Source organism: Maricaulis sp. CAU 1757 (genome assembly GCF_054482675.1).
In genome coordinates, this window is record NZ_JBTLRI010000003.1 from 313,105 (window position 1) to 369,153 (window position 56,049).

The 56,049-nt window shown below is 64.4% G+C and carries 54 protein-coding genes and 1 pseudogene (1 of these 55 only partly in view); 31 read left to right on the forward strand and 24 right to left on the reverse strand.

The window, feature by feature from the left end; all coding sequences use genetic code 11:
* Positions 1-93: 93 nt before the first annotated feature.
* Together ACXYMR_RS10530 and ACXYMR_RS10535 are read left to right on the forward strand one after the other, a co-directional pair.
* Positions 94-606: a DUF1993 domain-containing protein gene (locus ACXYMR_RS10530; RefSeq protein WP_458942821.1), complete on the forward strand. Its 513-nt coding sequence runs from the start codon at positions 94-96 to the stop codon at positions 604-606.
* Between the two features lie 54 nt (positions 607-660).
* Positions 661-1,314, forward strand: a complete 654-nt coding sequence (locus tag ACXYMR_RS10535; RefSeq protein ID WP_458942822.1) for an LON peptidase substrate-binding domain-containing protein — start codon at positions 661-663, stop codon at positions 1,312-1,314.
* Here ACXYMR_RS10535 and ACXYMR_RS10540 read toward each other — a convergent pair.
* Positions 1,311-1,691, reverse strand: coding sequence for a hypothetical protein (locus ACXYMR_RS10540; RefSeq protein ID WP_458942823.1), 381 nt, complete (start codon positions 1,689-1,691; stop codon positions 1,311-1,313). The genes ACXYMR_RS10535 and ACXYMR_RS10540 overlap by 4 nt on opposite strands.
* Before the next feature lie 230 nt (positions 1,692-1,921).
* Between ACXYMR_RS10540 and ACXYMR_RS10545 the strand changes: the two genes are divergently transcribed.
* The gene (locus ACXYMR_RS10545) at positions 1,922-2,080 is read left to right on the forward strand and encodes a YqaE/Pmp3 family membrane protein (protein ID WP_458942824.1); all 159 of its coding nucleotides are present in this window, start codon (positions 1,922-1,924) and stop codon (positions 2,078-2,080) included.
* Between the two features lie 3 nt (positions 2,081-2,083).
* Positions 2,084-2,446, forward strand: coding sequence for a DUF4112 domain-containing protein (locus ACXYMR_RS10550; RefSeq protein ID WP_458942825.1), 363 nt, complete (start codon positions 2,084-2,086; stop codon positions 2,444-2,446).
* On the opposite strand, the gene ACXYMR_RS10555 is transcribed toward ACXYMR_RS10550, so the two are convergent.
* Positions 2,443-2,910 carry a hypothetical protein gene (locus ACXYMR_RS10555; protein ID WP_458942826.1) on the reverse strand — a complete coding sequence of 156 codons (468 nt, stop codon included), beginning with the start codon at positions 2,908-2,910 and terminating at the stop codon, positions 2,443-2,445. The genes ACXYMR_RS10550 and ACXYMR_RS10555 overlap by 4 nt on opposite strands.
* Positions 2,911-3,266: 356 nt before the next feature.
* Positions 3,267-3,890 (reverse strand): annotated as a pseudogene (locus ACXYMR_RS10560) (AAA family ATPase); the annotation flags it as partial.
* A 243-nt stretch (positions 3,891-4,133) separates the two neighbouring features.
* Here ACXYMR_RS10560 and ACXYMR_RS10565 point away from each other — a divergent pair.
* The 5 genes from ACXYMR_RS10565 (at position 4,134) to clpB (ending at position 11,127) form a co-directional block, all read left to right on the forward strand.
* Complete coding sequence (locus tag ACXYMR_RS10565) at positions 4,134-4,550, forward strand: MAPEG family protein (protein ID WP_458942827.1); 417 nt, start codon at positions 4,134-4,136, stop codon at positions 4,548-4,550.
* A 59-nt stretch (positions 4,551-4,609) separates the two neighbouring features.
* Entirely contained in the window at positions 4,610-5,680 is a 1,071-nt protein-coding gene (gene prfA, locus ACXYMR_RS10570; protein ID WP_458942828.1) for a peptide chain release factor 1, read from the forward strand.
* The gene (gene prmC, locus ACXYMR_RS10575; protein ID WP_458942829.1) at positions 5,677-6,621 is read left to right on the forward strand and encodes a peptide chain release factor N(5)-glutamine methyltransferase; all 945 of its coding nucleotides are present in this window, start codon (positions 5,677-5,679) and stop codon (positions 6,619-6,621) included. Before prfA ends, prmC begins: the two co-directional genes overlap by 4 nt.
* A 213-nt stretch (positions 6,622-6,834) precedes the next feature.
* Positions 6,835-7,518 (forward strand): DUF4167 domain-containing protein, encoded by a 684-nt coding sequence (locus ACXYMR_RS10580; protein WP_458942830.1) that lies wholly within the window; start codon positions 6,835-6,837, stop codon positions 7,516-7,518.
* Between the two features lie 993 nt (positions 7,519-8,511).
* The gene (gene clpB, locus ACXYMR_RS10585) at positions 8,512-11,127 is read left to right on the forward strand and encodes an ATP-dependent chaperone ClpB (protein WP_458942831.1); all 2,616 of its coding nucleotides are present in this window, start codon (positions 8,512-8,514) and stop codon (positions 11,125-11,127) included.
* A 39-nt stretch (positions 11,128-11,166) separates the two neighbouring features.
* Here the strand turns inward: clpB and arsB are convergent, their stop codons facing one another.
* The 4 genes from arsB to ACXYMR_RS10605 form a co-directional block, all read right to left on the reverse strand.
* Positions 11,167-12,237, reverse strand: coding sequence for an ACR3 family arsenite efflux transporter (gene arsB, locus ACXYMR_RS10590; RefSeq protein WP_458942832.1), 1,071 nt, complete (start codon positions 12,235-12,237; stop codon positions 11,167-11,169).
* Complete coding sequence (locus ACXYMR_RS10595; RefSeq protein WP_458942833.1) at positions 12,234-12,707, reverse strand: arsenate reductase ArsC; 474 nt, start codon at positions 12,705-12,707, stop codon at positions 12,234-12,236. Before ACXYMR_RS10595 ends, arsB begins: the two co-directional genes overlap by 4 nt.
* A 201-nt stretch (positions 12,708-12,908) precedes the next feature.
* On the reverse strand, positions 12,909-13,355 hold the full coding sequence (locus tag ACXYMR_RS10600) for a glyoxalase superfamily protein (RefSeq protein WP_458942834.1): 447 nt from the start codon (positions 13,353-13,355) through the stop codon (positions 12,909-12,911).
* Between the two features lie 241 nt (positions 13,356-13,596).
* Positions 13,597-15,075, reverse strand: coding sequence for a peptidoglycan DD-metalloendopeptidase family protein (locus tag ACXYMR_RS10605; protein ID WP_458942835.1), 1,479 nt, complete (start codon positions 15,073-15,075; stop codon positions 13,597-13,599).
* A gap of 227 nt (positions 15,076-15,302) precedes the next feature.
* Between ACXYMR_RS10605 and chpT the strand changes: the two genes are divergently transcribed.
* From chpT to ACXYMR_RS10635, 6 genes are all read left to right on the forward strand, one after another.
* On the forward strand, positions 15,303-15,974 hold the full coding sequence (gene chpT / locus ACXYMR_RS10610; RefSeq protein ID WP_458942836.1) for a histidine phosphotransferase ChpT: 672 nt from the start codon (positions 15,303-15,305) through the stop codon (positions 15,972-15,974).
* A 117-nt stretch (positions 15,975-16,091) separates the two neighbouring features.
* A complete protein-coding gene (locus ACXYMR_RS10615; RefSeq protein ID WP_458942837.1) occupies positions 16,092-18,857 on the forward strand; it encodes a hybrid sensor histidine kinase/response regulator in 2,766 nt (921 codons plus the stop codon).
* The gene (locus tag ACXYMR_RS10620; RefSeq protein ID WP_458942838.1) at positions 18,854-19,339 is read left to right on the forward strand and encodes a chemotaxis protein CheW; all 486 of its coding nucleotides are present in this window, start codon (positions 18,854-18,856) and stop codon (positions 19,337-19,339) included. Before ACXYMR_RS10615 ends, ACXYMR_RS10620 begins: the two co-directional genes overlap by 4 nt.
* 14 nt (positions 19,340-19,353) lie before the next feature.
* The gene (locus ACXYMR_RS10625) at positions 19,354-19,728 is read left to right on the forward strand and encodes a response regulator (protein WP_458942839.1); all 375 of its coding nucleotides are present in this window, start codon (positions 19,354-19,356) and stop codon (positions 19,726-19,728) included.
* A gap of 11 nt (positions 19,729-19,739) precedes the next feature.
* Positions 19,740-20,918 (forward strand): protein-glutamate methylesterase/protein-glutamine glutaminase, encoded by a 1,179-nt coding sequence (locus ACXYMR_RS10630; RefSeq protein ID WP_458942840.1) that lies wholly within the window; start codon positions 19,740-19,742, stop codon positions 20,916-20,918.
* A gap of 4 nt (positions 20,919-20,922) precedes the next feature.
* On the forward strand, positions 20,923-21,759 hold the full coding sequence (locus ACXYMR_RS10635) for a CheR family methyltransferase (protein WP_458942841.1): 837 nt from the start codon (positions 20,923-20,925) through the stop codon (positions 21,757-21,759).
* 143 nt (positions 21,760-21,902) lie between these two features.
* Here the strand turns inward: ACXYMR_RS10635 and ctrA are convergent, their stop codons facing one another.
* Positions 21,903-22,598 (reverse strand): response regulator transcription factor CtrA, encoded by a 696-nt coding sequence (gene ctrA, locus ACXYMR_RS10640; protein ID WP_458942842.1) that lies wholly within the window; start codon positions 22,596-22,598, stop codon positions 21,903-21,905.
* Positions 22,599-23,102: 504 nt separating this feature from the next.
* On the opposite strand from ctrA, the gene fliI reads away from it, so the two are divergent.
* Entirely contained in the window at positions 23,103-24,443 is a 1,341-nt protein-coding gene (fliI, locus tag ACXYMR_RS10645) for a flagellar protein export ATPase FliI (RefSeq protein ID WP_458942911.1), read from the forward strand.
* Complete coding sequence (locus tag ACXYMR_RS10650; RefSeq protein WP_458942843.1) at positions 24,440-24,856, forward strand: flagellar FliJ family protein; 417 nt, start codon at positions 24,440-24,442, stop codon at positions 24,854-24,856. The genes fliI and ACXYMR_RS10650 overlap by 4 nt, the downstream gene beginning before the upstream one ends.
* A gap of 72 nt (positions 24,857-24,928) precedes the next feature.
* Here ACXYMR_RS10650 and ACXYMR_RS10655 read toward each other — a convergent pair whose 3' ends face one another.
* From ACXYMR_RS10655 to ACXYMR_RS10715, 13 genes are all read right to left on the reverse strand, one after another.
* Positions 24,929-25,252 carry a hypothetical protein gene (locus tag ACXYMR_RS10655; protein WP_458942844.1) on the reverse strand — a complete coding sequence of 108 codons (324 nt, stop codon included), beginning with the start codon at positions 25,250-25,252 and terminating at the stop codon, positions 24,929-24,931.
* A 42-nt stretch (positions 25,253-25,294) separates the two neighbouring features.
* The gene (locus tag ACXYMR_RS10660; protein WP_458942845.1) at positions 25,295-26,095 is read right to left on the reverse strand and encodes a nucleotide-binding protein; all 801 of its coding nucleotides are present in this window, start codon (positions 26,093-26,095) and stop codon (positions 25,295-25,297) included.
* Entirely contained in the window at positions 26,092-27,087 is a 996-nt protein-coding gene (locus tag ACXYMR_RS10665; protein ID WP_458942846.1) for a flagellar biosynthesis protein FlhF, read from the reverse strand. Before ACXYMR_RS10665 ends, ACXYMR_RS10660 begins: the two co-directional genes overlap by 4 nt.
* 31 nt (positions 27,088-27,118) lie before the next feature.
* Complete coding sequence (flhA, locus tag ACXYMR_RS10670; protein WP_458942912.1) at positions 27,119-29,155, reverse strand: flagellar biosynthesis protein FlhA; 2,037 nt, start codon at positions 29,153-29,155, stop codon at positions 27,119-27,121.
* A gap of 107 nt (positions 29,156-29,262) precedes the next feature.
* The gene (gene flbD, locus ACXYMR_RS10675) at positions 29,263-30,639 is read right to left on the reverse strand and encodes a sigma-54-dependent transcriptional regulator FlbD (protein ID WP_458942847.1); all 1,377 of its coding nucleotides are present in this window, start codon (positions 30,637-30,639) and stop codon (positions 29,263-29,265) included.
* Between the two features lie 30 nt (positions 30,640-30,669).
* Positions 30,670-30,942, reverse strand: coding sequence for a flagellar motor switch protein FliN (gene fliN, locus ACXYMR_RS10680; RefSeq protein ID WP_458942913.1), 273 nt, complete (start codon positions 30,940-30,942; stop codon positions 30,670-30,672).
* Between the two features lie 101 nt (positions 30,943-31,043).
* On the reverse strand, positions 31,044-31,691 hold the full coding sequence (locus ACXYMR_RS10685) for a FliH/SctL family protein (protein ID WP_458942848.1): 648 nt from the start codon (positions 31,689-31,691) through the stop codon (positions 31,044-31,046).
* 14 nt (positions 31,692-31,705) lie between these two features.
* A complete protein-coding gene (gene fliG, locus ACXYMR_RS10690; protein WP_458942849.1) occupies positions 31,706-32,728 on the reverse strand; it encodes a flagellar motor switch protein FliG in 1,023 nt (340 codons plus the stop codon).
* 8 nt (positions 32,729-32,736) lie between these two features.
* Positions 32,737-34,380, reverse strand: coding sequence for a flagellar basal-body MS-ring/collar protein FliF (gene fliF / locus ACXYMR_RS10695; protein ID WP_458942850.1), 1,644 nt, complete (start codon positions 34,378-34,380; stop codon positions 32,737-32,739).
* Positions 34,381-34,586: 206 nt separating this feature from the next.
* Entirely contained in the window at positions 34,587-34,856 is a 270-nt protein-coding gene (sciP, locus tag ACXYMR_RS10700; protein ID WP_458942851.1) for a CtrA inhibitor SciP, read from the reverse strand.
* A gap of 208 nt (positions 34,857-35,064) precedes the next feature.
* Entirely contained in the window at positions 35,065-36,450 is a 1,386-nt protein-coding gene (locus tag ACXYMR_RS10705) for a flagellar hook-basal body complex protein (protein WP_458942852.1), read from the reverse strand.
* A gap of 99 nt (positions 36,451-36,549) precedes the next feature.
* Positions 36,550-37,218 carry a flagellar hook assembly protein FlgD gene (locus ACXYMR_RS10710; RefSeq protein WP_458942853.1) on the reverse strand — a complete coding sequence of 223 codons (669 nt, stop codon included), beginning with the start codon at positions 37,216-37,218 and terminating at the stop codon, positions 36,550-36,552.
* Between the two features lie 13 nt (positions 37,219-37,231).
* Positions 37,232-37,921, reverse strand: a complete 690-nt coding sequence (locus ACXYMR_RS10715) for a flagellar hook-length control protein FliK (protein WP_458942854.1) — start codon at positions 37,919-37,921, stop codon at positions 37,232-37,234.
* Positions 37,922-39,809: 1,888 nt separating this feature from the next.
* Between ACXYMR_RS10715 and flgK the strand changes: the two genes are divergently transcribed.
* The 6 genes from flgK to ACXYMR_RS10745 all read left to right on the forward strand — a co-directional run bounded on the left by flgK (position 39,810) and on the right by ACXYMR_RS10745 (position 46,811).
* A complete protein-coding gene (flgK, locus tag ACXYMR_RS10720) occupies positions 39,810-41,951 on the forward strand; it encodes a flagellar hook-associated protein FlgK (RefSeq protein ID WP_458942855.1) in 2,142 nt (713 codons plus the stop codon).
* An 11-nt stretch (positions 41,952-41,962) separates the two neighbouring features.
* A complete protein-coding gene (locus ACXYMR_RS10725; RefSeq protein ID WP_458942856.1) occupies positions 41,963-42,877 on the forward strand; it encodes a flagellin in 915 nt (304 codons plus the stop codon).
* 56 nt (positions 42,878-42,933) lie between these two features.
* Positions 42,934-44,151: a tRNA 2-thiouridine(34) synthase MnmA gene (gene mnmA / locus ACXYMR_RS10730; protein ID WP_458942857.1), complete on the forward strand. Its 1,218-nt coding sequence runs from the start codon at positions 42,934-42,936 to the stop codon at positions 44,149-44,151.
* A gap of 76 nt (positions 44,152-44,227) precedes the next feature.
* The gene (locus ACXYMR_RS10735; protein WP_458942858.1) at positions 44,228-44,764 is read left to right on the forward strand and encodes a Panacea domain-containing protein; all 537 of its coding nucleotides are present in this window, start codon (positions 44,228-44,230) and stop codon (positions 44,762-44,764) included.
* Entirely contained in the window at positions 44,754-45,458 is a 705-nt protein-coding gene (locus ACXYMR_RS10740) for a hypothetical protein (RefSeq protein WP_458942859.1), read from the forward strand. Before ACXYMR_RS10735 ends, ACXYMR_RS10740 begins: the two co-directional genes overlap by 11 nt.
* A 162-nt stretch (positions 45,459-45,620) precedes the next feature.
* Positions 45,621-46,811: a thiolase family protein gene (locus ACXYMR_RS10745; protein ID WP_458942860.1), complete on the forward strand. Its 1,191-nt coding sequence runs from the start codon at positions 45,621-45,623 to the stop codon at positions 46,809-46,811.
* Positions 46,812-46,881: 70 nt separating this feature from the next.
* Here the strand turns inward: ACXYMR_RS10745 and ACXYMR_RS10750 are convergent, their stop codons facing one another.
* Positions 46,882-47,385, reverse strand: coding sequence for a lactoylglutathione lyase family protein (locus ACXYMR_RS10750; protein WP_458942861.1), 504 nt, complete (start codon positions 47,383-47,385; stop codon positions 46,882-46,884).
* Between the two features lie 102 nt (positions 47,386-47,487).
* Between ACXYMR_RS10750 and ACXYMR_RS10755 the strand changes: the two genes are divergently transcribed.
* The gene (locus tag ACXYMR_RS10755) at positions 47,488-48,384 is read left to right on the forward strand and encodes a LysR family transcriptional regulator (RefSeq protein ID WP_458942914.1); all 897 of its coding nucleotides are present in this window, start codon (positions 47,488-47,490) and stop codon (positions 48,382-48,384) included.
* A gap of 24 nt (positions 48,385-48,408) precedes the next feature.
* Here ACXYMR_RS10755 and ACXYMR_RS10760 read toward each other — a convergent pair whose 3' ends face one another.
* On the reverse strand, positions 48,409-48,888 hold the full coding sequence (locus ACXYMR_RS10760) for an Lrp/AsnC family transcriptional regulator (RefSeq protein WP_458942862.1): 480 nt from the start codon (positions 48,886-48,888) through the stop codon (positions 48,409-48,411).
* A gap of 182 nt (positions 48,889-49,070) precedes the next feature.
* Between ACXYMR_RS10760 and ACXYMR_RS10765 the strand changes: the two genes are divergently transcribed.
* The 3 genes from ACXYMR_RS10765 to ACXYMR_RS10775 are packed head-to-tail and all read left to right on the forward strand — an operon-like array spanning position 49,071 to position 52,611.
* Positions 49,071-50,300: a thiamine pyrophosphate-dependent enzyme gene (locus ACXYMR_RS10765; protein WP_458942863.1), complete on the forward strand. Its 1,230-nt coding sequence runs from the start codon at positions 49,071-49,073 to the stop codon at positions 50,298-50,300.
* 2 nt (positions 50,301-50,302) lie between these two features.
* Positions 50,303-51,316, forward strand: coding sequence for an alpha-ketoacid dehydrogenase subunit beta (locus ACXYMR_RS10770; protein WP_458942864.1), 1,014 nt, complete (start codon positions 50,303-50,305; stop codon positions 51,314-51,316).
* Between the two features lie 2 nt (positions 51,317-51,318).
* Complete coding sequence (locus ACXYMR_RS10775; RefSeq protein ID WP_458942865.1) at positions 51,319-52,611, forward strand: dihydrolipoamide acetyltransferase family protein; 1,293 nt, start codon at positions 51,319-51,321, stop codon at positions 52,609-52,611.
* A gap of 35 nt (positions 52,612-52,646) precedes the next feature.
* Here the strand turns inward: ACXYMR_RS10775 and ypfJ are convergent, their stop codons facing one another.
* Positions 52,647-53,537 carry a KPN_02809 family neutral zinc metallopeptidase gene (gene ypfJ / locus ACXYMR_RS10780; protein ID WP_458942915.1) on the reverse strand — a complete coding sequence of 297 codons (891 nt, stop codon included), beginning with the start codon at positions 53,535-53,537 and terminating at the stop codon, positions 52,647-52,649.
* Between the two features lie 139 nt (positions 53,538-53,676).
* Here ypfJ and ACXYMR_RS10785 point away from each other — a divergent pair, with 139 nt between their 5' ends.
* The 4 genes from ACXYMR_RS10785 to rpoH all read left to right on the forward strand — a co-directional run.
* Positions 53,677-54,231, forward strand: coding sequence for an RcnB family protein (locus ACXYMR_RS10785; RefSeq protein ID WP_458942866.1), 555 nt, complete (start codon positions 53,677-53,679; stop codon positions 54,229-54,231).
* Positions 54,232-54,382: 151 nt separating this feature from the next.
* Complete coding sequence (locus ACXYMR_RS10790) at positions 54,383-54,751, forward strand: hypothetical protein (RefSeq protein ID WP_458942867.1); 369 nt, start codon at positions 54,383-54,385, stop codon at positions 54,749-54,751.
* An 82-nt stretch (positions 54,752-54,833) separates the two neighbouring features.
* Positions 54,834-55,226 carry a hypothetical protein gene (locus ACXYMR_RS10795; protein WP_458942868.1) on the forward strand — a complete coding sequence of 131 codons (393 nt, stop codon included), beginning with the start codon at positions 54,834-54,836 and terminating at the stop codon, positions 55,224-55,226.
* Between the two features lie 273 nt (positions 55,227-55,499).
* A protein-coding gene (rpoH, locus tag ACXYMR_RS10800; RefSeq protein ID WP_458942869.1) for an RNA polymerase sigma factor RpoH crosses the window boundary here: on the forward strand, positions 55,500-56,049 show its 5' portion. It continues 338 nt past the right edge of the window; only the first 550 of its 888 coding nucleotides appear in the window; it begins with the start codon at positions 55,500-55,502; the stop codon falls past the right edge of the window.

The window sequence follows — 56,049 nt, forward strand, 5'->3', positions numbered from 1 at the left end:
CCCCCCCCCCCCCCCTGGCCCGTATTCGTGGCCAGCTCTTGTGCACCCATCCGGCCTCTCCCATATCGGACTGAAACCGATCCGGGGGACCCCATGACGATTACGCTTTCAAGCATTGCCCGCACCCAGCTCGACCAGGCTTTCAAGGCCATGGACGGTATTCTCGCCAAGGCCGCCGATCATGCCCGCGAGCATGGCGTGGAGGAGAGCGTGTACCTCAACTGGCGCTTGGCTCCCGACATGTTTCCGCTGGTCCGCCAGGTGCAGCTGATATCCGATTTCTCGATGCGCGGACTGTCGCGGCTTGCCGGTGTCGATCCGGTTTCGATGGCGGATGACGAAACCGATTTCGCCAGTCTGCGCGAGCGCCTGGACCGTGCCCGCTCGGTGATCGAGAGCCTCGATACTGCCGCCATCGATGCGTCCCCGGACAGCGACATCACTTTTCCGGCCGGCCGGGACCGTGAAATGACCCTGCCGCGTCAGGCCTACCTGCAGAATTTCATCATCACCAACGTGCTCTTCCACGCGTCAGCCAGCTATGCCATCCTGCGGCATATCGGTGTCCCGATCGGCAAGGCGGACATGATGGGCATCAGCCGCTAGCGCCGCGCTGGGTCTGCCCCTTGGTTGGCTGGACCGACGCCCTACTTCTTGGCCATGACCTATTTGACCAAATTGCCGACGCACCTGCCGCTCTTCCCGCTCCGCGGTGCCATTCTGTTGCCCGGGTTGCGCCTGCCGCTCAATGTTTTCGAGCCGCGCTACCTCAACATGGTGGACGATGTGCGAGCGGATGGCGGCATGATCGGCATCATCCAGACCCGCAACAGTGGCAACGCCTCGCAGCCGGCTCTCGCCGACATTGGTGGCGCCGGCAAGCTGGTCGCCTTTCGTGAAACCTCGGACGGTCGCTATCTCATCGAATTGGAGGGCGTGAGCCGGTTCCGGCTGGTTGGGGAAAGCGACGCGCCGACGCCCTATCGCATCGGCAAGCCTGACTTTGCGGCATTCGCCGGCGATCTCGATCCGGACGCATCGCACGCGCCTGTCGAAGCCGAGCGCGGGCGCCTCGTGCAGCTCCTGACCGCCTGGCTCGGTGCCGAAGGCGTCCGGGTCGAGCCCGGCTTGCTGCAGCGGACTGAGCTGACGCTCCTGGTCGACGAGCTGGCCATGCAGGCGCCGTTCGCGGCTGCCGACCGCCAGCGTCTGCTGGAGGCCGCCAATGCCCCGGCGCGCGTCGCCGTGATGCAGGACATCGTCGCGGGTTACCTTGTGCGCATCGGGCATCCCGGTCCGACCGGCCCCAACTAGCGTGTGCCGTTGAGCCAGGGCAGGGCTTGTGTGCGGGAGCTGAAGCACTGGCTCTTGCCGCCATGGTCCTTGTGGGCCTCGATGACTTCCTTCATCTGCCCCGTTTGATCCGACCGGCACACCACTGCCAGGTCGCAGTCCCGGAACAGGCGGGCCATGGTGCGCGCGGTTTGGCTCCAGTTCGCGGAGTTCATTTCATACTCGGCGCCGCGCACGTCCATCAGGGCGGAGCTCACGGCGTGGCATTTCAGGTGAATTTCAAGCGCTCTCTGCGAATCTTCCAGCAGGGCGGGCGTCCGCGGTCCGTCGCTGCGCAGCTCAAGCCGGCCGTTGTCGAAGCGGATTTCACATCCGGGAATGGAAAAGGCTTGCGCCATGATCACGGGTCCGGCAGCGGCTTGGGGCGCCCTATTTGGGTTTAATCTTGCTCACATTGCGGCAAGGACAAGGCCTTGCGATGGCTTTTGCCGGTCACGGCAATTGGTGTGGAACTCGCTGACCTCGATGAAATCGTCTTGAGGGCCATGGAACTTGCTGATCAAAGACGCGTTTCATCAGCAGACCATGACGACCGGCATTTTCAGCCAATAAACCAGAGGGATCACAAATGGACATTATTCGCATCATCCTTGCTATTCTTCTGCCGCCTCTTGGCGTCTTCCTGCAGGTCGGTCTGGGCCTGCACTTCTGGCTCAACATTCTCCTGACCCTGCTGGGTTACATTCCCGGCATCATCCATGCCGTGTGGATCATTGCCCGGCGCTGATCCATGAATGCGGCCGACGAAATTCGCCGGCTGGAAAGTCTCGCCGACTGGCTGGACTCGCGTTTCAAGATCCCCGGAACCTCGATCCGATTCGGACTGGACAGTCTGCTCGGACTGGTTCCGGGGATTGGCGACGTCGTCAGCTTCCTGCCCGCCGCCTGGCTGATCCTGCGCGCCCACCGCCTCGGCGTGCCGTGGCACCTGAAGCTCGTGATGCTGGGTAATGCCCTGATCGACGGGTTGATCGGGGCCATTCCGCTGCTCGGCGACCTGTTTGATATCGGCTTCAAGGCCAATCGACGCAATGTCGGAATCATCCGGCGCCATCTGCAGCGCCGCGGCGATCTGGCCGAGCCGGTGACCTAGTCCTCCGTATCTGGGCGCCGCTGCATGCAAGCGCAGTTTCCCAATTCATCCCCTGCCAGCTTGTCGAGCCAGTCATCGAGGGCATCGGCCATGATGCGTTGCTGAGACCAGCCCAGCTGCAGGGCGGCGGTCTGCAGCCGGCGTTTCTGCTCGCTGTCGAGGCGCATCTGGGCCCGGCAGGTGAGGGGGCCGTGCGACGTGGGCAGGCGTGACGCCAGTTCGGCGAGACGCTGGCCGCCGCAGCACGGATGGCTGTCCGGCTGTGCCAGCGGGTCCGCGTCAACCGGGCGGGGTGGGCGCCGCGTGGCGACAGGGCGCTGCGGGCCGGGCACCGAAGCGGGCCGCACGGGGGGCGGACCGTGATCGACATAGTCAACCTGGCCCAGCGCTGAGGGCTGGGCCGGCTGGGCGTGGCCTTTGCGGGCCAGCAGGCCGGCATGCAGGCTGGCAAACTTTCCGCTCATCTGGGGTCTCCTGACGTCCAGGCCTGGGTTGCGTGGCGCCGCCCGAAGGGCTGGTGGGCCCGGCGCCGGTCCGGCTTGCCCGCCGGTGGTCCGACATCCGCCTGGCGGCGGTCACGGCCGTCCCATGGTGTGTCCGCGGTCTTCGCCGTTGGGTGAACCGATGTCCCGAATGGGGCCGGGCCCGGCACAACGGCGGGGGTAGCCGTCGTGCCGGGGTCGGCGGGGCCAGCTTGGCGCCGCTCCGTCCGGGGTCTGGACGGGGGCGGCGTGGGGGTGCTGGCCGGGGTGAGCAGGTGATCCTCGAAGGTTTCGCGAGGCGTATCGATGGTGTCCAGGCCCGGACCGCCGAGCCGCAGGATGCGGTCGGCGAGATAGCGCCAGAGCTGGCTGACTTCCTGGGCCGAGCGGCTTTCGGCATTGACCTCGCCGACGGTCCGGCCATCGATCATCGAGGCGGCAAAGTCGACGCGATGGTGCAGATTGACCGGGGCCACCGTGCCGTGCTGCGACAGCACCACCGCCGTCTCCGCCGTGATCCGGGCGCGTGCGGTGGCGGAATTGACGACGAAGACGAGCGGCTTGCCCTGTCCCTGGACAATGTCGACGGTCGGGCCGACCGCGCGCAGGTCGTGCGGGCTGGGCCGGGTCGGCAGCACAACCAGGTCTGCATGGGTGATGACCTCGGCGATGGTCGATGTGACGGCGGGGGGTGTGTCGATGACGATCAGGCGATAGCCGGCCGCGTCCAGCTCGGCAATGTCCTCGCCGAGGCGCTGGACTGATGCATGGGCGAAGGCGGGGGTGTCGCCAGCCCGGGCATTCCACCACTTGGCCATGGAGCCCTGCGGGTCGGTGTCTATCAGGGCAACCGGGCCGGCGCCGCAGCGCTCCGCTTCGACCGCCATGTGGGCCGACACCGTGGTCTTGCCCGACCCACCCTTCTGGGACGCGAAAACGATGACCCTGGCCTGGTGCGACATGACTGATCCTCCTGATCGCCTCCATGACAACAGGCAGGTCTTGCACGCAGGCTAAGCGCGGCCCGCGAGTTTGAGCCGAACTTGAAGAGAATTTGCCGCAAATCCCGGGAATGCTTGCTGGATTGGGCTCCTGCTTCAGGGCGGGGTGGCAGAATTCTGGCGAATGGCCGCCATTCAGGCCTGACCCTCGCCAGTTTGCCCCGGGGCCGCTAAACCGGAATTGCATTTGAGGGAGGGACACCAATGCAAACCATGCTTTCGCCGGTCCTGGCGCTGATCCTGTGGTCGCTGGTCATGTGGGCGTGGATGTACGCCACGCGCATTCCGGCCATGTACAAGGCGGGCCTCAAGGCCGGCCGCCTCAAGGAAAAGAGCGAGCTCGACGTGCTGCCGCTGGAAGTGCGCCGCGTCGCCGACAATTACAATCACCTGCACGAACAGCCGGTGATCTTCTACGCCCTGTGCTTCTACAGCCATCTCGTCGGTGTGGCGGACGAGCTCAACATCGCGCTGGCCTTCATCTATGTCGCCCTGCGCATCACCCATTCCCTGATCCAGGCGCTGTGGAACTACATTCCCGTACGCTTCTTCGTCTTCGTGGCCAGCTCGCTGGTCCTCGTCATCATCGCCCTGCGCAACCTGTTCGCGGCGCTGGTCTGATCCGGCCCGAGCGGCGGCGAAGGATTTTCTTCGCCGCCGCTTGGTGCTAACGGGAGCGCATGCACGCACCCGAAGCCCGACTCTCCCAGGTCATCGACCGGTTCGAACAGGTGGAAGCCCGCCTGGGCGCCGCCGGCAATCCCGATGAAATCGTCAAGCTCTCCAAGGAGCATGCCGAGCTGAAGCCGGTGGCCGACATGGCCAACCAGCTCAGGGCCGCGCGCGCCGAGCTGGAGGACCTGGCCGAGATGATGGATGGCGGCGACGCCGAAATGGCCGAGATGGCGCGCGAGGAATACTACGCGCTCAAGGAGCGCCTGCCCGAGCTCGAGCACGAGATGAGCCTCTTGCTCCTGCCCAAGGACAAGGATGACAGCGCCAACGCCTTGATCGAGATCCGCGCCGGCACCGGCGGCGACGAGGCGGCCCTGTTCGCCGGCGATCTCTACGGCATGTACCAGCGCTACGCCCAGCTGCGCGGCTGGACCTGGGAACTGGTCTCGGCCTCCGAGGGCGAGCATGGCGGCTACAAGGAAGTCATCGCCTCGGTGTCCGGCGCCGGCGTGTTCGGGCGTCTGAAGTTCGAGAGCGGCGTGCACCGCGTGCAGCGCGTGCCGGCCACCGAGAGCCAGGGCCGCATCCACACGTCCGCCGCCACCGTCGCCATCATGCCGCAGCCCGAAGACATCGATATCGAGCTCAACATGGGCGATGTCCGCGTCGACACCATGCGCGCGTCCGGGGCCGGCGGCCAGCACGTCAACAAGACCGACAGCGCCGTGCGCATGACGCACGTGCCGACCGGCCTCGTCGTGGTGTGCCAGGAAAAATCCCAGCACCAGAACCGGGCCCGCGCCCAGGAACTCCTCAAGGCCAAGCTCTACGACATGCAGCGCGAGGCCGCGGCGGCCGAACGCGCCGCCGAGCGCAAGGGCCAGATCGGCTCCGGCGACCGCTCCGAGCGCATCCGCACCTACAACTACCCCCAGGGCCGGGTCTCCGACCACCGCATCAACCTGACCCTCTACAAGCTCGACCAGATCGTCGCCGGCGATGAGCTCGACGAGGTCATCTCCGCCCTTATCGCCGAAGACCAGGCGGCCCGCCTGGCGGCGCTCGAGGACGCGTGACCCGATCCTTCGACGATCTCGTGGGAGAGTCGCTGGAGGCCTTCCAGGCGGCGGAAAGCAAGCCGCTGCGCCAGGCCTGGCTCGGGCTCGACCTCGCCGCTATCCAGAAGGATCTCGTGGGGCGCCTGTCGCTGGCCGGTATTGACGAGGCCCCGGCCGAGGCACGTTTCCTGATCCAGCACGCCCTTGGCGACACCACGCTGGCGGCGGCCCTTGCGGATCCGGCGCTGGTGTCCTGGCAGACCATAGCCGAATTGTCCGATCTCGCCTGGATGCGCCTGCAGCGTCGCCCGCTGGCCCAGGTGCTGGGCAGCCAGCCTTTCTGGACTCTCGACCTGGAAGTGACCCCGGACGTGCTGACACCGCGTGCCGACACCGAGGCCCTGGTCGAGGCCGTGCTGCAACGTGCGGGCAACACGCCGCACGACCTCGTCGACCTTGGCACCGGGAGCGGCGCCATCCTGCTGGCCCTGCTCAGCGAGCGGCCCGCCTGGACCGGTCTCGGCATTGACCACTCGCCCGCCGCGCTCGATGTCGCGCGCCGCAATGCGACGGCCAACGGGCTGGCCGACCGGGCGCGTTTCATGGTCGCCGACTGGACCAGCACGCTGGACGCGGGCGCTGCCGACATCGTGGTCTCCAACCCGCCCTATATCGCGACCCGGGTGCTCGCCGGTCTCGAACCGGAAGTGCGCGACCACGAGCCGGCCATGGCCCTTGATGGCGGCGCAGACGGGCTTGACGCTTACCGCATCCTGCTGGCCGACATGGGCCGCGTTCTTGTCCCGGGCGGTCTGGTGGCGCTGGAGATCGGCTACGACCAGGCCAAGGCGGTGAGCGCGCTGGCGGCGCAGTCCGGGCTGCAGGACGTCGAAGTCTGCCGCGACCTGGCCGGCAATGACCGGGTGGTGCTGGCGCAGACCCCGGCCGGTAACCGCTAAAAAGGGTTGGAATGGCGCCTGAGCCAGTCTAGGGTCGCCCTAGGCAAGTGGAACGCGCCAGTACGGGGGTCTCGCGCGGCCGGATGAACCACTTGCCATTATCCGGCCAATTCGATGACCCAAGTGACCAGCGGCGCACAGGCTTGCGACCTGCAAATGCACAGCAAAGCCCGAAGTTTGAATGACAATCGCTGTTAGACAGGGATAGGCGATATGAAGCGTCAACGCGGCCGGGGACGGAAGTCCGGAAATTCGGCTAACCGCAGCTATGAAAGTAATGGTCCGGAAGTCAAAATCCGGGGCAATGCCGCGCAGATCTATGACAAGTATCTGCAGCTGGCGCGGGATGCGTCCTCTTCGGGTGACCGGGTGCGGGCCGAGAATCTCTACCAGCACGCCGAGCACTATCTGCGCATTGTCCAGGCCAACATGCCCAAGCGCGACGCCAATTCCGACGACACGTCCGACCAGGACAGTTCCGACGATGACAGCGATGACAATGACATCGACGGCAATGAGCAGCCGCAGCGCCAGTCGCGTGACAACCGTGACCAGCGCGAGCCGCGCGAGCGCCGCGGTCGCGGCAATCGCCAGCAGCGTGGCGGTCGTGACCAGAACCGCGGTCAGGGCGGCGACAATGAAGGCAAGGACCCGCTCAATGTCGTGACCCCGGAAGGCGACCAGCCGTCCTCGCGCAGTGACGACAAGTCCGACAGTTCCGGCGAAGAGAAGTCCGGCCAGCCGGCCGGCGACGAGGCCCCGCGCCGCACCCGCCGTCCGCGCCGCACCAAGGCCCAGATCGAAGCCGACAAGGCCGCAGCCTCCGAGGCCCTCGAAAAGGCGTCCTCAGCCGACCGCGCCGGCGGCGATGACGACGGCGAGAGCGAAGCCGCCTGAGGCCTTCGCATTCCCGTCTGCAGACAAGACCCGCGGCCCCCGGCCGCGGGTTTTTTCTTGCCTCTCGACCCCCTCCCCTGCGAAGCGGCGGAGGTGCCGACCCCGGCCTTGCGCCGGGGGATGGCGGAGGGGGTGAGTCAGCCGCACATTTCTCCCTCAGGCGGGCTGGCGCCGCCAGCTCCCCTGCCGCGCAGGCGTGTGGGACGCACCGGACGTGGTTCTTCCCCTTGATGGGGGAGGACCTGCGTGAGGCAGGTTCCATCACCCCTTCTCCCCGGGGAGAAGGTGCCCCGAAGGGGCGGATGAGGGGGGAGACACCGCCCCTTCCGGAGAGTCCCCGCCACACGAAAACACTCTCCGGACAGACCTCGCCATTCCCCCTCTCCCTCGATCCCTCTCCCCAGGGAGAGGGAGGCTCACGCGGTCATAAAATTTTTTTCTCCGCACTCTCAGCGACCGTCCGTGGCGGTTTCCTCAATGAAATCAGAGGGCGTCTCCTTTTTTCGCCCCGTTTCATCCCCACCCCCTCTGACCCGTGAGACACTTCCCCCGTCCTCGCACCAGCTCGAGGCCCGGCCTAGACAACCGGGGGGGCGGGGAGAGCGGAGCTCGTCCGGGTCGGTCGGTCATGTCGGCCGGCGACCCCGGCGGGGCTGCGGGCGGCGCGGAGCGGCACTATTGGAGGACCGTTCCAGACCAGCCCGCCTTGCCAACTCGGGTCCTTCGAGGCCCGGTCAGATCTCCGCATGCGGGACGGTGTCCACGTCCAGTTTTAGTTTCGCAGGACGTCTGCACCGTCCCGCATCCTCATCATACCGCCAGGCGGAGGCGCCGTGGTGCTATCAGGCGTGCGCGACAGACCCGACTGGCAAAAATACGGGGCGCTCCACTTGTGTGCTCTCGCGGCCACACCCATATCTCTCGCAACCACAAATCACCGTGCTTGATCAAGGCGGTGAATAGACCATCATCTCGCCTTCAAGGGAGATCCACATGGATTTTGAGAGCTATACCGACCGCGCCAAGTCGGTCATCCAGGCCGCTCAGGGCCTGGCCCTGAAATCAAGCCACCAGCAATTCACGCCGGTTCACATCCTCAAGGCCCTGCTTGACGATGAAAGCGGCCTTGCCGCCAATCTCGTCAAGGCGTCGGGCGGGCGGGTGCGCCAGATCCAGGACGGTACCGACCAGGCCCTGGCCGCCATTCCCAAGGTCGAGGGGGGCGAAGCCAAGCTCTACCTGGCGCCCGACACCGCCAAGCTGTTCGGAGCGGCCGAGGAAGCCGCCAAGAAGGCCGGCGACCAGTTCGTCTCTGCCGAGCGCATTCTGCAGGCCCTGTCGCTGACCCCGGGCTCGAAGGCGCATGACCTGCTCAAGGCGTCCGGCGTCACGCCGCAGGCCCTCAACACTGCCATCAATGATCTGCGCCAGGGCCGTACCGCTGACAGCCAGTCGGCCGAGGACAGCTATGAGGCTCTGAAGAAATACGCCCGCGACCTCACCGAGGTGGCGCGCGAGGGCAAGCTCGACCCGGTGATCGGTCGCGACGAGGAAATCCGCCGCGCCATCCAGGTCCTGTCCCGCCGGACCAAGAACAATCCGGTGCTGATCGGCGAGCCCGGCGTGGGCAAGACGGCCATCGCCGAGGGCCTCGCGCTGCGCATCGTCAATGGCGATGTACCTGAGAGCCTCAAGGAAAAAAGCCTGCTCGCGCTCGACATGGGCGCCCTGATTGCCGGTGCCAAATACCGTGGCGAGTTCGAGGAGCGCCTCAAGGCCGTGCTCAACGAGGTGACCTCCGCCGACGGCCAGATCATCCTCTTCATCGACGAGATGCATACGCTGGTCGGGGCCGGCAAGGGCGATGGCGCCATGGATGCCTCCAACCTTCTCAAGCCGGCGCTGGCCCGCGGCGAGCTGCACTGCATCGGCGCCACGACGCTGGACGAGTACCGCAAGCACGTCGAGAAGGACGCCGCACTCGCCCGCCGTTTCCAGCCGGTCATGGTCGAGGAGCCCTCGGTCCAGGACACGGTGTCGATCCTGCGCGGCCTGAAGGAAAAGTACGAGGTGCACCACGGCGTGCGCATTGCCGACAGCGCCATCGTCGCTGCGGCCAACCTGTCCAACCGCTACATCACCGACCGTTTCCTGCCCGACAAGGCCATCGATCTGATGGACGAGGCCGCATCGCGCCTGCGCATGCAGGTCGACAGCAAGCCGGAGGAACTCGACGAGATCGATCGCCGCGCCATCCAGCTCAAGATCGAGGCGGAAGCCCTCAAGAAGGAAAGCGACGCGGCCTCCAAGGAGCGGCTCGAGAAGATCTCGCGCGAGATCGCCGAACTGGAAAGCCGGTCCGCCGAGCTGACCGCGACCTGGCGGGCGGAAAAGGAGAAGCTGGCGTCCTCGACCACGCTGAAGGAAGAGATCGACCGGGCCCGCAACGAGCTCGCCGATGCCGAACGGCGCGGCGATCTCGGCAAGGCGTCCGAGATCAAGTATGGCCGCCTGCCCAAGCTGGAGCGTCAGCTCGCGGAAGCCGAGCAGGAATCCGATGATGATGCCGCCGGGGCCATGGTCCAGGAAGTCGTCGACGACGAACAGATCGCCCATGTCGTGTCGCGCTGGACCGGCGTGCCGGTCGACAAGATGCTCGAGGGCGAGCGCGACAAGCTGTTGCGCATGGAAGACCAGTTGCAGCAACGCGTGGTCGGCCAGGACGCAGCCCTGGCGGCCGTGTCCGACGCGGTCCGTCGCGCCCGCGCGGGTCTGAAGGACCCGGCCCGCCCCATCGGCTCCTTCCTCTTCCTCGGTCCGACCGGTGTCGGCAAGACCGAGCTCACCAAGTCGCTCGCCGACTTCCTGTTCGATGACGAGCATGCGGTGACCCGCATGGACATGTCGGAATACATGGAGAAGCACTCGGTGGCCCGCCTGATCGGCGCCCCGCCGGGCTATGTCGGCTATGACGAGGGTGGGGCGCTGACCGAGAGCGTGCGCCGCCGGCCCTACCAGGTCGTGCTGTTCGACGAGATCGAGAAGGCGCACCCGGATGTCTTCAACGTGCTGCTCCAGGTGCTTGATGATGGCCGTCTCACGGACGGACAGGGGCGCACTGTCGATTTCCGCAACACCATCATCATCATGACCTCCAATCTCGGGGCCGAATACCTGCAGGCGGTCGAGGAGGCCGAGCAGGCCCGCGACGAGGTGATGGGCGTGGTGCGCGGACATTTCCGTCCCGAATTCCTCAACCGGATCGACGAGATCATCCTGTTCCGCAAGCTCGCCCGCGAGCACATGGGCGCCATCGTCGACATCCAGATGGGCTATCTGCAGCGCCTGCTGGGCGATCGCCGCATGTCGATCGAGCTCGACGCCTCGGCCCGCGACTGGCTGGCCGAGAAGGGCTACGACCCGGCCTATGGTGCCCGCCCGCTCAAGCGGGTCATCCAGAAGGAGCTCCAGGATCCCCTGGCGCGGCTCCTGCTGCAGGGCGAGATCAAGGATGGCGATGCCATCGACGTGTCGACCGAGGCCGGCGTGCTGACCATCAATGGCGTCGCGGTCGGGGCCGCGCGGCCGCTGGAAGCGGCGCTGAACTAGTCGGGAAAGGGGCGCTTCGGCGCCCCTTTTTCGTTGCCGTCAGGCGCGGAACCAGCCCTTGGTCCGGTTGGCGAACGCGACGAGGGACAGCATCACCGGCACCTCGACCAGCACCCCGACCACGGTGGCCAGGGCGGCGCCGGAATTGAGGCCGAACACGGAGATGGCCACGGCGACGGCGAGCTCGAAGAAATTGGACGTGCCGATCAGCGCGCACGGTGCCGCCACCGCGAACGGCGTGCGCCACAGCCAGGCCGCGCCATAGGCGACGAAGAAGATGCCATAGGCCTGGATCAGCAGCGGCACCGCGATCAGGGCGATGACCAGGGGCTGCTGCACGATGACATCGCCCTGGAAGCCGAACAGGATGACCACGGTGGCGACCAGGCCGAGAATGGAAGCCGGCTTGATGCGGTCGGTGAAGGCCATGACCCGGGCCTGGCCGGCCTCGGCGCTGCGGCCGCGCATCAGATGCCGCCGGGTCAGCCAGCCGGCCAGCAGCGGCGCCGCGACATACAGGCCGACCGAGAGCAGCAGCGTATCCCACGGCACAGCGATATCGGTGACCCCCAGGAGGAAGGCGACGATCGGCGCGAAGGCGAACACCATGATGACGTCATTGGCGGCGACCTGGACCAGCGTGTAGGTCGCGTCGCCCCGGGTCAGCTGCGACCACACGAAGACCATCGCCGTGCAGGGCGCGGCCCCGAGAATGATCAGTCCGGCGATGTATTGCTGGGCATCGGCCGGCGCGATCAGCGGCGCAAACACGGTCTGGAAGAACAGGACCGCGAGGCCGGCCATGGTGAAGGGCTTGATCAGCCAGTTGACGACCAGCGTGATCACCAGCCCCTTCGGCCGCTCGCCGATGCGCGACAGGCTGGCAAAATCGATATTGACCATCATCGGGAAGACCATGGCCCAGATCAGCAGCGCGATCGGCAGGTTGACCGAAGCCAGCTGCATGCGGCCCAGGGCCGCAAACAGGTCGGGGAGGACCGTGCCGAGCGCCAGCCCGGCCAGGATGGCGAGACCGACCCAGAGCGACAGCCAGCGCTCGAACGGGCCGATCGGGGAGGCTTCGGTGGCGGGGCCGGGCGTTTCGGTCATGCGGGCACTTGGGCGAAAGCGTGATTGAGGGCGTCGGGCGTGGAGCCGTCGAGGGCATCGAGGAAGCGGGTGATGCGCGTGTCGAGGGCATCATAGGTGGCCGCAAAGGCAGCGCGTGCCGCCTCCGGGTCCGTCTCCGCAGCCGGGTCGGGCAGACCCCAATGGGCCGACACTGGAGCACCTGTCCAGATCGGGCAGACCTGGCCGGCGGCGTGGTCGCACACGGTGATTACGGCATCGAGGCGCGGGGCGTCGGGCGCCGCGAACCGATCCCAGGACTTCGAGCTCAGGCCGCGCGTGTCATGGCCGCGTCGGGCCAGCAGGTCGAGGGCCAGCGGGTGCGGCGTCCCGGTCGGGTCCGATCCGGCGGAATGGGCGCGCAGCCGGCCTCCGGCGTGGGCGTTGAACAGGGCCTCGGCGAGGATCGAGCGGGCCGAATTGCCGGTGCACAGGATGAGGATGTCGAGCATGGGCGATGCCTGCTGAAAAGCCTGAAACCGGAATGCCTCTATAGCGGTGCGGTGTCACGGTTTGATGACAGGGCCGCGCCGTCGCGACGGAGCCACGAAAAGGCCCCGGTCGCGGACCGGGGCCTGATCGAAGAGCCGAAAACCGTCCACGGCGCGCCGCCGCCGGCATTGGCCAGCAGTCTCCGACCCGTTTCGTCTCGGCTAGAGGCCTAGGACGAGGTGGGGTGCACCGTCCGACGTCCGGCTGTCGCTGCGCCCGTCCCGGCCGATGGTCGCCCGGATGCGGCGGCGGAAGGAGGAGAAGCTGTCAAAGCGCACCACATCGACCGGCGTGTCGAGATCAAGCGTGATCCGGTAGCGTTCGCCTGCGCCCAGCCGGCTCAGGCTCAGCACCTCGCCCGTGAAGGCCTGGCCCAGATAGCGGCCCGAGACGGTATTGCCGACGGCCAGGGGTGCGGCCTGCCGGTTACCAACTGCCGCGTGCAGGGTGTTCCAGTCGCGATAGCCGAACTGGCTTGCGATAAGCTCCAGCGCCTCGCTGTGGGAGATGAAATTGCCTTCGCTCTCGAGCGTCGTGCGAAGGCGCCTGGCCTGGGCCTTCAATTGACCGAGACCGGGAAGATGGGGTTGGGACATGTCATGCCTCATGCAGGGTTCGCATGCGGTTTGTCGGATGGGGCTCGCCTTGCCATCACACCGCAGGAAAACCTGGAGGATGAATCTGTCATCGGGGGATTTCACCAGGATCGGTCGATCTGCGAGCGGCGGGCATCCCTCGGCCCTGTAGTCCGCTTACGGGGCGGCGCCCGGATCGTCAACCCGGCGGCCGCACGAAAAAGCCCCGGTCCTGGGACCGGGGCCTGAACGTGACCGGACGCGCCGGGTGGGCCTACTGGGCGCCGCTACCAGCCTCGGCCAGCAGGGTGCGCTGGCTGTCATCAGCGGCCGGAGCGCTCTCGCGGATCTCGATGATGCGGTCGCGCTCGGCAAAGAAGTCGTCGAGCTCGTCCTCTTCCAGCTGGCGGCCGGTCGGCAAGTCGAGATTCATCGGGTTCACCGGGCGGCCGTTCTGGTGGACTTCATAGTGCAGGTGCGGTCCGGTCGACCGGCCCGTGGTGCCGACATAGGCGATGACCTGACCCTGTCGCACCCGGGTGCCGGCGGTGATGCCGCGGGCAAAGCCGTTGAGGTGGGCATAGGCGGTCTCGAAACCGTTGGGGTGGCGGATGCGCACGTAATTGCCGAAGCTGCCGAAGCGGTTGGCGCGCTGCACGACGCCATTGCCGGCGGCAAAGATCGGAGTGCCGGTCGGTGCGGCGAAATCGGTGCCGTTATGGGCCCGTGTATAGCCCAGGATCGGGTGCCGCCGGCGACCGAAGTGCGAGGACAGGCGTGCGCCGTTGATCGGCGTTAGCATGAGCAGGCGCTCGGCGCTCTCGCCATCCTCATTGTAATATCCCACCCCGCCATCATCGGTCTCGTAGCGGAAGAACTGCTTCGGCTCGCCCGAGCGGCTGGTATAGCTGGCATACAGGATGTCGCCGGTCCGCGCGGTGGTGCCGTCGCCGTCGACGAAGCGCTCGAACACGATGTCGAACTGGTCGCCGGGCTGGATCGAGCGCTGGAAGTCGACCGCATAGGCCAACACGTTGGCCAGCTCCACGACCACCCGGTCGGTGGCGCCGACATTGAGGGCGTCGACATAGAGCGAGGTATTGATCGAGCCCGCCGAGCGCACGATCTCGCGATCGAACTCGGCGATCGTCTCGCGCGCCCGGAATTCGTCGTCCCAGGTACGCGACACCGTGATCGAACGGTCGACATCAGGACGGAAGGACAGGCCGGTCAGGCGCAGGACGTCCTGCGGGCGGGCCAGGCCGCTGCTGGTCTCGAAGTAGAACTTGACCCGTTCGCCGGCGCGCAGATAGCGCAGGTCGTAAATCGTGTTGAGCGCGGACACCGCCTTGGCGGCTTCGACGCGGTCGATGCCGGCATCGTCAAGCAGGCCGGCGAGGGTGCCACCGCGCGGCACTTCGCGCTCGATCTGGATGACTTCCGGGCACGAGGCGCACTCGTTGAAGGCGGCGTGGTAGAGGCGCGCCTGCTCCTGAGTGTCAAGGATGGTGGCCCCCCGGCTCCGGGAGGTCAGGCCCGACCCGGTCAGTGGGTCGTCGGTGCCGACCAGGGCGCTGGAGCGCCCGGTGGTCTCGGTGGCTTCGGCGCTGGCGCTGAAGGGCGAGGCATCGCTTTGCGGCTCACCGCTCATCAGCAGCGCGGCAAGCAGCGCTGTCGACAGGGTCAGGCTGGCAAACGCGACGAGGCCGCGGGTGCGATGGGTGTCGGCACGGGATACGTCAAATCCGGACATGTTTGCGTCCATACTCCGCTCGGCTGAACTCGGCATTGCGTGTGACTGGTTCCAAGCAAAAAGCACGCCGTGCGATACTCGGGGCTCGCACGGCGGCGGCGTCCTCCCCAGTCTGCGGGGAACCATGGCTTGGACCGAAACGGTTGCCAAGCCCTTTACACGCAGGATTATCTAACAATGCTGACATTCTGGCCATGAATAATAAAGAATCATGTATCGCTACGCCCATGCTTGATGATCTCCCCGCCGACCTCGCCGCCGAAGAGCTTGCCGCACTACTTTGCGCCCGTCTCTGTCATGATCTCGTCAGTCCCGTGTCTGCGCTTGGCGCCGCCTTGAGCGTTCTGGACGACGAAGAGAATTCCGACATGCATGACGATGCCATGGAGCTGGTTCGCGAGAGTTCGCGTCAGGCCCAGGCCAAGCTGGAATTCTCGCGTCTCGCTTTCGGGGCAGGGGGATCGGCCCCGGGCGTCCTCGATACGCGGGAGCTGCAACGCCTGACCGAGAACATGTTCTCGGCGGTGAAGCCGGACATTGTCTGGAAAGTGGAGACGCCCGGCCTTGAGAAGGCGGCCGCCCGCCTGTTGCTGAACATGTGCATCCTCGGAGTTGATGCGGCGCCGCGCGGTGGCACGGTGACGGTCAGCGCGACAGATGCGGCGGGAGGCGCGCGCCTGCGCGTGGTCTCGGAAGGTCGCCGGGCGCGGGTCGAGGAGAATACCATGCTGGCCCTCGACGGCCAGGCGCCCGAGACCGGCTTTGACGGCCGCTCGATCCAGCCCTTCTACGCCTTCCTCATCGCCCGCAGTGCCGGCGGTCGGATCTCCGCGCACACCGATGAGGACCGTGTGGAGTTCGTCGCGCTGGTCGAGCCACCGGCCGGCATGATCGGCTGAATTTCCAAGTCCTCATATCGTATGAGGCAGTCATCTGAAATCCAGATGCCTCGGCCAAGAGTCCGTTAACCACCGCGTGCCACTGTTCGGTAGATTTGGAACCGGACGAGGCCTGCCATGGATGATCTCATCAGCGAATTCTTGACGGAGACGGCGGAAAGCCTCGACGTCATCGATGCCGAGCTGGTGCGTTTCGAGAACAACCCGGAAGACCGGGCCATTCTCGACAACATTTTCCGCCTCCTGCACACCATCAAGGGGACATGCGGGTTTCTGGGCCTGCCACGCCTAGAGGCGGTCGCACACGCTGGCGAGACCCTGCTCGGGAAATTCCGTGACGGTGACCTCAAGGTCAGCCCACCGATGGTTACCCTGGTTCTCGAAGCCATTGACCAGATCAAGGTGGTGTTGGAATCGCTTGAGGCGACCGGCAGCGAACCGGCGGGCGATGACAGCGAGCTGATCGGACGCCTCGAAGACGCCGCCATGGGCAAGTCGGTCGAGCCAGTGGTTGAAGAAGAACCTTCGCAGCCCGAGAACTGGGATAATGACCTGGGCCGCGAGCTGCGTCCGGGCGAGGTCTCCCTGGCCGATCTGGAAGCCGCGTTCAATGAGACGCCGGTCGAAGGCGAGGCCGCCGCCGAAGCTCCGGCACCAGCCGAGCATCTTGGCGTTGGTGATTTCGATCCCGACCTTGGCCGCGAACTTCGCCCCGGAGAGGTTTCCGCTGCCGAACTTGAAGCGGCATTTGCGAGCGCCGAGCCGGAAGTCGAAATCCCGGCACCCGCCAGCGTCATCACTGCCGACATGAGCAAGGCGGAAGCCCTGCATACCGCGATGGCCGAACTCAAGGGTGGCGATGCCGCGCCGGGTGCCCAGGAGGGTGGACCCCGGGTCCAGCAGACCGTGCGCGTCGGTGTCGATGTCCTCGAAGCCCTGATGACCACGGTTTCCGAACTCGTCCTGACGCGGAACCAGCTGATGCAGACGGTGCGCGGCCTGGAAGACGAGGAACTCAAGGGCCCGCTCCAGCGTCTGTCGGCCGTGACCGGTGAGCTGCAGGACGGCGTCATGAAGACCCGCATGCAGCCGATCGGTGATGCCTGGCGGAAACTGCCGCGTATCATCCGCGATGTTTCCACCGATCTCGGCAAGAAAATCGAACTGGAGATGGAGGGCGAGGACACCGAGCTTGACCGCCAGGTTCTCGAACTGATCAAGGATCCGCTCACCCATATGGTGCGCAATTCCGCTGATCACGGCCTGGAAACTCCCGCGGAGCGCGTTGCCGAAGGCAAGCCCGAAAAAGGCAAGATCAAGCTGTCAGCCTACCATGAAGGTGGGCACATCATTATTTCCATCGCTGATGACGGCAAGGGGCTCAACACCCAGCGCATCGGCGAGAAGGCTCTCGAGAAGGGCCTCACCACGCATGACGAACTGGAGCGCCTGACCGAGGCTCAGATCCACCGTTTCGTCTTTGCCCCAGGCTTCTCGACGGCCGCCAAGGTCACCAACTTGTCCGGTCGCGGTGTCGGCATGGATGTGGTGCGCACCAATATCGAGCAGATCGGTGGCGTCGTCGATGTCTCGTCCACGGCTGGCAAGGGCTCCAAATTCTCGATCAAGATCCCGCTGACCCTGGCCATTGTCTCGGCCCTGATCATCGGCTGTGACGAGCAACGCTTCGCTATCCCCCAGCTTGCCGTGCGTGAGCTGGTGCGGGTCGGTGAAGGCTCCGAGCACACCGTGGAAACCCTCAAGGACGCCCGTGTCATGCGGTTGCGCGACCGGCTGATGCCGTTGGTCGACCTGCACGACGTGCTGGGCGTCGGTAAGGCGTTTGAAGGTGGCGACAACGAGACCGGCTTTGTGGTCGTGCTCGATGCCGGCGGTCGAAATGTCGGCCTGGTTGTCGACAATGTCCTCGACACCGAGGAAATCGTGGTCAAGCCGCTCTCCGACAGCCTGCGCGCAGTCAACGCCTATTCCGGCGCGACCATCCTCGGCGATGGCTCTGTCATCATGATCCTGGACCCCAACGGTCTGGCCGGTGAGATTGTCGACGCCATGGAGGACGATATCACCAGCGAAGCCACCGCCGCCGCAATCGCCGAAGCCAACCAGACCCAGCGCCTGCTGCTGGTGCGCGCCGGAGGCTCCGAACCCAAGGCGGTCCCGCTGGCCCTCGTCACGCGTCTCGAAGAGTTCGATCCGTCCGCGATCGAATCCACGAATGGCCGTCGGGTTGTCCAGTATCGCGGCCGCCTGATGCCAATCGTTCCGCTGGGCGACGAAATCCGTTGCGCCGAAGGCCAGCGCCAGCCGGTTCTGGTGTTCGCCGAAGACCACACCGCTATCGGCCTTGCCGTCGACCAGATCGTCGACGTCGTGGAGGAGCGCGTTGACCTTCAGATGAGCTCGGACAAGCAGGGCGTTATCGGCTCGGCAATCATCAAGGGCAAGGCGACCGATGTGGTCGACATCGCCTGGTATCTCGACCAGTCGCGGGCCGGCAGTGTGCAGCGTCGTTCCAGCAAGCACCGTCGCCGGGTTCTGCTCGTGGACGCCGACGCCTTCGCCCGTCGCATGATTGCTCCGCTGCTGGCTGCTGCCGGCTACGACGTCACGCCGACCGGCGGCATGCATGAAGTCGAGGCGATTGCTGAAGCTGGAGAGAAGTTTGATGCGCTGGTCGGTGACCCTGCTGCCCTGGCCCGCATCCAGTCACAGGGCTTGTGGCCGGAGCTGCCGGCTCTCGCCGTGACCGATTGGCCGGAAGAAGCCCAGAGCGAAGGCCTTCGCTACGTGTTGCCGCGGTCCGATCGCGGTGCCCTGATCGCAGCCCTTGATGAAGTGGCTCAAGAGGAGAAGGTGGCATGAGTGCGCACCACAACGACAGTTCCGAGCTCAGCGCCGAGGCGATGAACGAGTACGTTTCCGTTCGCATCGGGAACCAGTTGTTCGGCGCGCCGGTCGACGCCATCCGCGAAGTTTTCGCTCCGCAATCGGTGACCGCTGTTCCGCTGGCTCCCAGCGAGGTCGCCGGATTGCTCAATCTGCGTGGCCGCATCGTGACCGCCATCGACGCCCGGCGCCGGCTGGGTCTGCCGCCGCGACAAGATACCGAGTCTGGAATGGCACTCGGCGTCGAGCGTGGTAGCGAAATATTTGGACTTATCGTGGACAGTGTAGGGGAAGTTCTTCGCCGACCACGCGCTGAACTGGAGCCTGTCCCGGCCCACGTGGACGCCAACTGGCGATCAATGGTGAAGGGCGTTCACAGGCTCGACAAAGAACTGCTCGCCGTCCTGGATGTGTCCGCTGTGATCGGAAACGCCGGAGCCAAGGCAGAGGCCGCATAAAGAAAGGTGCCAGGATGAAAACCTGTCTCGTCGTCGACGACTCCCGCGTTATCCGCAAGGTCGCCCGCAAAATTCTCGAAGAACTTGACTTTAACTGCGTTGAGGCGGCTGACGGGTCGGAAGCCCTTGATGCCTGCCGCAAGCAGATGCCCGAGGCCGTACTTCTCGACTGGAACATGCCGGTGATGAACGGGCTGGATTTCGTCAAGGCCCTGCGTCGCGAGGAGGGCGGTGACCGTCCTATCGTCGTGTTCTGCACGACCGAGAACGACATGTCGCACATCACCGAGGCGCTGCGCGCCGGTGCCGACGAATACGTCATGAAGCCGTTCGACGGCGACATCATTGAATCCAAGTTTCAGCAGACTGGTTTGCTGCGCGCTTCGTAAGGACGATTCCCATGTCGGAACCCGCCACGAGCGCACCGCCATCCTCCTCCATTGCCCGGGTCCTTGTCGTCGATGACTCCGCCGTCGCGCGGGGGCTGATGACCCGATGGGTTGAAGAAGATCCAGATCTGACGCTGGTCGGCTCCGCCGTCGATGGTGAGCAGGCCCTCGCCAAGGCCGCCGAACTCAAGCCCGACCTGATCGTGCTTGATGTCGAAATGCCCAAGATGGACGGTCTGGCCGCTCTTCCCCAGCTTCTGAAAGTTGCACCGGGTTGCCGTATCGTCATGGCCTCGACGCTGACGCGTCGTGGCGGCGAAGTGACCATCCGAGCCCTGTCGATGGGCGCTGCCGACTACGCCTCCAAGCCGCAGGCTGGCCGTCTGGCGGGAGCCGAGGAGTTCCGTGTCGACCTGCTGGCCAAGCTGAAGGCGCTGGCGCCGCGGCCGATCCCGCCGGTGCCGTCCCAGCGCGACATTCCCCCGGCACCTTCCGCCGTGCCGACCGGCCGTGCCAACCCGGCCTCGCCGGCCGCCCGTCCCCGGTCCGCCGCACCCGCTCCGGTGGTACCCGTCAAGGCGCCGCCCAGCAAGACACCCCGGAAGGTCGGCAAGCCTGCCATCATCGCCATCGGTTCCTCCACGGGTGGACCGCAAGCGCTTCGCGATGTGGTGGCCACCTTTGCCCAGGGCGTGACAATGCCCATCGTGATCGCCCAGCACATGCCGGCGCTGTTCACCAAGATCCTGGCGGAACACCTGGAAAAGGCGAGCAAGCTGCCGTGCAAGGAAGTGGCTCACGGCGAGCGTCTCAAGGGCGGCTGCATCTATGTGGCGCCCGGCGATTTTCACTTTACCGTCCGCAAGGACGCTGCCGGTTTCTACGCCGAGCTCGATCAGTCACCGCCGATCAATTTCTGTCGGCCGGCCGTCGACCCGCTGTTTCAGTCCGTCGCCGAGGCCACGGATGGACAGGCGCTGGGTGTCATCCTGACCGGGATGGGCCATGACGGACGCGACGGCAGCCGTATCCTGAGGGATGCCGGTGGAACCATTATTGCCCAGGACGAGGCCACGAGTATCGTCTGGGGCATGCCGGGTGCGGTCGCGACCACGGGCCTGGCCCACGAAATCCTGCCACTGGTCCAGATAGGACCGGGCATCGTTCGGCGTGCGAAGGGTGGAAGCTAGAACCATGATCCAAGTAGAAGATATCAAATACGTCGCTGCTGAAGCCTACAAGCGTTCCGGTCTCGTCCTGTCTGTCGACAAGGGGTATCTGCTGGAAAGCCGCCTGGCGCCGCTGGCCCGGGCCGAAGGATATCCGTCCATCGAGGCGCTGATCGGCGCTGCCCGGCGCGACACCTCCGGCCGGATCCTGTGGTCGATCACCGAGGCCCTGGCCACGCACGAGACATTTTTCTTCCGTGACAACACGCCGTTCGACCTGTTCAAGCAGGAAGTATTGCCGGTCCTGTCGCGGGCCCGGGGCCGGACCGGATCGATCCGTATCTGGTGTGCTGCCTGTTCCTCGGGTCAGGAACCGTATTCCCTCGCCATGATCCTCGAGGAGGAGCGCGCCCGTCTCGGCAACATGCGGTTCGAGATCGTCGCAACCGATATGGCCGGGCGCGTGCTTGAGAAGGCCAAGGCCGGCGTCTATTCGCAGTTCGAGGTCCAGCGTGGCCTGCCGATCCAGCGTCTGGTGCAGCATTTCGACCAGACGGGCGATCAGTGGCGGATCAAGCCGCACCTGCGCTCAATGGTGACCTTCAAGAAGCAGAACCTGCTCGAGAACTTCGCCGGCATGGGCACGTTCGACCTGATCTTCTGCCGCAACGTGCTGATCTACTTCGATGCCGATACCAAGAAGAAGATTCTGGCGCGTTTGGCTACGCAGACAGCCTCCGACGGTTATCTCGTCATGGGCGCGGCGGAGACCGTTGTCGGGCTTTCGCGCGACTATACGCCGGTTGAAGGCAAGCGCGGCCTGTATGGCCGGGCCCAGGCCGCCAAGAGTGCTGCCGCCTGATCTCGGCTGAACGCTAGACCCAACACAACAAAGACCCCGCAGCGCTCGCTGTGGGGTCTTTTGTGTTCGGGCGACCGGGTGCCGACATAAGAAAAACCCGGGCCTCAGGCCCGGGCTTTCAAGGTCATCACGTCAGACAGGGCTCACGACGCGGCTTTTTCCTCGACCGGGTCGCGCAGCACATAGCCACGGCCCCAGACGGTCTCGATGTGGTGTTCGCCATTGGTGGCGGCGGCGAGCTTCTTGCGCAGCTTGCAGATGAACACGTCGATGATCTTGAGCTCCGGCTCGTCCATGCCGCCATAGAGATGATTGAGGAACATCTCCTTGGTCAGGGTCGTGCCCTTGCGCAGCGAAAGCAGCTCCAGCATCTGGTATTCCTTGCCGGTGAGGTGAACGCGCTGGCCTTCGACTTCGACCGTCTTGGCGTCCAGGTTCACGGCGATAGAGCCGGTGCGGATGATCGACTGGGAATGGCCCTTCGAGCGGCGCACGATCGCGTGGATACGGGCGATCATCTCGTCCTTGTGGAACGGCTTGGTCATGTAGTCGTCGGCACCGCAACCCAGTCCGCGGACCTTGTTGTCGATGTCGGCATTGCCGGTCAGGATCAGGATGGGCGTATCGACCTTGGAGACACGCAGTGTCTTGAGAACATCGAAGCCCGGCATGTCCGGGAGGTTCAGGTCCAGCAGGATGATGTCGTAATCATACAGCTTGCCCAGATCCACGCCTTCTTCGCCCAGATCGGTGGTGTAGATGTTGAAGCCGTCCGACTTCAGCATCAGCTCGATCGACTGGGCGGTGGCCCGATCGTCCTCAATAAGAAGAACCCGCATTTGGTTCGCCTCCAGTTGCGCTGCCCGGCCGCACAGGTGTCGCCCGGCCTCTTCACGTGATTAACCTTAATTCGACGCTAGGCGGAAACCCTTAATGAAAGTTAACCACGCCTTGACCCGCGAGCGGAATCGTCAGGAGGCCCCGGCGACTTGATTCACAAATCACGTTAACGGTTCAATGGTTAACGTCGGGTCTTGGGGCGAAAAACGCACTGTCATTGGACATTTATCAAATATCCCACGCATAAAGTATCACCGGTAAGGGCCGGTTTGCCGGCATTTCCGGCCGAAATCCTGCCGTGAGATTGCCGTCGGAATGGCGATATGGTTATCCACAGCATTCTCGAATCTCCTCGAGACTCGCTGCGCAGAATCGAGTCCGCCACTCAATGTGCGGTCCCGGTGCATTTTTTGCCGGGTGTTTACGACAATGCAACGCGCTCACCCTAGACTGCGAAATGGACGGCAATGATGCCCCGCAATAAAGGCGGCCCAAACCGCATGATGCAGACCCTGATCGAACGTGTTGAACGCTTGGACGACCGCGTGCTGGAAGGCCGCGTCACAGCGCTCAACGGCCTTCTGGTCGAAGCGGAGGGCCCCAAGGCGGGCCTGTCGCTGGGAGCGCATGCCGTGATCGAGACCGGGCAGGGCGAAGCCGAATGCGAAATCGTCGGTTTCCGGGGCGAGACCGCCCTGATGATGCCGTTTGGACCGCTCGAGGGTATTCGCCCGGGTGCCAAGGCGCGGCTGCAGCCGGATGCCGCCGTGGTTCGGCCCAGCCGCAGCTGGCTCGGGCGCGTGCTGGATGGTTTCGGTCGCCCGCTGGATGCCGGCGGACCGCTGAATGACGGATCCGTGGCCTATCCTCTCAAGGGTAATCCGCCCGGCGCGCATGGCCGCGCCAGGCTCGGCGAGCGGCTGGATCTCGGCGTGCGGGTGCTCAATTCCTTTGTTCCGATGCGTCGCGGCCAGCGACTGGGCATTTTTGCCGGTTCGGGCGTCGGCAAGTCGGTCCTGATGTCGATGCTGGCCCAGGCCTGCGATGCTGACGTCATTGTCATCGGCCTGATCGGTGAACGAGGCCGGGAAGCCCGGGAATTCACCGAGGACGTGCTGGGGCCGGAGGGTCGCAAGCGATCTGTCGTGATTACCGAAACCTCGGACGCACCTGCCCTCGCGCGCCGTCAGGCGGCCCATCTCACATTGACGACAGCAGAGTATTTTCGCGATCAGGGTCTCGATGTGCTGTGCCTCATGGACAGCGTCACACGATTTGCCCTGGCTCAGCGCGAGATCGGGCTGGCGGCCGGCGAGCCGCCGACGACGCGCGGTTACACGCCTTCGGTCTTTGCCGAACTGCCGCGCCTTCTCGAGCGCGCCGGCCCGGGGCCGCAGCGCACCGATGGCGGCAAGCAGGGCACCATCACCGGACTGTTCACGGTCCTCGTTGACGGTGACGACCACAATGAGCCGATTGCCGATGCTGTTCGCGGCATCCTGGACGGTCACGTGGTGATGAGCCGCACGATTGCCGAACGGGGCCGCTACCCCGCCATCGATGTCCTCAAGTCCGTGAGCCGGACGGCTCCGGAAGTCTATGATCCTGCAGAGCGCCCCCTGGTGGCGGAAGCTCGCAAACTCCTGTCGGCCTATTCCGACATGGAGGAACTCATCCGACTGGGAGCCTATTCCCAGGGATCGAACCCGGCGGTTGACCGGGCCATTGCTCTCAACGAACCGTTGGAAGCGTTCCTTGGCCAGCAGAAAGACGAGGCGGCGGACATCGCCACAAGCCACGCGATGCTGGCCGAGATTTTGGGTGGTGAAGGAGGGCGGACATGACACGCTCACATGAACCCTTGATCCGGCTGGCCCGGTTCAAGGTCGAAGAATTGCAGAAACAGATGGCCGAACTGGACAATTCCCGGCAGGCCCTGCTCGGACAGATCGAACGTCTCGAAGCGTCCGTTCCCGAAGAGCAGGCAGCGGCCACGGCGTCCAAGGAAGGCTTTGTGGCCTATGGCTCCTATGCCCAGGCCGTGATCAAGCGCAAGGAGAACATCCGCCTGTCGCTCGACGAAGTCGAAGTGCAGGCCGATGCGCTCCGGGCTCGCCTCGGTGAAGCCTTCCAGGACCTCAAGAAGTACGAGCTGCTCGAGGAGCGCCGCCTGGCGCATATTGAGAAGGCGCTGCGTACTGCCGAACAGGACGAGCTCGACGAGATCGCCCAGATCCGGCACGCGCGTCGGCACTAGGCATTTGCAACGCAGGGGGGACGCCCCGGCCGATCGGGCCGGGGCAGGGGAAGTCCGGGGCAGGCCGTGCGGTTAGCGCGGCCCCCAGGTCCGCTTCGACCAGAACAGGGCCCCGATCACCAGCAGGTACAGCGCCAGACGCAATAGCACTACGACGCCGCCATTGGCGTCGAGGCGGGCGAAGGTCAGGTCGAAGGCGAAATTGGCCGGCAGTCCGGTGGCCAGCCGGTAGAAGAATGGCGCCATCGCATCGATCACGAATGCGAGGCCGGCTGCTGCAGGCCATTGGCCCCAACGCCGCATGATCAATGCCATGATCAGCGAAAGCACGATGATCAGCCACCAGTCAAAGGGTGTGAAGCCGGAAGCCAGCCGGTCCAGCAGGGTCTCGTACATGGTGATTGGCGCCCCCCTCGCGCAATCTGTTGCAGCTCGATACTAGGCTGCTTCGCGGCCCCGCGCGAGTACCCCTGCAAGCGAGCGATAATCTTCCACGGCCGGACATTTGGGTGCACTGACCGAAACACAGGTCTGGGTCCGGATGGCTGCCGGCACGGCCGGGTCACGACGCACCACGCCCGCCAGGATCGGGGTGAAGCTGAGAAAGGCTTCGCACGTCTTGCGGAAAGCCCCGAAGGCTTCACGCGCTGACTTGTCGTCCGGCGCGTTGTTGACCACGACCAGCGGAGCTGCCCCGTCATCATGCAGGCGCAGGGTTTTCACGAAGGCATAGGCGTCGGTAAGCGAGGTCGGTTCGTCGTTGATGACGATGACAACATCGTCCGCTGTGAGGGCGAGCCGGATCGTTGAACGGTCCGCCCCCGCGGCCAGGTCAAGCACGGCGCGGTCATAGGACAGGGACAGGGCCGCAACGCCGGTTGCCAGCTTGGTCAGTCCCGGCCCCGACAGATTGGCGAGTGCGCCTGACCCGGAGCGCCCTGAAATCACATCGAACCCGCCCTTGGTCTGGGCGCCGCCAATGGCGGGGCAGACCGCATCGGCGAGACTCACCCGTCCGTTCAGCACGCTGGTAATGTCGGATTTCGGCTGTAGGCCCAGCTGCACGTCGATATTGGCCATGCCGAGGTCGCCGTCCATCAGCAGCACGCGCTCACCCATGAGCGAGAATGCGCGGGCCATGCCGATCGACACGCTTGTCTTGCCGACTCCGCCCTTGCCCGAAGCGATGGCAAGGATGCGGCCGGCCGAGCGGTCTTGCGGTGCAGATGCGATCTTCATGAGTCCGAGTCCTCGAACGGTGTGTCACGGTCCTCGATCAGGACACGGGCCATGCGCAACGGCGTCGCCGGCGCCAGGCCGCCTCCGATGAAGGGAGTGGATGAAATCTGGGCAAAGGCCAGACCGGTCTCGCCCACGCCGAGCAATGCGCCGAGCCGGCGCGCGCAGTCGAGCTTGACCGGGATGCACCGGCTCGCCCCGATGGAGGCGAAGAGCGAGGCGGCATCCTCGGCATCTTCCGGCGTCAGGCCGGCGTCGAACACATAGATGATCTCGGCCCCGGCGCTGTCGGCAAACGCCAGCGTCATGTCCAGATCGTCGAGTTCGAATGGATTGACCGCGGGGCTGTCGATCAGGACCGGACCGGTCAGCTCTTCAATGATGTCGGCCATTTCACGCGGATCGTCGATGGCGTGGAAGCCGGCGCCCATGCGCTTGGCCAGAGCATGAAGCCGGTCGTCCGCACCGGCGCGTTCACCGTCGCAGGAAATCAGGGTCGGAACCGCACCCGCCGTGATTGCGCGGGCCGCGGTCTTGGCCAGTGCGGAGGTCTTGCCGACTCCCGGCGTTCCGGCAAACAGGATGGCGTGTTCGGGTAAGGCCGGAAGCGGCTGGAAGGTGTAGCGGCTCTCTATGGCATGGGCGAGGCGGGCCACCGCCTGTCCCTCGGTGAGGTCGTGCGCCGACCGGATCAGGGCCTGGGCCGCTGCGCCGGGAGCCCGGTGAAAGCCGAGGGCCCGGATGACCCGGTCGAGATCGCTGTCCTCACGCAGGCCGCGCTCGATATCGGCTTCGGCGGACAGGCGTTCGGCCCGTTCGCGGACCGGTTCGGACGGTTCGGTGACATAGCTGGTTTCAGCAGCGGCGCGGACCTGAACCCCGCCATCTGGCGCATCCGAGGTGGCGATGATCACCGCATCCGGTCCCATCTCGCGGCGCACCTCGGCCATGGCCTGGCTCAGGGATGGGGCTGCAAAAGTTTTCAGACGCATTCTGGGTCACGCCAATTCAGGGTGTGGATGTTCAGCCGACATGGCCCATCGTTTTCAGACGTGCACTCGGATGGATTTCATTCTGCGACATTACCACGGTCTGCGGCCGAAAGCGTTCGACGAGCGAGCGCACATAAGGCCGAATCAGCGGGCTTGTCAGCAGGACCGGTACATGACCCTGATTTGAGGCGGTTTCAAATGCGTTACGGATCGCAGCCACGAAATCATGCAGCTTGCTCGGGGCGAGGGCCAGCTGGCGCCGATCGCCCTCGCCGACGAGCGCTTCCATAAAGGCCTGCTCCCACTGGGGTCCCATGGCGAGCACGGCGAGGTTCCCGTCCGGTGCCCGGTTGGCGTGGCAGATCTGGCGGGCCAGGCGCGTACGCACGTGTTCGACGATGGCGTCGAGGTTTTGCGTGGTGGCACTGGCCTCGGCAATGCCCTCCAGAATGGTCGGCAGGTCGCGGATGGAAATGCGTTCGCGGATCAGGCTCTGCAGGACGCGCTGAATACCGGCGCGGGTGATCTGGGCCGGGGCAATGTCGTCGACCAGCTTCTTGTGTTCCTTCGAGAGCTTCTCGATCAGCTTCTCGACCTCGGCATAGGACAGCAGGTCGGCCATGTTGTCGCGCAGCAGCTCGGTCATGTGGGTGACCAGGACGGCGGCCGGCTCGACAATCGTGTAGCCGCGGAACGAGGCTTCTTCGCGCATGCCTTCCTCGATCCAGGTGGCGGGCAGGCCGAAAGTCGGCTCCTTCACGTGGTCGCCGGGCATGTCGATCTGCATGCCACTGGGATCCATGACCAGGAGCTTGTGCAGCTTGAGCGAGCCGCGTCCGGCCTCGAGCTCCTTGATGCGGATGGCGTATTCCTCGTTGCCCAGAACCATGTTGTCGACGATGCGCACGGCCGGCGTCACGAAACCCATTTCCTCGGCCAGTGACCGGCGCAGGGCGCGGATCTGGTCCGTGAGCTTGCGGCCGTCGACATCATTGATCAGCGGCAGCAGGCCGTAGCCGAGCTCGATCTTCAGCTCGTCTATGGCGAGGCTGTCCTCGATCGGGGCTTCTTTGGGCGTGCTTGCTTCAGTTTCCTCCGCCAGTTTCTCGGCTTCGGCATTTGCCTCCTCCAGGGCCTTGCGTTCGGCAATGTCACGGTTGAACCAGGCCAGGGCGCCCGTTCCACCAGCCATCAGTGCAAACGGCAGGAAGGGCATGCCCGGCAGCAGGCCGACCATGAGGCAGACGCCGGACACCAGGCCGAGGCCCTGCGGGTTTGCCGTCAACTGGCCGAACACCGCCTTGTCGGCCTCGCCGTCAACGCCGGCCTTCGACACCAGCAGACCGGCACCGACGGAGATGATGAGGGCGGGGATTTGCGACACCAGACCGTCGCCGATGGTCAGTGTGGAGTAGGCGTTCGCGGCATCGGGGAAAGACATGCCCGACTGAACGACACCGATAACAATGCCGCCCACCAGGTTGATGCCGGTGATCATCAGTCCGGCCATGGCGTCGCCACGCACGAACTTGGACGCACCATCCATGGCACCGAAGAAGTTGCTCTCGCCTTCCAGCTCCTTGCGCCGACGGCGGGCTTCGTCCTCGGTGATCAGGCCGGACGACAGGTCGGCGTCGATCGCCATCTGCTTTCCGGGCATGGCATCGAGGGTAAAGCGCGCCGCGACTTCCGCGATCCGGCCGGAGCCCTTGGTGATGACCACGAAGTTCACGATCACCAGGATCGAGAACACGATGACACCGATGACGACATTGCCCTGCATGACAAAGGCGCCGAAGGCCTCGATCACTTCGCCTGCAGCGTCAGTGCCCTCGTGCCCGCGCGACAGGATCAGGCGGGTCGAGGCGATGTTGAGGCCGAGGCGGAGCAGGGTGGTGATCAGCAGAACCGCCGGAAAGGCGGAGAACTCCAGCGGTTTCTTGATGAAAAGCGCGGTCATCAGGACCAGCACGGACAGCGAGATCGAGATCGACAGCGAGAAGTCCAGCAGGATGCTGGGCATCGGCAGCAGCAACATCACCAGGATGGCAAGAATGCCCACGCCCATCGCGACATCGCCGCGCAGGACGCGGTTCAGGAAGGCGCGGGGATCAAATCCGCCGCTGCTGGCGGCAGGTGTCGTGTCGGCTGCTGAATTGGCCACGGTCTATCCGATCAGGCTGCGGAGATGCTGGAGACGGTCTGGTTCGGTGCCGGGATGTCGACGCCCTGGTCTGAATAGAGCTTGAGCTTGTTGCGCAGCGTCCGGATCGAAATGCCGAGGATGTTGGCGGCGTGCGTCCGGTTGCCGAGGCAATGGTCAAGGGTGTTGAGGATCAGGTCCTGCTCCACTTCCGCGACCGTGCGGCCGATCATCTCGGCCTGGACGGATTGCGCCGCGTCAGCGGCTTGGCGGGCAATGGTGCTGCTGGCACCAGAACCACTGAATGCCGAACCGTCCGGCATGCGGATGGCGTCCGGCGTGATCTCGCGCCCTGAGGCCAACAGGACGGCCCGGTGCATGGCATTCTCCAGCTCCCGCACATTGCCTGTCCATTCGCGGGTCAGCAGCGTGGTGCGGGCCGCTTCGGAGATCGGCCGCACGTCGACCTGGTTCGCCTCGGAATACTTGCGCACGAAGTGTTCGGACAGGGCAATGATGTCGGCCGGACGCTCGCGCAGCGGCGGAAGGGCCAGGTTGACGACGTTCAGGCGGAACAGCAGGTCTTCGCGGAACTGCCCCTCGGCCACGGCCTTGCGCAGGTCCCGGTTGGAGGTCGCCAGGATGCGGATGTTGACCTTGACCGGCTTGGTGCCGCCGACCCGGTCGATCTCGCGCTCCTGGATGGCGCGCAGCAGCTTGGCCTGCAGGCGGACATCCATCTCGGAGATTTCGTCGAGCAGCAGGGTCCCGCCATCGGCTTCCTCAAACTTGCCGACGCGCCGGGCGATGGCGCCGGTGAAGGCCCCTTTCTCGTGGCCGAAGAGTTCGGATTCCAGAAGGTTTTCCGGGATTGCGGCGCAGTTGACCGAGACGAAGGGAGCCGCGGCGCGCTTGGACTTGGAATGGACATAGCGGGCCATGACTTCCTTACCGGCACCGCTTTCACCGGTGATCAGCACGGAGGCTTCCGACCCGGAGATGCGGTCGGCAAGCTCGATGACGGCCTGCATGGACGGGTCGCGGGCAATCATCGGGCGTTCGTCGTCGGCCACGGCCTGCAGCACAGCGGCGATCAGGTCGGCGTCCGGCGGCAGCGGGATGAATTCCTTGGCACCCGCGCGGATCGCCGCGGCTGCCATCTCGGGGCGCACGTTGACGCCGCAAGCCACGACCGGGACGGAAATCCGTTCCGCTTCATTGGCGGTGATCAGGGCCTGGACGTCGAGTGACAGGTCGACCATGAGCAGATCGGCCCCCCGGCCGGCCCGCAAGTGAGCCGTGGCCTGCTCGATGGTGTCCACCTGAGACACTTTCGCGCCGCGATCGAGGGCGATTTTCGTCGCCGTGTGCAATTGGCCGCCGAGACTGCCGACTATGAGAATGCGCATGATGTGTCTCCGTCCTTACCCGGGCCTGTTCTAGGCCGAGTCCCCGTCCTTGATGATTTCCGTCATGGTCACGCCGAGCCGGTCATCGACCACGACGACCTCGCCGCGTGCGACGAGGCGGTTGTTCACGTAGATGTCGATGGCCTCACCGATCTTGCGGTCCAGTTCGACGACCGAGCCGGACGTGAGCTTGAGCAGTGAATTGACATCGATATGCGCCTTGCCGAGGACAGCCGAGATGTTGACGGGAACGTCAAACACCGGCGCCAGGTCGGCGGCGTTCTTCTCTTCCTCTTCCATCATGGCCTCGCCTTTGCGGGCCGGGGCCTGCTCGGCCGGCAGCTGGTCGCCGGTATCCAGGTCGGGAAGGTCGAAATTGTTGTCGTCACCCATGTCGGGCCTCCTTAAGCCGCTGAAACGCCGGGCGCTTGGCCAGGCTCGTTGTCGGCATTCTCTTCTTCCGGCGGCGTTGCCAGCCAGCGCGCCACGACCTCTTCGAGGCGGGCTTCAATCTCTGCACCGCTGCGCTGGACTGCACCGGCACCCCATTCCAGACGCACATCGGCGGACGCCATGGCGTCATCGCCGCGCACCCGGATGGCACCGTCAAAGCCGATGTCGCGGGCAGTCTTTTCCAGCCGCTCGGACAGCATCTCGATCAGTTCCGGATTGCAGCGCACCGACAGCATCGGCTCGGAGCGCAAGTCCTGGACCGCTTCCAGGGCAACCTGCTCGATGGTGTCGACCGGATAGGCCCGCATGGCTTCGCCGGCGATTTTCTTGGCAGCGGCGACAGCCAGGCCGGCGGCTTCGTGGCGCAGGGCGTCGGATTCGTGTGCCAGCCGTGCCAGGATCAGCTGCATCTGTGAGGCGATGGCCTGGAGGCTGTCGGCGCAGCGGCCTTCCTCCATCTCCCGACCTTCCTCGACACCCCACATCCGGGCCGCATCGACATCGTCCTGGGTGAAGAAGCGCTTGTAGCTCTCGCCTTCCCGCAGGATTTCGCCGTTGTGGTCGAATTCGGTGTCAAAGTCGAACTTGGTCGGGGTCATCACGGACGTCATCCTCAGTAGATCAGTTCATCGTCGGCGCCGCCGTCAGCCAGCATGATCTCACCGCGCGCGGCGAGATCCTTGGCAACAGAAACGATGGTTTGCTGGGCTTGGTCGACATCCTTGAGGCGGACCGGACCAAGCGAGGCCATGTCCTCGCGCATGATCTTGGCAGCGCGTTCTGACATGTTGGAAAAGAACAGGTCCCGCAGACTGTCGGAGGCACCCTTCAGGGCCAGACCCATCTGGTCCTTGTCGATCGAGCGCATCAGGGTCTGGATGCCGCCCGGATCGAGCTTGGACAGGTCCTCGAACACGAACATCAGGGAGCGGATCTTCTCGGCGCTCTCGCGATTGCGCTCCTCGAGCGCGGTGAGGAACCGGTTTTCGGTCTGGCGGTCGAAATTGTTGAAGATCGACGCCATCATCTCGTGGCTGTCATGCTTCGAGGTACGGGCCAGGTTCGACATGAACTCGGTGCGCAGGGTTTCCTCGATGCGATCGAGAATTTCGCGCTGCACCGGTTCCATGCGCAGCATCCGGGTGACGACTTCGAGCGCGAAGTCCTCGGGCAGGGCCGCAAGCACGCGGCTGGCATGCTCGGACTTCACCTTGGACAAGACGACGGCGACGGTCTGCGGATATTCGTTCTTCAGGTAGTTGGCGAGGACCACCTCGTTCACATTGCCCAGCTTGTCCCACATGGTCCGGCCGGCCGGACCACGCAGCTCTTCCATGATCGACTCGACCTTCTCCCCGGGCAGGAACGAGCCGAGGAGCCGCTGGGTCGCTTCGAACGAGCCCATCAGGGACCCGGTCGAGGACATCTGGCCAACGAAGTCGACGATCAGCTTTTCGACCGCCGATGAAGTCACCGTGCCCAGATTTGACATGGCCTGCGAGACTTCGCGGATCTCTTCTTCGTCCAGGTGTTCCCAGACGGTAGACCCCTCATCACCCAGGGCGAGAAGCATCACGGCAGCCTTCTCCGGGCCGTTCAGCTTGGTTGGATCTTCGATGGCGCGTTTTTCAACCATGACCGGGCTCAGCCTTCATGCAGCCAGGACCGAAGGATCGAGATTGATTCCTCCGGATGGGATTCGACGATATTGGCGACTTTCTTCAGCGAGGACGCCTTCACCTGGCCATCGATCTTCTCGATGTCGATGGAGTCCTCGAATTCTGTATTGCGGGCCGGAAGCGCGGCCGGGCGCTCGCCCTCGGGCAACGCCATGGCCACCGGGCCACCGCCTGCCGGCCCGGCGCCAGCGCCGGCTCCGGCCAGGGCCAGGCCCTGCGGCATGGCAGTACCCGAGGCGCCCTTGATCAGCGGGCGGGCGACCAGGAAGATGATCAGCAGGGCTGTGATGAACAGCACGATGATCTCTGCGGCCCGCATCAGGTCGGCCTTTGTAAAGCTCATGCCGCTGGCGGCCGGCGTTCCCAGCATCGGGTCGATGCGGGCGAATTCCATCTGGCGCACGGTGACCATGTCCTGGCGCACGCCCGGCTCGTCGACAAAGCCCATGGCGGAGCGGACCAGGGCCTCGATCTGCTCGATCTGGGCCTGCGGGCGCTCGCGCCACACGACGCTGCCGTCTTCCTGGGTTTCCAGGATGCCGTCGACGGCCACGGCGACCGACAGGCGCTCGATGCCACCGGCCTCGATGACTTCAGTCCGGGTTGTGCTCGACAGGGCGTAGTTGACCGTCTCATTGGACACTTCACGCGACGAAGCGGATGTCGGTCCTTCGGTTGCGCCTTCGCCACCATCGGGCAGGTTCTCTGAGGCGGAGACGCGGTTGTTGCGCGCGTCCTGGTCATTGCTCAGCTCCTCGGAGCGGTCGCGCGACAACAGGACAGAGCCATCCGGATCGTAGGTCTCCGAGCTCTGCGTGACGCTCTGGCGATCCAGCTCGGCGGTTACCTGGACGCGCGCGGCACCGGCGCCGACGACGCCTTCGACGATATCGAGAATGTTCCGGCGCAGCTGGGATTCGATCTCGGAGCGGCGTTCATCCATGGCCACGCTGGTGGCGGACTCGCCGTCCGTGGCGCTGGCCAGTTGGCGGCCACGATCGTCGGCCAGGGAGATGTGGCCTGGCTCGAGGCCGGCACCGCTGGCCACGATGTTGCGGATGACCCGGATCTGTTCGGAGTTCAGGCGGCCCGAGGAGCTGATCGTCACCGCGCCGGTCGGGGCCTGTTGATCACGGGCGAACAGGCGGCGTTCCGGCAGGTTCAGGTGCACGCGGGCCGAGTTGACGAATGCGAGGGACTGGATGGTGCGCGCCAGCTCGCCTTCGAGCGCCCGCTTCGCATTCAGGTTCTGGATGAAGCTGGTCTGTCCAAAGCTGTCCTGGCGGTCGAAGATCTCATAACCCACAGAAGCTCCGGCCAGCGGGCCACCGGATGCAACGCGGACCCTGGCCTCGTCCACTTGGTCCCGCTCGACATAAATGGCGGTGCCGCCTTCGCGGATCTCGTAGACGATATTGGCCTGGTCCAGCAGTTCGGCGGTCGAGGCCGCCTCGGCCGGGTCGAGCCCCGAATACAGCAGCGACTGGCTGCCACCACCGACGGCGCCCGAAAAATAGACAAGTGCCGCAGCAACGCCGGCGGCCAGTCCGAAGATGGCGACCAGGCGCCCGGCGCCAAATGCTCTGAATTGTTCGATCAGCCCGTTCACGAGAATCCTGCCCTTGGTTTGCGCTCCAATCAGCGAAGCACTGGGCAGAATTTTCCTACCGGGACCGTAAACGAGAGCTTAAGAGACGCGCATACGTCATGCATCCCGCCTCGGGGACCGTGGCAGGACACATGAATATTAACTGTGTTGAAATCCGCCGCTGGCCCCAGGAAGGTGAGGCCGTCGCAGTGGGTCTTGCGGGGGCGCTAGCGGTACTGCTGCAGGCGCGTGGTCCGCAGGCCGGCCAGACCGTGCTTGTCGATCGAGCGCTGCCAGCCGAGAAATTCCTCGACAGTCAGGGAATAGCGCTTGCACGCGTCCTCCAGTGAGAGAAGGCCTCCACGCACCGCCGCCACGACTTCTGCCTTGCGCCTTACAACCCATCTCTGGGTGCTCGGATTGGGCAGGTCGGAGAGAGTGAGAGGGCTACCATCCGGTCCAATGACATAATTTTCTTTTTTAAGGCGCGGCTGCATGTCCGATCCCCGTTCTTTTTTTGTTTGTAGGGTGACCATACGCGCCGGCCTTTAACATGGCCCTAAACCGCTGGGTAAATTTACCTTTAAGGCTGTGGATAAAATCTGCTTCTAAATGTCCTCCCACCCTCCATGGGGCGGTCATAAAATATGGGCCCCGCCGGTTCCGGCGGGGCCCATCAATTCACGGCGCTAACTTGGTAAAGGTCTACCGCTTCATGCGGATCGCTTCATCCATCATCTCGTCAGCGGTGGTGATGATCTTCGACGAGGCCGAATAGGCCCGCTGCGTCGTGATGAGACTGGTGAACTCGTTTGCCAGGTCGACGTTCGAACTTTCCAGGGTCGCAGCCGCAATGCTGCCGGCAGTCCCCCGGCTCGGCGGGTTCAGCGTGTAGGCGCCGGAGTCCGGGGTCACCGTGTAGGTGCCGCCGGACTGGGCTTCCAGGCCGTCCGGATTGACGAAGGTCGCCACCGGGATCTGATAGATCTTGCGGACGATGCCATTGGTGAACTTGGCAAAGACGAAGCCTTCGTCATCGACGTCCACGCTGGCGAAATTGCCGAAGGCTGAACCATTCACATTGGTCGACAACAGTGCCGACGGGCTGTCGTATTGCGTGAAGCCGCCGGGCGCGTTCGGCGAGCCGAAGTCCAGGGTAATGGACTGGGCGTCGATGCCGGTCGCCGTTGCCCATTTGAATTCGTTGGCAGCGAGGGGTGCGACAGAATTGGCAGCGATGAGGTCGATCTGGGTCGGCAGCGTGGAGTTGCCGAGGTCGAGGCGGCCCTGGGCGTCGAAGGCAACCGTTCCCGTGAGCATCTGCCCGTCGACCAGTCCGGCGCCGGTGGCAACATCGGTCGCCGGAACCATGTGGACTTCTGCGTGCCACTCGTTCGGGTTGGAGCTCTTCAGGAGCGAGATCGTCAGTGAACGCACGCCACCTTGGCTGTCATAGAAGGGGACGGAACGTTGGAAGTCCGGCGTGACCGCACCGGACGCCATATTGGTGCCGGAGACCGTAGGGTCGTACGTGGCCTCGTCTGCAGAGACTGTCTGGCCGGCCTGCAGGTTGGCATTGATGCCCATCGTGGTGGTGGCTTCCGCCGCGCCACCAATCGAGGAGAGATTGATTGTCTCGAGGGTGTTCAGGTCGGAGGGGTTCTGGGGCACGGAACCATCCGATGCCACCGGCCAACCCGAAAGGTACTTGCCGGCGTCATTGCGCAGGAAGCCGAGGCTGTCAGCCGAGAAGCGGCCAGCCCGAGTGAATGAGACCGGGTCGGACGAGGTGGCGGCTGCTTCATCGCGGACCACGAAGAAGCCGCGGCCGGAAATGGCCAGGTCGGTGGCCGAGGAACCAGCCGTCAGCAGGCCGGATTCGCCGATCGACAGTCGGGAGACCGAATTCACGCCGGCAGCAGCGTAGCGTGTCGCTGAATTGCCCGCGTCGTACAACGGCGTAAAGATGGCGGAAGCGCGTTTGTAGCCGACCGTGTTCACGTTGGCGATGTTGTCCGAGATCGAGGCGAGGGCGCTCGAGTTGGAGATGAGGCCGGATGCGCCGGCCAAAAGCGCTGAATTGATACTCATGATGTGCTCCTGGCGATTTTTGTTATGGGGAGCGTTCTGCTGGTGAGGTTGACCGGTTTGCCGTTCTGGCGGTCCGGTTCAGGCTGTCGGCCTGCCATTTCAAACGAGTTCGGGTTGTTCTCGCAGGGATAGGATGGAGGAGAGCGGGACCCGGAGGCTGCCCATCTCGACGATGACTTCTGACCCGGAGAGATCGACGCCGGTGACACGCGCGGATGCCTGGATGTTGGCCTGGATGGCGTCACCGCCACTGTCCTGGGCCAAGACCTCCAGAGTGTAGGCCCCATCCGGCATGGCAGCGCCATTATCGTCCAGCCCGTCCCAGGTAAAGTCGTGCTTTCCTGCGCTGTAGGACCCGGATTCGCGGGCCACCACGCGGCCTGTTTCATCCTTGACAAGGAGGGATACGGACGTGGCCGTATCACTGAGCTCGTAGCGCCAGGACGCCTGACCATCGGCCAGCGCCGCCTGGGGCGTGTCAGCAGTTGCCACGCGGCCGATATAGCCGACGGACGAGGCTTGGGCTGATGCGGACTGGAGGAGAAGCAGGCTTTCCAGGTTCTGGTTCTGGGCGATCTGCTGTTCAACGCTCGAAAAGTCGACCAGCTGGTTCACGAATTGTGTGGAATCCAGCGGGTTGAGCGGGTCCTGGTTTTTCATCTGCTGGGTCAGCAGGGTCAGGAACATCTCGAAATTGTCGGCCAGGCCGGTGCGCGAATTATCGAGCGCCGGACTGGAATTGCCGATTGAGGAAATGGCGTCTGTCATCGTGTGTGTCCTCCTAGATCCGGACGTCAACGCCATCGCGTCGACTGATCAGGAAACCGTATGTGTCTCGGGTTTCGACCACGCCGCGCTTCTCGTCTTCCACGGCAGGTGTGGAGCTCGTGAAGATCGGCAGGCTGTCACCATTTTCGTCGCCCTGCTGGGCCGTGTCGTCGCCGAAGTCGCCCATTTCGAATTCCAGCCCGTCCTCGGCGAGGTCGAGGCCGGCATCCTGGAGGGCGCGTTCGAGGTCTCGTGCCGTGCGCTGGAGTTCGACCAGGGTTTCCGGGCGCTCCGCCGTCAGAACGGCGTGCACGCGATTGTCGGCGCGCAGTTCGAGCCGGACATCGACCTTGCCCAGCTCGGCCGGGTCAAGGCGGATGTCAAAGACCTTGTTGCCCTGCTGGAACTGCCGGGAGATCTGGCCGGCGAGCTGAGGCGCTGTGTGGGCGGCAAAGCGGGGCAGGGTGGCGCCGGTGCGGTCAGCGCTTGCGCCGCGACCGTCCAGACGTGTGCCCTGCATCTCGGCCTCAAGTCCGATGTCGCCCTCTGCGGTATCCATTGCGGACATGTCGGCAGGCAGTTCACCCATGGCAGTCTGGGCCACACCCGGCGCGCCCTGCTGGGCGAGCGTGGGTCCTGCGTTCGGCAGGGTGGCATCAGTGCCAGCGCCCTGGACAGGCACCGCGGCGGTTGATGTGGCCATTACCGGTGCAGTCGAGGACGATGCTCCGGTGCTCGATGTGTTGCCCTGTCCCGAGCCAAAGGCGGCTTGAGCCGTCGTGCCTCCTGTCAGTCCGGATCTCGGCTGTAGAATGGCGCGTGTTTCAGGCTGAACGTCGTGGCTGGGAACCGGTTGGGATACTCGTTCGCTGGCGCCAGCCATCGGTCCCGCTGCCTGAGCCGGCGTCCCCCCGCCATTGGCCGGATTGCTCGCTTGAGACGTCTTGGAAACCTGTGACTTGGCAGCGGCAGTGGCGCTTGCAAGGGCGCCAGGCGTGTGCCGGCTGGCCGTTGCGGAGCCGGAATTGTCCTGTGTCCGCCCCGGAACCGGTGCTGACTGCACCACTGGGGCTGTCTGGGCTGTCTGGGCTGGCTGGGCTGGCTGGGCAGTTTGGCCGACCGTACTAGCCGGGGGCGGGGTGTTCGGCGTCTGACCGGCCGCCACTGTTCCGCCCTGTGCCTTTGGCATTCCGGGCTCCTGGATGCCGGTGAGCGGTGCCTTCAGGTCGGGCGACGGACCATTCCCGCTTTGTGCGCGAGCTGCCGGAGCCGTCTGGGCTAACGGATCTGCGGACGCGGCAGGATGCGGCCTCGTCGGGGCGAGCGGGCCATCTGAAGCGGATTCAATGTTCGCAGCCGTCGCGTTTGCCACGGCGGGGGCACCGGCCAATGGCTGCGCCGAGGCGGCGGGGGCTGGTGTTGTTGAGACCGGGCTTGTTACTGCGGGTGTTGGGACCTGACCGCCCTTGGCCAGAGCCTCCTGGGGCGCTCCACTGCTGGTGGGGGCCACGGGTGCGTTGGCGCCGGTAGGTGTGGCGGGGACCTGCGGCTGCGGCGCGGCCGGTTGGCTGGTCAGCGGTTTGGTGGCGCCCAGATCGGTTTTTTCGGCTGGTTTCACGGCCGGCGCGATCGCAGTGCCGGTCATCAGGGCCGTTGTAGCAAAGACGTCGCGAGGCAGTGTCGGGTTTGCGGTCGGAGCTGGCGCGATGCCTTCAGCGCTGCCGAATTGCTCCGGCATCCCGGCCAGCAGGTCTTCCGGCATACCTTCGCCGCCCATCGGTGCGCCCGTGGCCGGGACGGGGGCCGCTGCCGTTTCCGACAGCAGCGCTCCGGCGGAGGTGGCAGGCTTGGCATCGCCTGTACGCGGCTGCACTGCGGCCACGGCTTGGACCGGTGCGCTCGCTTGCGACAGGAGAACCGCAAACGGGGTGCTGGCCGCTGTCGTGTCCGTGACCGCCCCACTGGACAGTCCGGCACTGCTTGCCGGGCTCGACGCCTGGCTCGTGCCATTCAGGAGACTGGCAATGGTTGGGCCTGCTTGCATTTCCGACCGCCTTGGCTGGGGTGACACGGATCTCGCGCCACGGCTTCGTCCTCACAGAGGCAAGGCGTGTGCCATTAGCAGAATCTTTCAAATAGTTGATTTTCAACATTAATTATCCGGTAACTTATGCTGGACCCGCATTGGGTGGGAGAAAACTGCCCGGCACCCGGCGGAAGCTGCCGCCCTGTGCCGGGCGGGCAGCACAGGGTGGGCACCCGGGGTGTCGTGTTCGGACGGCGGCGATTTCCACCGCGCGTCCCTGCGCGCTCCCACGTGCGCGCGCGGGATCGCGGCGTGGTGACGATCCGGGAGCGCCCTGGCCAACTTGGCCCCCGGCTTGCGACGTCTACGGCGACGGGCGCTCACTTCGCGTCACGAAAAAATCTGAAGGCACAAGGAAAATGCAAACTCAGGCAATCACTTATAGCGGAATGCAAGGTCGGTGCAGCGGGCAGTCCATGTCTGTTCTACCCGGCAAGGCTTGCCGCTTTACCGGCAGAAACCGCCGGGTTGCGCCTGTTGTCAGCAGCCGTGCCGGGAGTGAAACATGTCACTGAGCGGAATTCTCGGGAATGCCTTGAGCGGATTGCAGGCCAGCCAGGCCGGCCTCCGGGCAGCGTCGAACAACGTCGCCAACGTCAACACGCCGGGCTATGCCCGTACCGAAGCCAGTCTAACCTCTCGCAGCGCCGGCGGTGTCGCCATGGGCGTCCAGGTCGTTGGCATCAGCCGCGTTGTCGACCGCCACCTGCAGACCGCTTCCCTTCGCGCCATCACCGAAGCTGGCCAGGCGGGAGCGCGAGCCACGGCGCTTGACCGCATCCAGTCGCAATTCGGCAATCTGGACGATGCCGGCTCCATGTTCGCGCGGCTCAATACCGCCTTTTCCTCGATCGCACAGGCCAGCGTCGATCCGACCCTGGCCGTGTCCCGACTGACAGTGGCGGCCAATCTTGACGCGCTGTTTGCGGAATCCGCCCGTCTGTCGACCGAGATCCGCAATCAGCGCCAGGAAACCGACGCCAAGATCAATTCCACGCTGCAGCGTGCCAACGAGATCCTCAACGAAATCTACGAACTCAACGGCAGTGTGCAGAGCCTGTCATCCACCGGTGGAGACACGTCCGGAGCGGCCAACCGGCAGTCGGAACTGCTCGACGAGCTTTCAGGCTTTATCGACGTCCGCGCAGATGCCCAGGCTGACGGCCGCGTCATCCTGCGGACCACGGATGGCGTCCTGCTTCTCGACAACTTTCCGGTGACCTTGTCCTACCAGCAGGCGGGCACCGGCGCTTACGCGATGAATTACGGCAAGATCTACGCTTCGCCGCCCAATGGTAGCGCACCGCAGGAACTGGACGCCCACATTCAGGGCGGCGAACTGCGCGGCTTGCTGCAATTGCGCGACACGGATCTGCCGCAGATGGCGGAAGAGCTGGCCGAGATGACGGCCGGTATCGCCGACGCCCTGAACGCCGCGCACAACAACGCGACCTCCTACCCGCCGCCGCCCAGCCTCACCGGTCGCAATACCGGCCTTGTCGGCACCGACACCCACAATTTCACCGGCGCCACCAGCCTGGCCGTGGCCGGCAGCGATGGCACCATGGTGCGGCGTGTCGATATTGATTTCGATGCCGGCACGTTATCCGTTGACGGCGGCGCCGCTGCTCCCATCGGGACAACGGTGGACAGCCTGACGACCGCCATCAACACTGCGCTTGCAGGCGTTGGTTCTGCCAGTTTTGCCACGGGCACGCTGACCCTGTCGGCCAGCGGCGTGGGCAATGGCGTCGCAGTGGTCCAGGATGCGGCCAATCCCAGTGAGCGCGCCGGTCGCGGTTTCGCGCATTTCTTTGGCCTCAACGACTTGGTGCGTTCGGAGCGCCCGAGTTTCTTCGAAACCGGTCTGACCGGTGCCGAGGGGCACGGCTACGCGACCGGGACCCAACTTGAGTTCTCGATTGCCACTGTGGACGGCAAGTCCGCCGGAACGGCCAGCGTCACCATGACGGCCGGGGGCAGCTTCAACGACATTGTAACGGCGCTCAACAACCCGACGACCGGGCTGGGCCGGTACGTCACCTTCGCCTTTGATAGCCAGGGCCAGCTCGATTACACGGCCAATCCCGGATATGAGAATTTCAGGCTTGAACTGACCATGGACAGCACCAGCCGGACGGGTTCCGGCATGTCCTTCTCCAACCAGTTCGGTATCGGCCTGGAAGCCAAAGCCGCGCGTTCGGAGATTTTCGCGGTTGACCCGACGATCCGCCAGAACTCGTCCCGCCTTGCGCTGGGTCAACTCGATCTTGATGCCGGAACCGTGCCGGGCGATATCGTGTTGTCTGCCGGCGACAACCGGGGCGGGATCGCCTTGCAGGCGGCTCAGTCCCAGACGCGGAATTTCGATGCAGCTGGCACTTTCGGGGCCACGTCTTCCAGCATCCAGGACTTCGCAGCGCGTCTTGCCGGAACCATCGGTTCTCGCGCCGCGCGTGCCGAAAGCGAGGCCAATTCGATGAATGTGCTGCGCGCTACCGCGGCGCAAAAACGCTCCGATGTCGAAGGTGTGAACCTCGACGAGGAACTCGCCAACATGACGGTCTTCCAGCAGTCCTATAACGCCTCCGCCCGCATGCTGCAGGCGGCCAAGGAAATGACCGACACCCTGATGGGCATAATCTAGGAGTTTCGCCCATGACCCGAATTTCTACCTCTGCCGCCAACCAGTCCGCCCTGATGGACCTGATGCGGGCCCAGCGTGACTTGTTTGACGCCCAGCAACAGCTGACGACGGGCAAGAAGGCGCAGGGTCTGAAGGGCATCGGCTACAAGGCAGAGACCATCTCGGCAACACGGGCGGCGTTTGAGCGATCGAAATCCTACGAGGAAGCCGCCATCCGGACCGTCTCTCGTCTCGAGGCCCAGGACCTGGCCCTGGAACGCGTCAGCTCGGCCACGGCCGACCTCCGCGCCGCGCTGACCAGCAAGCAGGGTGACTTCGTCATGCACCAGGTGCGTGAGGCGTTCGGGAATGTCACCGCGGGCCTGAACACCAGCCATGCCGGCTCCTACATCTTTGCAGGGACGCGTAGCGACGCCGTCCCGGTGACGGTCACCACGCTCGACCAGCTGATCCCGTTGGGTTCGGCTGCCGATGCCTTCGCCAATAATGATCGCAAGCCGCAGGTCCAGCTCGATCAGAATCTGACCCTGGAAGTCGGCATGCTGGCCGAGGATGTGGGCGGTGAGGTGATGGCGGCTTTCAAGCGCATTGCGGACTATGATGCCGGCGTCAATGGCCCGTTCGCCACCCCGATGACGGCGGCTCAGGAGGCTTTCATCACGGCCGAGATCCAGTCCATCGTGACCACGCTCGACAATGTGAATGCGCGGGTCGCCGAGAACGGTGCCAAGCTGTCGCAAGTGGAAAACATCGAGAAGGGTCATGCCGACCGCCAGAGTTTTCTGGAACGCCTTCTCGGTGAGATGGAAGACGTCGACATGGCCGAAGCGGCCACGCGCTTCCAGCAGGCCCAGACCGCGCTCGACGTCTCGGCCAAGACCTTCTCGACGCTGAGCCAGGTTTCCCTTCTGCCCTTCCTGCGCTAAACAGCCGCCAACGATAACCGTTTGCTGCGGGCCTTGACCCCGCTGGAGGCGATACGATGACGACCGATCATGCCGGCCGCGCCTTGGCGCGTGCCGATCAATTCCTTGAAGAGTTTGGCCTGGCGGGTGATCCGCTGGGGCTGGGCGGCCAACCGGGCGACCACCGTGTGGTGGTGGCGATGTCCGGCGGGGTCGACAGTTCGGTGACCGCGGCGCTGCTGCACCGCGTCGGCTACGACGTGGTCGGCGTGACGCTGCAGCTCTACGACCACGGCGCAGCGATCCAGAAGAAGGGCGCCTGCTGTGCCGGGCAGGACATCTATGACGCCAAGCGCGTCGCCGAGGAGTGCGGCTTCCCACACTACGTGCTGGATTACGAGAGCCGCTTCCGCGAAGCGGTGATCGAGGAATTCGCCGACACTTATCTGGCCGGCGCCACCCCGATCCCCTGCGTTCGCTGTAACCAGACGGTCAAGTTCGCCGACCTGTTGCAGACGGCCCGCGAGCTCGGCGCCGTCTGCATGGCCACCGGCCATTACATCCAGCGCGTCATGGGCCCGCACGGTGCGGAACTGCACCGCGCCGCCGACCACGGCAAGGACCAGTCCTACTTCCTGTTCGCCACGACGCACGAACAGCTCGACTTCCTGCGCTTCCCCCTGGGCCATCTCAACAAGGACCAGACACGCCAGCTGGCCGAGGCCTTTGGTCTCATCGTGGCCGACAAGCCGGACAGCCAGGACATCTGTTTCGTGCCCCAGGGCCGCTATGTCGACATCGTCGAGAAAGTCCGTCCAGGCGCCTCCAGGCCGGGCGAGATTGTGCATGTCGACGGCCGGGTCATGGGCACCCATGACGGGGTCATCCGGTACACGGTCGGCCAGCGCCGCGGCCTCGGCATCGCCACCGGTGAGCCGCTTTACGTGGTGCGCCTCGACGCCGAACAGGCGCAGGTCGTCGTCGGGCCCCGCGAAGCCCTGACTATCGAGGCGATCGGTCTCAAGGATATCAACTGGCTCGGATCGGACGCCATGGCCGACGGCACCCCCGTGCGCGTCAAGGTCCGCTCGACGCGGCCGCCTGTGCCGGCGGCGCTGTCGGTCGATGGTGACCGGGTCGGCGTGGTGCTCGGCGAGGGCGAAGAAGGTGTGGCGCCGGGTCAGGCGTGCGTTTTCTATTCACCGGACGACGAGGACCGGGTGCTGGGCGGCGGCTGGATCGCATCGACCCATGCCGGGCGGGCGACGACGGGCGGCGTGCGGCTGATCGGTTAAACCGAAATTTACCGACGCAGTTCGCCCTCATCGCGATTCATGAATTGACTCTTAATCGGAACAGAAGTAGAACAAAATGATGAATCTAGACCCTCGGCCTGTTGCGAATGTGATTCTCGACATTGCGGACGAGATGAGGCTTGGATTGTCGAACTTTCATCTCAATAAGGTGCTCTATTTTTCGCAAGCCGAACGCTTGGCGTTCAATGATAAGCCATTGTTTAAGCTAACATTTGAGGCTTGGCAGCACGGCCCGATATTGCCGGTTATCTACCACGAGTTCAAATCTTTTGGCAGCGAAAGCATTCGAGCGCGCGCAACAATTTTGTGCAAAGAAACTGGTGAGCGCGTTTTAGCGCGGTACGACGACCTCGAACTGGACTATAATTTCCTCAGACGAATCGTTTCTGAGTACGGCGCAATGTCTTTTTCGGCGCTGTACGCGGTCGCCCACCAAAGAGGTGGTGCATGGGATGTTGTCTGGAATGAAAGGTCGGAGGGAAAGTTTGGTATGACGATACCAAACGACCTTATAAAAGAAACGTTTACAGGGAATTTAGGGGGAAATTCTTTGGCTTCGGAAAGCCCTTCACGAGGAAGATATGTCCACTGAATCAATAAAGAAGTCCCCCTCCCTTCAACACCTTGCAGCGCACGTTGGCCAATCAGCTGAAGTTATAGCGAAGAATATCGCGAGCGTTGATCCGCGCTTTCTTCCGAAGACATTCGGTGCCCGAAACTACGTTAGTTTTATATTGTCTGGCCAGTCCGTGGAGAACGCGTTGAACCAGGCAATGCTGGAGAAGCGGGATGACCTGCGAAAGGCCGCAACGGAGATAATTCCGTTGGCGGACCAGTACCGTAATGAGAGCCGTATTAAGTGGTTTAGGCCTTGGAAGAGTGAGCTCTATTACCACGCTACTCCCACTTTGGTGATCCCAGTTAAACCGTTAGGTTTAGCTAGCGTGGATGGACGGTGTCGGTTGATTTGGCCTCAGCACTGGAAGACCAAAACGCTGTCACCTTTTCAGTTTAGATTTTGGGCGACAGTCATCCACAAGGCAGTAATCGCAGTCGATCCGGACGTAGACGGGTTCCACTGGCTAGAGATGTCCGCGACGGATAGTCAGCGAACCACCCGTGAGTTGCGGGTGCGGGACGAATCGACTGCTGAGCTTTTGTCTGATCAAGTCATGGCGGAGGTTGCGCAAAATTTGGAGCAGGCGATTGAAATTCTTCGGTCCATGCCTAAGCCCAAGTGGACCCCCAAACGCCCGCCTGATGACCAGCCTGGCCTCTTTGATTAGCGCTCTTTGGACCCTGTTGTTCCCCGCTCGGCGGGCGGTCTCACTGCGAGTGAATAGCCTATCCAGCTGACACCACCCACCGATGCTGCACCTGCGAAATCGCTTGACCCGGACGCGCAGGTTTTCATCATGCGCGGCAACTGAATTCTGGAGGAGACCCCAATGAGCGCACACGACGATCCGATCGTCATCGTCGGCATGGCCCGCACCCCGATGGGTGGCCTGCTCGGCGAATTGTCCACGATGTCGGCCAATGAGCTGGGCGCCGTGGCCGTCAAGGCGGCGATGGAAGAGGCGGGGCTTGCCGGCGACGATGTCGACCAGATCCTGATGGGCAATGTGCTGATGGCCGGCCAGGGCCAGGCCCCGGGCCGCCAGGCCGCGATCAAGGCGGGGCTGCCCAAATCGGTCGAGGCGACGACGCTCAACAAGATGTGCGGTTCGGGCATGCAGGCGGCCATCATGGGCCGCTCCGCCATCCTTTCGGGTGATGCGGAAATCATCATCGCCGGCGGCATGGAGTCGATGACCAACGCGCCGCACATGCTGCCCAGCCACCGTGGCGGTTTCAAGTATGGCCACGACACGCTGAAGGACCACATGGCCCAGGACGGGCTCGAGGACGCCTACGAGTTCAAGCCGATGGGCGTGTTCGCGGACATGATTGCCGAAGAGCATCAATTCACCCGCGAGCAGCAGGACGCCTACGCCCTGGAAACCCTGGCCCGCGCCCAGCGCGCCACCAAGGACGGTGATTTCAAGCGCGAGATCGCGCCGGTCACCTACAAGACCCGCAAGGGCGAGGTCACGGTCGATACCGACGAGCTGCCGCGCAAGGCCATGCCGGAAAAGATCCCGAGCCTGCGCCCGGCCTTCTCCAAGGATGGCACGGTGACGGCGGCCAACGCTTCGGCCATCTCCGACGGTGCCGCGGCGCTGATCCTGATGCGCCTGTCGGAAGCGGAACGCCGCGGCCTCAAGCCTGTCGCCAAGATCGTCGCCACCGCCGCGCACGCGCACGAGCCGGCCTATTTCACCACGGCTCCGGTGCCCGCCATGCGCAAGGTGGTCGAGCGCGCCGGCTGGCAGATCGAGGATGTCGACCTGTGGGAGATCAACGAGGCCTTTGCCGTGGTGCCGATGATCGCGATGAAGGAACTGGGCATTTCCCACGACATCATCAATGTCAATGGCGGCGCCTGTGCGCTGGGCCACCCGATCGGCGCCTCCGGCGCCCGCATCATGGTCACCCTTCTTGCGGCGCTGGAAAAGCACGGCAAGACCAAGGGGGTGGCCTCGCTTTGCATCGGCGGCGGGGAAGCCACCGCGGTTGCGGTCGAACGCCTGGCCTGACCGGACTGACCACGCTGAACGACAAAGGGCGCGACCGGCTGGTCGCGCCCTTTTCTAATTCCCGGCTGTCCTAGGTGTAGGCGCCGGCCGAATAGGTCAGTTCATAGCTGTGGCTGTAGAGCTCGAAAACGATGCCGAACGGGTCTTCGACATAGACCATGCGGTAGGGTTTCTCGCCCGGATAGTAATGGCGCACCGGCATGCGCTGCTTGCCGCCGGCCTCCACGATGCGTTCGAGCAGGCCTTCCACGTCGGGATCCTGGATGGCGAAATGGAAGGTGCCGTGGGTGCGGAAGTCCAGATTGTTGTCCGGGGCGCTGTTCTCGTTGAACTCGAATAGCTCGATGCCGACCCGGTCAGCGGTCGACATATGCGCGATTCGCAGCTTCTTCCAGCCGGGGCCGAAGACGTCGGTGCACATCTGCCCGATCGGGCTGTCGTCTTCGACGATCTCGGTCGGCTCCATGATGATGTAGAAGCCGAGCACGTCGCGGTAGAACTTGACCGCGGCCTCGACGTCCGGGACGGACAGGCCAATGTGGGAGAAGGTGCGGGGGGTCGGGGTCTGGGACATTGGGCGCTCCTCGAAATTGCTGTGTGAACAGGAGGTAGGTTGGCGCTATCAGAACTTCCAATTATCGTTTGGAATGTTTTTGATAACGAAATGAGCCAAGACATGCTCAACGCCCAATGGCTCGAAACGTTCACCGCGCTGTGCGAAATCGGCCATTTCACCCGTACGGCCGAGCGCCTTCACATGACCCAGCCCGGCGTGTCACAGCATGTCCGCAAGCTCGAGCGCCAGATCGGTCAGCCGCTGATCACCCGCCAGGGGCGGGACTTCACGCTGACTCCGGCCGGCGAGCTGGTGTTCGCGCTGGGGCGGACGCGGCGCGAGCAGGAAGATCGCCTGCGCCAGGCTGTCATGCTCGACGATCCTGACCAGGGCGAGGTCTCAATTGCCTGTTCTGGAAGCTTCGCCATCCTGCTGGGGCCGGAAGTCTTCTCCCTGATGCGGACAGCGCCGGGCTTGCGTGTTCATATCGAGGCGGCGCCTCAGCCCGCTGTTGCCGACGGGGTCGTCCAGGGCCGGTTCGACCTCGGCGTGTGCGACCGCGATCCGGGCCACCCGCGGCTGGCCGCCGAGTTGATCGGCCGCGAGGAGCTGTGCCTGATCATGGCTGCAACCGCCAAGGCCGTGCCGTCCTGTTTGGCCGACCTCGACGCGCTGGGTTTCATCGACCACCCGGATGGAGCCCGCTATGCAGACGAGTTGCTCGCATTGAACTTCGCCGACGAGTTCGAGGGCGCCGACCGCCTGCGCACCCGTGCATTCGTGAACCAGATCAGCCAGATCCCGGCCCCGGTGGCGCGCGGTGTCGGCTATACATTGCTGCCGCGCAGTGGCGTTGAGGTGCACCCGGATCGTGCCAGCCTGAATATCGTCCCGCTGCCGCAGCGACATTTCCACGACCTGTGGCTGGTGACCCGGCGCGGCCGGGTTCTGCCCGCGCGGGCGAAACGCCTGGCTAAATTGTGCCGGTCGGTCGGATCCGCTTTGGCGCAGGCGTGAATGGCACCGCCGGATGACGGTGCGTCAGCTTCCGAGGTGCCCTAATGGCAGGGCCTGCCCCTGCTTGATGTCGCGGATCTGCACCGAGGTCCGGAAGTCGCCGATGACATCGAGCGGGATCAGCTTGTCCTGGACGAATTGGTTGTAGGCGTCGATGTCCGGCACGACGATCTTGACCAGGTAGTCATACGGGCCGGTCATGGTGCAGGCTTCGGTGACTTCGTCAAAGTTCAGCATGGCCGCTTCGAAGGTCTCGTAATTGACCTTGCGGGCTGGCTGGATCTTCACCTCGAGATAGGCGGTGAACATCAGGCCGAGGGCCCGCCGGTCCAGTTCGATCGAGCGCCGGCGAATGATGCCGTCCGCTTCCAGCCGACGGATGCGACGCCAGCACGGCGAGGCGGTCAGGCCGACCATGTCCGCGACGTCCGCAACGGAGCGACCCGCATCTTCCTGCAGGACTTCGAGTATTCTTACATCGATGGCGTCGATCTGGGCGCTCATCCCGGCCTCCGGCTTGGGTGTCAGGGCAAACTAGGCGAGCCCTTGGGGTTTGCGAACCCGGCACAAGCATCGCACCGGAATAGTAGACAAGTCCGGCCTATCCGCGTTAGACGCCCTCGCGCCCCGGCTTGTGCCGATGGTGCGCTGCCCGGCATGTACGGCCGATCATCCAGTGAGAGACCATGGCACATTCCGAACCGCGATTTCATGTACCCGCGCCGCACGCGCGCCCGGGCGACACGCCCGACTTCTCCCATCTTGAGCTGCAGCCCGCCGGCGAGGCCAAGCGTCCCGACCCGTCCGTGGACGGCCGCGAGACGCGCGATCTCGCCCTCGGCCTGATCGGCGTTCTCGACCACAACCACCAGGCGGTGGGTGATTGGGATCCCAAGCTCGACGCCGAGACCCTGCGCGAGGGGCTGCGCCACATGGTGCTGACCCGGGTCTATGACGAGCGCATGCAGAAGCTGCAGCGCCAGGGCAAGATGAGTTTCTACATGAAATCGACCGGCGAGGAGGCCGTCGCCGTCGCCGCCGCCATGGCGCTCGACAAGGGAGACATGGTGTTCCCGTCCTACCGGCAGCAGGGCATCCTGTTCGCCCGCGGCCGCGACATCGTCGACATGATGTGCCACTGCATCTCCAACAGCCGCGACAATCTCAAGGGACGCCAGCTGCCCGTCCACTACACCTGGGCCGAGGGCAATTTCTTCTCCATCTCGGGCAATCTGACGACCCAGTTTCCGCAGGCCGTCGGCTATGCCATGGGCAATCGCTACAAGAATGACGACAGCGTGGTCGCCAGCTGGATCGGCGAGGGCTCCTCGGCCGAGGGCGATTTCCACGGCGCCATGGTGCTGGCCTCGACCTACAAGGCGCCGGTCATCCTCAACATCGTCAACAACCAGTGGGCCATTTCGACCTTCCAGGGCATTGCCGGCGGCCAGGCCGAGACGTTCGCCCTCAAGGGCATCGGCTACGGTCTCGCCTCGCTGCGCATCGACGGCAATGACTTCCTCGCCGTCTACGCAGCCACCAAATGGGCCCGCGAACGCGCCCAGGCCGGCCATGGTGCCACTGTGATCGAGAGCTATACCTACCGTGCTGCGCCACACTCGACCTCGGACGACCCGGCCGGTTACCGCCCGAAGAACGAGAATGAGGCCTGGCCGCTTGGCGATCCGATCGAGCGCCTGAAGAACCACCTCATCGGTCTCGGCGAGTGGGACGATGAGCGCCACGCCGCCCTCGAGAAGGAGCTCGATGAGCTGGTCATCGCCTCCTACAAGGAAGCGGAAAGCCACGGCACGCTGCACGACGGTCCGCTGTCGCCGACCCACACCATCTTCGAAGATGTCTATGCAGAACCGGACTGGCGCCTCGAGCGCCAGCGCCGCGACCTGGGAGTTTGATCATGGCCAAGATGAACATGATCCAGGCCCTCAACTCGGCCATGGACAATGTCATGGAGCGCGATCCGGACGTGCTCGTCTTCGGTGAGGATGCCGGCTATTTCGGCGGCGTCTTCCGCGTCACCGCCGGTCTGCAGGAGAAGTACGGACTCGATCGCTGCTTTGACGCACCGATCAACGAGGCGGCCATCGTCGCCATGGCCATCGGCATGGCCGCACGTGGCCTCAAGCCGGTCGCCGAAATCCAGTTCTCCGACTACATCTTCCCGGGGCTCGACCAGATCGTCTCCGAGCTGTCGCGCATCCGCTACCGCACGGCCGGTCAGTTCACCACGCCGGTGACCATCCGCACGCCCTGCGGCGGCGGTATTCGCGGTGGTCAGACGCATTCGATGAGTCCGGAGGCCTTCTTTACCCAGATCCCGGGTGTCCAGGTCATCATGCCCTCCAACCCGTATGACGCCAAAGGCCTGCTCATCGCGGCCATGGAAAGCCCGGACCCGGTCATCTTCTTCGAGCCCAAGCGCCTTTATAACGGGCCCTTCGACGGCGACCCGGGCAAGGCCCTGTCGACCTGGGCCAAGCACCCGAAGGGCGAAGTGCCGGAGGAGCATTACTCGCTGCCGATCGGCAAGGCGGAAGTGGTGCGTGAGGGCAGTGAACTGACCATCATCACCTATGGCACGCTGGTCCACGTCGCCGAGGCCACGGCCGAGGCCGAGGGCATCGATGCCGAGGTGATCGACCTGCGTACCCTGGTGCCCTACGACATCGAGACCATTGCCCGGTCGGTCAACAAGACCGGGCGCTGCATTGTCGCCCAGGAAGCGCCGCGCACCTCCGGCTTCGCCGCCGAGTTGGCGGCCCAGATCCAGGAAGAGTGCTTCTACGCGCTCGAGGCGCCGATTCAGCGCGTCACCGGCTGGGACACGCCCTATCCGCATGCCCACGAATGGGCCTATTTCCCGGGACCGAACCGGTTCAAGAATGCCATGCGCGAAGTGCTGGAGGCCTGATCATGAGCGAATACCGCTACAAGATGCCCGATGTCGGCGAGGGGATCGTCGAGGCCGAAATCGTCGAATGGCATGTCAAGGAAGGCGACACGGTCAAGGAAGACCAGCACGTCCTCGATGTGATGACCGACAAGGCGACGGTGGAAATCCCCTGCGCCGTCAACGGCAAGGTGACCAAGCTGGTCGGTGAGCCGGGTGATGTCATCGCGGTTGGCACCGAGATCATGTTCATCGCCGTCGATGGCGCCGTGCCGGACGATGCCGAGGTAGAGGCCAAGGTTGCGGACGCCCCGGCCCAGGATGAGGCGCCCGCGGCCAAGGCTGACCCCAAGCCGGACTCCAAGCCGGAGCCTGCCAAGGCACAGCCGGCGGCCACAGCCGCTCCAGGCGTGGCGGCCCGGTCCGAAGGCGAGCGCCCGCTGGCCAGCCCTGCGGTGCGCAAGCGGGCCCTCGACGCCGACCTCGATTTGGGCGCCGTACCGGGCACCGGACCGGCCGGCCGCATCACGCACCAGGACCTGGATGATTTCATCGCCTCCGGCGGTCGCCTGGCCAGCAAGGTCGGCGGTGGTCCGGCGGGCGGCCGGGCCAAGCGGACCGGCGTCACCGAGGAGAAGGTGATCGGCTTGCGCCGACGCATTTCCGAGAACATGTCGCACGCCCAGCGCACCATTCCGGACATCGCCTATGTCGAGGAAATCGACGTTACGGCGCTGGAGGAGCTGCGCGCGCACCTGAATGCCACCAAGTCGGACGAGCAGACCAAGCTCACCTTCATTCCCTTCCTCGTCATGGCGCTGACCAAGGCCTTGCCGGAAACGCCCCAGGCCAATGCCCATTTCGACGGCGAGGCGATGGTGCTGACCAAGCATGACGCCGTGCATTGCGGGGTCGCCGCGGCGACGCCCAACGGCCTCATGGTGCCGGTCATCAAGCACGCGGAAAGCCTGGACATCTGGGACATTGCCGCGGAGCTGAAACGGCTCGGCTCTGCGGCCAAGGCCGGCAAGGCATCGAAGGATGAGCTCAGCGGATCGACGATCACGATATCGTCGCTCGGCGCCATGGGCGGCATTGTCACGACGCCGATCCTCAATGCGCCGGAAGTCACCATTATCGGCGTCAACAAGATGCAGGAGCTGCCGCGCTTCGACGCTGCCGGCCGGGTCGTGCCGCGCAAGGTCATGAACCTGTCGTGCTGCTTCGACCACCGTATTGTTGACGGCTATGATGCGGCGCTTCTGGTGCAACGCGTCAAGGGGTTGCTGGAAAACCCGGCGACGTTGTTCATGTGATCCAGGGGCCAGCGCGAGCGCTGGCCCTTTTTCAATCAGAGCTGACTGGCGGAAAACGTGTCGCACTGCGCCAGCTGCGGGTTTTCATAGCCGCGCATGAACCAGCGTTGGCGCTGTTCGGCGCTGCCGTGGGTGAAGCTGTCCGGAGTGACACTTCGCCCCGCCTGGCGCTGAATGGTGTCATCGCCAACGGCGCTGGCCGCGGCCAGGCCCTCCTGGATATCGCCCGGTTCCAGGATCGCGAAGCGCCGGTCCGCCCGCGCCGCCCACAGTCCGGCGAAACAATCGGCCATCAGTTCGACCCGAACTGCGGCGCTGTCGGGACCCGTCTGGGCGCCCTGTCGCGAGCGCTCCAGCACCCCCAACAGGTTTTCGACGTGGTGGCCGACTTCGTGGGCCAGCACATAGGCTTGGGCGAAGTCGCCATCACCCGCGCCCATACGCGCCAGCTCGTCATAGAAGCGGACATCGATATAGATGCGTTCGTCGGAGGGGCAGTAGAAGGGGCCGACAGCGGCGCTGGCAAAGCCGCAATCGGTCTGTGCAGCGTCAGAGAACAGGACGAGTTCGGGCTCGCGATAGGTCTGCCCGTTCTCGGCGAACACCGCCGACCACACGTCTTCAGTGTCGGCCAGGATGACGGAGGCAAACCGGGCGGCTTCTTCCGTCCCGGGCGGCGCTTCACCCTGCACCGCCTGGGGCTGGCTGCCGCTTCCGGTCAGCAGGCCGGCCACGGAGCCGATATTGCCGCCGGTGAAGAACACAAATCCCGCAATCAGGGCGGCGGCAACCAGCGCGCCTTTCCATCCGAAGACCCGGTACAGGAGGGGGAGGAGGGCAAGGCCGGCGCCCCGACCAGCACTCCGGTAGCGTGTGGCCCTGCGGTCAATTACATTCCGGCTGCCGCGTCGGCCGCGCCACTGCACCATCGCGATGTCTCCCTGATTGGTTGGTTGTTCAGGCAACGGTGCGCGCCGGGGGAAGTTCCCGCGTTTCAGTACGGCATCAGGGAAACCTCTTCAGGTCGGGTGCGTTGCATGCATATCAGCTCGCACGGGTAGGACCATGTCCAGATCAACCAGACTTGTCAGCCTGACGCTCGCCTTGCTGGCGTGGCCCGCCCTGGCCGGAGCGGCGGCTGCCCAGTCCGCACCGCCCGCGTGCCCGCCTGACGCGCATGGCTTGTGTGGCGCGCCGGGCCACGGCCAGCAGGGCGCACTCGAGCATGCCGGTGAGCGTGCCCCCTGGGATACGGACGCCTATCGTTACGGCGAACAGGTTTGGACCGACGCGGCACCGGCTGCCTGGGAGGACGATTTCGACAATCGCGAATACCTGGCGCGGCATGCCGGTTGGAACCGCCCGGCGGAGCACGCGAACCGCTCGGTGGGGGTGCCCGGAAGGGTCGTCAGCAAGCCAACCCCATCCCTCGAGCGGGGGGCGTCCTACCAGCTGGAAGAGCGCCTGATCGGCAATAATTACGTTGTCGTCCGCTCGCCGCGAGCCTACGGCCTCAATCCGGCTCCGCGCGGTCACTATTATGTCCGCACCGACGGAGAATTCCTGCTTGTTGAATCCGGCACCCAGCGGATCCGGGCCCGGCTGTCTTCGGTTGGCTAGAGTACCAAAAGGTCAGGCTCCAGCGCGTGTGGACCGGTCGTGAGGCGTTTCTGTTTGCGTCCGGAGGCCGGGTTCTGGGGCAGGCCGCTGGTCTGGTTCCGGCTGAAAAAAAACAGGCTTGATGGGTGGTCGGAAACTCTCCCGAAAAAATATGTCAGCGCTTGTCAACCCCAAATTCCCAAATTTTTTCCTTGAAAAATCAGAAGATATCGGAATCCGGAATTCGTTCCCTGCAGAACTGAAAATAAAATTGCGAACCGATCGGCCCTTTCATCGTTTCTTAATCACACGACGAATGAAAAGAAATGAAAGGTGGCCAAAAATGGAAAGCAAGACCCTGAAGATCAGCCTTCTGTCCTTCATTGCCGGTGTTGCTTTGCTTATGGCTCAGTACCCGGTCATTGGTTCTGCTCAGGCTAATACATCAAGTGTTGATGTTTACGTGGAGCGCGATGCGGCTCTTGTTGAGCATTATCGCGACGATCTGGCGCCTCCCATGCCCGGAAAAGCGACTGGCTGATCTAATACGAGGCAATCTCTACACAACTTTTTAATCGCGCCATGGCCATGCTTTGTCTTCGGACCCCTGCCGGAGGCAAGGCATGGCCAAAATTTCGACGTCCAGTTATCGCCGGGTATCGGACCATTTCGAGCCCGACCTGATCGAGGACCCGGCCGAACAGCGCAAGCGACGCGGCCATCTCGAACAGATCGACTACACGGTCTTTGCTGCCAACCAGGCGGTGATGAACAAGACCATCCATCACGTCACGATCGAGGATTTCCAGAACCTCGCCCTGACTGCATCCAAGGCCCGCAGCGCCTGGGTTGATGCGGCCATGTCCGCGGCGCGCAGCCGGTCCCCGCTCAGCGAGCAGGAAGTCGGTCGCCTGACGCATCTGAGATCCGCCTATGACGAGCTGACGGAAGCCTATGAAGCGATGCGGCGGATGGTCGAGCGCGGCTATCTCAAGTTCCAGCCGCCGGCCAAATAGGCAGTCCCGGTACAGCATGGCGGGATCGCCCCCCATCCTGTCAGCACCTCGGCCCGATCGGAACGAGATCGGGCGACGAGCGTTAGATTGCTAGCCCTGCACCTACCCGCGCCCGGCGCCGGCCGCAGCGATCCGCGGTCCCGTACACAATCGGCACCAAACCAGCACATGAGGGGCTAACAATTGCCGCATCGGCTCCCTAAATAGGTCTCGGGCCGGGGAATGAGGGTCTTTGCGCGCTCATTCGGCACCCGGGAGGGATAGGAAAACATCATGGCCAACGCACTTTCAGTCGCACTTTCCCCGGAACAGGGTCTGTCCAGCTATCTGGCCGAGATCCGTCGCTTTCCGATGCTGGAAAAGGACGAGGAATTCATGCTCGGCAAGCGCTGGCGCGAGCACGAGGATGCCGAAGCGGCCGAGAAGCTGGTGACGTCCCACCTGCGTCTCGTGGCCAAGATCGCCATGGGTTATCGCGGTTACGGCCTGCCGGTCGCCGAGGTGATTTCCGAAGGCAATGTTGGCCTGATGCAGGCGGTCAAGAAATTTGATCCCGACAAGGGCTTCCGTCTCGCCACCTATGCCATGTGGTGGATCCGCGCCTCGATCCAAGAGTACATCCTGCGCTCCTGGTCGCTGGTGAAGATGGGCACGACGGCCGCGCAGAAGAAGCTGTTTTTCAACCTGCGCCGCATGAAAAGCCAGATGCAGGCCCTCGACGAGGGAGATCTCAAGCCGCACCAGGTCGAGGAAATCGCCACCAAGCTCGGCGTCACCACTGACGAGGTCGTGTCGATGAATGGGCGGCTGTCTGGTCCCGACG

Bases quoted from the DNA above. Each gene is read 5' to 3' on its own strand.
- ACXYMR_RS10530 (WP_458942821.1), top strand. From the start codon at position 94: ATGACGATTACGCTTTCAAGCATTGCCCGCACCCAGCTCGACCAGGCT.
- ACXYMR_RS10535 (WP_458942822.1), top strand. From the start codon at position 661: ATGACCTATTTGACCAAATTGCCGACGCACCTGCCGCTCTTCCCGCTC.
- ACXYMR_RS10540 (WP_458942823.1), bottom strand. From the start codon at position 1,691: ATGGCGCAAGCCTTTTCCATTCCCGGATGTGAAATCCGCTTCGACAAC.
- ACXYMR_RS10545 (WP_458942824.1), top strand. From the start codon at position 1,922: ATGGACATTATTCGCATCATCCTTGCTATTCTTCTGCCGCCTCTTGGC.
- ACXYMR_RS10550 (WP_458942825.1), top strand. From the start codon at position 2,084: ATGAATGCGGCCGACGAAATTCGCCGGCTGGAAAGTCTCGCCGACTGG.
- ACXYMR_RS10555 (WP_458942826.1), bottom strand. From the start codon at position 2,910: ATGAGCGGAAAGTTTGCCAGCCTGCATGCCGGCCTGCTGGCCCGCAAA.
- ACXYMR_RS10565 (WP_458942827.1), top strand. From the start codon at position 4,134: ATGCAAACCATGCTTTCGCCGGTCCTGGCGCTGATCCTGTGGTCGCTG.
- prfA (WP_458942828.1), top strand. From the start codon at position 4,610: ATGCACGCACCCGAAGCCCGACTCTCCCAGGTCATCGACCGGTTCGAA.
- ACXYMR_RS10580 (WP_458942830.1), top strand. From the start codon at position 6,835: ATGAAGCGTCAACGCGGCCGGGGACGGAAGTCCGGAAATTCGGCTAAC.
- clpB (WP_458942831.1), top strand. From the start codon at position 8,512: ATGGATTTTGAGAGCTATACCGACCGCGCCAAGTCGGTCATCCAGGCC.
- arsB (WP_458942832.1), bottom strand. From the start codon at position 12,237: ATGACCGAAACGCCCGGCCCCGCCACCGAAGCCTCCCCGATCGGCCCG.
- ACXYMR_RS10595 (WP_458942833.1), bottom strand. From the start codon at position 12,707: ATGCTCGACATCCTCATCCTGTGCACCGGCAATTCGGCCCGCTCGATC.
- ACXYMR_RS10600 (WP_458942834.1), bottom strand. From the start codon at position 13,355: ATGAGGCATGACATGTCCCAACCCCATCTTCCCGGTCTCGGTCAATTG.
- ACXYMR_RS10605 (WP_458942835.1), bottom strand. From the start codon at position 15,075: ATGTCCGGATTTGACGTATCCCGTGCCGACACCCATCGCACCCGCGGC.
- chpT (WP_458942836.1), top strand. From the start codon at position 15,303: ATGCTTGATGATCTCCCCGCCGACCTCGCCGCCGAAGAGCTTGCCGCA.
- ACXYMR_RS10615 (WP_458942837.1), top strand. From the start codon at position 16,092: ATGGATGATCTCATCAGCGAATTCTTGACGGAGACGGCGGAAAGCCTC.
- ACXYMR_RS10620 (WP_458942838.1), top strand. From the start codon at position 18,854: ATGAGTGCGCACCACAACGACAGTTCCGAGCTCAGCGCCGAGGCGATG.
- ACXYMR_RS10625 (WP_458942839.1), top strand. From the start codon at position 19,354: ATGAAAACCTGTCTCGTCGTCGACGACTCCCGCGTTATCCGCAAGGTC.
- ACXYMR_RS10630 (WP_458942840.1), top strand. From the start codon at position 19,740: ATGTCGGAACCCGCCACGAGCGCACCGCCATCCTCCTCCATTGCCCGG.
- ACXYMR_RS10635 (WP_458942841.1), top strand. From the start codon at position 20,923: ATGATCCAAGTAGAAGATATCAAATACGTCGCTGCTGAAGCCTACAAG.
- ctrA (WP_458942842.1), bottom strand. From the start codon at position 22,598: ATGCGGGTTCTTCTTATTGAGGACGATCGGGCCACCGCCCAGTCGATC.
- fliI (WP_458942911.1), top strand. From the start codon at position 23,103: ATGCAGACCCTGATCGAACGTGTTGAACGCTTGGACGACCGCGTGCTG.
- ACXYMR_RS10650 (WP_458942843.1), top strand. From the start codon at position 24,440: ATGACACGCTCACATGAACCCTTGATCCGGCTGGCCCGGTTCAAGGTC.
- ACXYMR_RS10655 (WP_458942844.1), bottom strand. From the start codon at position 25,252: ATGTACGAGACCCTGCTGGACCGGCTGGCTTCCGGCTTCACACCCTTT.
- ACXYMR_RS10660 (WP_458942845.1), bottom strand. From the start codon at position 26,095: ATGAAGATCGCATCTGCACCGCAAGACCGCTCGGCCGGCCGCATCCTT.
- ACXYMR_RS10665 (WP_458942846.1), bottom strand. From the start codon at position 27,087: ATGCGTCTGAAAACTTTTGCAGCCCCATCCCTGAGCCAGGCCATGGCC.
- flhA (WP_458942912.1), bottom strand. From the start codon at position 29,155: ATGGGCGTGGGCATTCTTGCCATCCTGGTGATGTTGCTGCTGCCGATG.
- flbD (WP_458942847.1), bottom strand. From the start codon at position 30,639: ATGCGCATTCTCATAGTCGGCAGTCTCGGCGGCCAATTGCACACGGCG.
- fliN (WP_458942913.1), bottom strand. From the start codon at position 30,942: ATGATGGAAGAGGAAGAGAAGAACGCCGCCGACCTGGCGCCGGTGTTT.
- ACXYMR_RS10685 (WP_458942848.1), bottom strand. From the start codon at position 31,691: ATGACCCCGACCAAGTTCGACTTTGACACCGAATTCGACCACAACGGC.
- fliG (WP_458942849.1), bottom strand. From the start codon at position 32,728: ATGGTTGAAAAACGCGCCATCGAAGATCCAACCAAGCTGAACGGCCCG.
- sciP (WP_458942851.1), bottom strand. From the start codon at position 34,856: ATGCAGCCGCGCCTTAAAAAAGAAAATTATGTCATTGGACCGGATGGT.
- ACXYMR_RS10705 (WP_458942852.1), bottom strand. From the start codon at position 36,450: ATGAGTATCAATTCAGCGCTTTTGGCCGGCGCATCCGGCCTCATCTCC.
- ACXYMR_RS10710 (WP_458942853.1), bottom strand. From the start codon at position 37,218: ATGACAGACGCCATTTCCTCAATCGGCAATTCCAGTCCGGCGCTCGAT.
- ACXYMR_RS10715 (WP_458942854.1), bottom strand. From the start codon at position 37,921: ATGGCCACATCAACCGCCGCGGTGCCTGTCCAGGGCGCTGGCACTGAT.
- flgK (WP_458942855.1), top strand. From the start codon at position 39,810: ATGTCACTGAGCGGAATTCTCGGGAATGCCTTGAGCGGATTGCAGGCC.
- ACXYMR_RS10725 (WP_458942856.1), top strand. From the start codon at position 41,963: ATGACCCGAATTTCTACCTCTGCCGCCAACCAGTCCGCCCTGATGGAC.
- mnmA (WP_458942857.1), top strand. From the start codon at position 42,934: ATGACGACCGATCATGCCGGCCGCGCCTTGGCGCGTGCCGATCAATTC.
- ACXYMR_RS10735 (WP_458942858.1), top strand. From the start codon at position 44,228: ATGATGAATCTAGACCCTCGGCCTGTTGCGAATGTGATTCTCGACATT.
- ACXYMR_RS10740 (WP_458942859.1), top strand. From the start codon at position 44,754: ATGTCCACTGAATCAATAAAGAAGTCCCCCTCCCTTCAACACCTTGCA.
- ACXYMR_RS10745 (WP_458942860.1), top strand. From the start codon at position 45,621: ATGAGCGCACACGACGATCCGATCGTCATCGTCGGCATGGCCCGCACC.
- ACXYMR_RS10750 (WP_458942861.1), bottom strand. From the start codon at position 47,385: ATGTCCCAGACCCCGACCCCCCGCACCTTCTCCCACATTGGCCTGTCC.
- ACXYMR_RS10755 (WP_458942914.1), top strand. From the start codon at position 47,488: ATGCTCAACGCCCAATGGCTCGAAACGTTCACCGCGCTGTGCGAAATC.
- ACXYMR_RS10760 (WP_458942862.1), bottom strand. From the start codon at position 48,888: ATGAGCGCCCAGATCGACGCCATCGATGTAAGAATACTCGAAGTCCTG.
- ACXYMR_RS10765 (WP_458942863.1), top strand. From the start codon at position 49,071: ATGGCACATTCCGAACCGCGATTTCATGTACCCGCGCCGCACGCGCGC.
- ACXYMR_RS10770 (WP_458942864.1), top strand. From the start codon at position 50,303: ATGGCCAAGATGAACATGATCCAGGCCCTCAACTCGGCCATGGACAAT.
- ACXYMR_RS10775 (WP_458942865.1), top strand. From the start codon at position 51,319: ATGAGCGAATACCGCTACAAGATGCCCGATGTCGGCGAGGGGATCGTC.
- ACXYMR_RS10785 (WP_458942866.1), top strand. From the start codon at position 53,677: ATGTCCAGATCAACCAGACTTGTCAGCCTGACGCTCGCCTTGCTGGCG.
- ACXYMR_RS10790 (WP_458942867.1), top strand. From the start codon at position 54,383: ATGTCAGCGCTTGTCAACCCCAAATTCCCAAATTTTTTCCTTGAAAAA.
- ACXYMR_RS10795 (WP_458942868.1), top strand. From the start codon at position 54,834: ATGGCCAAAATTTCGACGTCCAGTTATCGCCGGGTATCGGACCATTTC.